This is a genomic window from Gordonia sp. NPDC003376, from assembly GCF_053589235.1.
On sequence record NZ_JBSFRM010000026.1, the window covers coordinates 1 to 51,749 of the forward strand.

The following is a 51,749-nucleotide window of genomic DNA, read 5'->3' on the forward strand; positions in this document are numbered from 1 at the left end:
GGGCGCACCGATGATGGACGGGTATCGGTGTCCGGTTCACTGGATGTTGTTGTCGGGGAGAAGTTGGCGACGGCGATCGAGAAACTCTCGGCACCGGTTCCGCAACCGGATGGTTCGACAGACCCCCGCGAAGCGCCACGACGTCGCGCTGACGCCTTGGAGATGGTCGTGGATATGGCCGCCGGTGCCGGGGAACGGTCGGTCACCGCCCTACCCGCAGCACTGATCACCCTGTCGGTACCCGCCGATACACCAAACAAAACCGAGTTGGCGTTCGGCGGGTCCATCACCCGCAACACCCTCCTCGAAACGACGTGTGACGGTGTCGTCGTCATGACCATCGTCGACGGCGAACGGGTTCCGTTGGATATGGCGCGGTCGAAACGGTTGTTCACCGCCGGCCAGCGGCGCGCCCTGTTCGAGCGGGATCGGTGTTGCATCAAGTGTGGTGCCCCGGCATCACGCACCCAGGCCCATCACATCGCGCATTGGTCGGATGGTGGTGCCACCGACCTCGCCAACGGCTGCCTGTTGTGCACCTCGTGTCATGCCGACGTCCACCACAACGGATGGGATGTCTATATGGGACCCGACTCCCATCCGTGGCTGATCCCACCGGAGACGGTCGATCCACGGCGACGCCCGATCCCTGCGTATAACCGGCGGTTCGCTGATGAACTACCGAACGCCGCTTGAGCTGTCTGTTGTGACCTGACCCTCATCCGTGTCTGAGACTTGCACCCGACGGTGTCGGGACCGCGTCGGTACCTTGAGAATTCCATAGTTGACGAGTGTCGGGACCTCCGCCGGTTGCGCCGGCGAGCTCAGCCGGCGGAGGTTTCGACACGACTTGTCGCTGCGCTCCTCGTCGGCTCAACCACCAACGGCCGGTTGCTGATTGAGCCGGGACCGAGCGGAGCGAGGACCCGAGTCGAAATCTCCGCAGCGTACGTCGGGTGGTGACCGCCTCCGGGGTGGTGACGTTGACGAGTTCGGCCGACAGAGGTTTCGACACGACTTGTCGCTACGCTCCTCGTCGACTCAACCACCAACCGCCTCTTGCTGATTGAGCCGGGACCGAGCGGAGCGAGGACCCGTGTCGAAATCTCCGAGCCTACGTCGGGTGCGTGACCACCTCCAGGGTGGTTACGTTGGCGAGTTCGGCCGACAGAGGTTTCGACACGACTTGTCGCTGCGCTCCTCGTCGGCTCAACCACCAACCGCCTCTTGCTGATTGAGCGGGGCCGAGCATCGCGAGGACCCGAGTCGAAATCTCCGCAGCGTACGTTGGGTGGTGACCGCCTCCGGGGTGGTGACGTTGGCGAGTTCGGCCGGCAGAGGTTTCGACACGACTTGTCGCTACGCTCCTCGTCGGCTCAACCACCAACCGCCTCTTGCTGATTGAGCCGGGACCGAGCGGAGCGAGGACCCGAGTCGAAATCACCGCAGACCACCGAATCCGACGTCAGTCGACCAACTCGAAGATCGTGGCATTGGCCATGCCGCCGGCCTCACACATGGTCTGCAGGCCGTAACGGATTCCGTTGTCGCGCAGATGATGGATCAGGCGCGTGGCCAGGATTGCGCCGGAACCCCCCAGCGGATGGCCGACAGCGATCGCACCACCGAGCGGATTCAGTGCCTTGTCGGCCGCACCGGTCTCGATCTGCCAGGCCAGCGGCACCGGCGCGAAGGCCTCGTTGACCTCGAACGCACCGATCTCGTCGATCGACAGTCCCGACCTCGCCAATGCCTTCGCGGTGGCCGGGATCGGGCCGGTCAACATGATGACCGGGTCATCGGCGGCGACGACGGTGGTGTGCACCCTGGCGATCGGGGTGAGGCCATGCGCCGCAGCCGTCTCACCCGACATCACCAGGAGCGCTCCGGCACCGTCGGAGATCTGGGATGCGTTACCCGCGTGGATCACCCCGTTCTCGTCGAAGACGGTCTTGAGCTTCCCCAGCGATTCGAGGGTGCCACCACGACGAATACCCTCGTCGCCCTCGAGGACCCCGGGCAGTGCAGCGAGCTGACCGTCGAACGCACCGGCATCGGCGGCCGCGGCCGCGAGCTCATGCGAGCGCAGCGAATACTCGTCCACCCGCCGGCGGTCCAGATTCCAACGGCGGGCCACCATCTCGGCACCGGTTCCCTGGCTGAAGCGATCCACACCGAAGCGCTCGAGTACCGTCGCCGGCTGGCTCTCACCGTTCGGGGCGGCACTGCCCATCGGAACCCGACTCATCGACTCCACGCCACCGGCGACGACGATGTCGAGCTGACCGGAAGCCACCGCCGCAGCGGCCATCGCCAGCGCCTGCTGACTGGATCCGCAGGCGCGGGTCACCGTGGTGCCCGGAACGCTCTGCGGCCACCCCGCGGCGAGTACGGCGGTGCGGGCGATGTTGCCCGCCTGCTCACCGTTCTGGCTCACGCATCCCCACATCACGTCGTCGATCACCGCCGGATCGACTCCGGTGCGTGCGGCCAGCGCCTCGAGCACATGCGCCGACAGATCGGCGGGATGGATTCCGGACAGCGCGCCGTTACGGCGTCCGATCGGGGTGCGGACAGCGTCCACGATCACTGCGTCTGTCATCTCACGACTTCCTCGGGTGCGTAGGTGTTCTCGGTGCCTTCGGGCGGTGCGTCGCCACTGCCATCGAATCGACCACGAGGCGTCGGTGATCTCAAGGAGGTTCGCGCTCATGCAGACATAGCCGCGACCTATACTGCCCGGTGATGCGGTGACACATTGCCTGTCCCTAAGGCACCGTTAGCCGAACAGCGGTACCAGACGCAGGCCGGTCACCGACAAATGCCTGCAGTCCCACTTCGGTACCAGCAGGGTGGTGAAGCGATCATCGGAGAGGAAAGAGGACCTCGGCCGGTTCTCAACCCCGGCAGGTTCTCACTCCATGGTGCGCAACTGATCCAGCCACACGCGCGCCGACGCATCCGACGGCGAACGCCAGTCACCGCGCGGCGACAACGAACCACCGGAACCGATCTTGGGTCCGTTGGGCATCGCGGTGCGCTTGAACTGGTTACCCATGAACCGCTTGAGGAACACCCCCAGCCAGTGCTCGATGGTGTCGTCGTCGTAGCTGTTGCGGGACTCGACGGGTTCGGAATCCCAGGGCAGCCCCCGCGATTGCGGCCCCCAGGTCTGCTGCGCCAGGTAGGCGATCTTGCTCGGCCGATTGCCGTAGCGGGTCAGATGGTAGAGGAAGAAGTCGTGTAGCTCGTACGGCCCGACGGTGTCCTCGGTGGACTGGATGGCCCCGTCCTCCCCCGGCGGGATCAGTTCCGGACTGATCACGTCCTCGAGGATCTCGACCAGCGCCGCGGTGGTCTCCGGTGCATAGGTCCCGGCCGAGATCATCCATCGGATCTGATGCTGGACAAGGGTTTTGGGAACCGATGAGTTGACATTGTAGTGCGACATCTGGTCGCCGACACCGTAGGTGCACCATCCGAGCGCCAGCTCCGACAGGTCACCGGTGCCCAGCACGATCCCGCCGTGATGATTGGCCAGTCGGAACAGGTGCGAGGTGCGTTCACCGGCCTGCACGTTCTCGAAGGTCACGTCGAAGACCTTCTCACCCCGCGAATACGGGTGATCGAGGTCGGCGAGCATCTGCTCGCACGACGGCCGGATGTCGAGTTCGGTTCCGCTCACCCCGAGCGAGTCCATCAGCACGTGGGCGCGGGCCAGGGTCGCACCACCGGTGGCGAATCCCGGCATGGTGTAGGCCAGGATGTTGGTACGCGGCAGGCCGAGTCGGTCGAAGGTGTCCACCGCGACCAGCAGTGCGAGAGTGGAGTCCAGGCCCCCCGACACCCCGATGACGATCTTGTCGATGCCGGTGGACCGCAACCGGGCGGCAAGACCCTGCACCTGGATGTGGCCGACCTCGGCACATCGCTCGTCGCGGTCGGCGATCCCGCTGGGCACGAACGGGAACCGGGGCACCATCCGACGCAGGGCGTCGGCACGCCCGAACCCGGGTTCCCCGGTGTCGGTGGTGGTAGCCACATCGGCCTGGGTGGTATCGACGACGGCGGCACCGGCGACGGCGACCGCAGCATCGCGCCCGTCGAAGGTGAACTCGATGCGGCGCAACGACTTCAGCTCGTCGGAGTGATCACCGGCCTGATCACGCAGGCTGATCATCCGCATCCGCTCCTGCCGGAGCCGGTCGAGGTCGACGTCGGCGGTGATGATCTGGGAGTCCATCGCGAATCGTTCGCTGCGGGCGAGCAGCGAGCCGTTCTCGGTGATCAGCGCATCGCCGTCCCACGCGAGATCGGTGGTGGACTCGCCGAAGCCGGCGGCGACGTAGAGATGCGCGGCGACGCACCGTGCGGAATGGCTGCTGGACAGCGACAGTCGGTAGGCTTCCTTGCCCACCGTGACCGGGCTGCCGGACAGGTTGGCCAGCACCGTGGCCCCGCCCAATGCGGCCGGCACACTCGGCGGGATCGGCACCCACCCGTCCTCGCAGACCTCGAGGTGCAACACGAATCCGGGCAGGTCCGCAGCGGTGAACAGCAGGTCCGGGCCGAACGGGACCCGTTGTCCCAGAACCACACAGGTGTCCACGGTGGCGTCGCGCGCAGCGGCAAAGTACCGCTGCTCGTAGAACTCGCGGTAGTTCGGCAGATACGACTTGGGCACCACGCCGAGGATCGCACCGTCCTGGATCAGGACGGCCGTGTTGAACAGCCCGTCACCCACCACCAACGGCAGCCCGACCGCCACCAGCGACCGGATTCCACGGCCGGCCTCGAGCACCGTGGCGAGCGCCTCGAGACAGCCGTCGAGCAGTGCGTCCTGCTGGACGAGATCGTCGATGCTGTAGCCGCACAGGCCCAGTTCCGGGAAGACGATGAGCGCCGAGCCGTCATCGGCGGCCCGCCGCATCAGCTCGATCGTCGCCTCTGCGTTGGCACGCGGATCGGCGATGCGTACGACGGGTACGGCACCGCCGACCCGCACGAATCCATGGTCGTAGACAGACACGGGTCAAAGCCTAGTGCCCGCGGCGCGCGACGCCGTCACCCACGCGACGAGACGACCACACGCTCAGTCGTCGCACGCCTCGATCAGTTCCTTGAGCTGACGGTCGAAGGCGGCGGCGATCTCCTCGACGTCGGGTACCTCGTCCGGGCAGGTCAGGATGCCCACATTGAGGTGACCGTCCACCGAGAACACGGTGATGTTGAGTGCGAGCCCGTGGAAGATCGGGCCCAGCGGATAGATCGCCGCGATCCGGGCGCCGCAGAAGTACAGCGGGAAGTCCGGGCCGGCCACGTTGGACACGGTCACGTTGTAGACCGGCGGATGGTTCATCGACAGTTTCCGGTCGCCGTAGAACTTCATCAGCGTCGACAACGTCATCCCGGGCGCGAACTGCGCCCACGCCCGCAGGATGTTCGGGTCGATGTCGGCATGGTGTTCCTTGGCACGACGGGACAGCTCACCGGCCTGTTCCAATCGCTCGACCGGATCGGCGATGTCCGACGGGAGTTCGGTGAACATGCCGGTCACCTTGTTGGTGCCGTTGACCACCAGCCCGCTCTCGTCGGCGCCGTGCACCGACACCGGGACGAGTGCGACGAGCGGCCGGTCGGGCAGATCCTCGTGGTTGTCGAGGTAGTCGCGTAGCGCACCACCGACCATCGCGAGCACGACGTCGTTGATCTTGACGCCGAACCGGTTCTTCACCCGTTTGACGTCGGCGAGCGAGAGCTGGGTGGTCGCGATCGCCCGATGCGGGGAGATCGGACCGTTGAACACGGTGCGCGGCGCGGCGAACGGCACCGGCATGCTGGTCTTCGAACGAGAGCGCCGCAGCCACTCGAACGGCACCGCGGCGGTCGTCGGGAGCAGCCTGGCCATCGAGATCGGCCGCTGCACGAAGTAGTTGACCGCACCCCGCAGCACCATCGCGGTGCGGTTCGACCCGCCCGCGGTCTGCATCAGCCGGTCGGGGTCGGGATCGGGCTCATCGGGACTGAGGGTGCACAGCTGGGCGAGGACGTCGGCGGTGGTCACGCCGTCGACGCCGGCGTGGTGCATCCGCAGCATCGCGGCGATCCGGCCGTCGGCGCTGCCCTCGATGATCCACAGTTCCCACAGCGGTTTGCCGCGGTCGAGCGTCTGCCCGGCCAGATGGCCGCACAGTTCGGCGAGTTCCGCCTTGCCGCCCGGCGCGGGTAGTGCGACCCGGTGCACATGCCGTTCGATGTCGAAGTCGTCGTCCTCGATCCACACGGGGTGGTCGATGTTCAGTGCGGAGTTGTCGAGTTTGCGACGCAGCATCGGCATCCCGGCCACCCGGTGCGCGATCTGCGTCCGCATCCGCACGAACGAGTACCCGCCCGGCATGGTGGACGTGTCGAGTTCCATGATCCCGACCACATGCATCAACTGTGATCTGGTCTCCAGGTACAGAAATGACGCATCCAGGCCACTCAGCCGCTGCATCTTGCCACCTCGGTTCTCCTCACCCGTGGGTGTCACCCCGACCCACCCGGGGCCGGCACCGCGCCCACCCCGTTGTCCATTCTGCTCTCCACCCGGCCGGCTGTGCCGTCAGATCGCCGGAGAATTCACGATCGGCCACGGCGATCGCCGCCGCCCCCTAACGTGGACACGTGTCCACCACCTTCCCGGCGACCGAACTCCACGAAGCCTTCGCCGCCTTCCAGAAGGCGGTCGGCGAGATCGGCGACACCCGCGACTGGGACCGCTTCGCCGAGCTGTTCACCCCGGACGCCGAGTACATCGAGCACGCCCTGGGCACCATGCACGGCCGCGAGGAGATCCGGGAGTGGATCTGGCGCACCATGACCACCTTCCCGGGGAGCCACATGACCGGGTTCCCGGCGTTGTGGCACGTCGTCGACGCCCCCACCGGCCGCGTGATCTGTGAGGTGGACAACCCGATGTGCGATCCCGGAGACGGAACCCACATCACCGCGACGAACATCACCATCCTCACCTACGCAGGTGACGGCCTCTGGTCGTGCGAGGAGGACGTCTACAACCCGATGGAGTTCGGGCGCGCCGCGATGCGGTGGTGCGAAAAGGCCGCCGACCTGGGTACCCTCGACGACGACGCAGCTCGATGGATGCGCCGGATCGGCCCGGCTTTCGCCTCCCGCCGACCGGCTGCGGATCGACTGTGAGAAGTCGGCTGGATGTGGACGGGGCCCCATCCACCGGCGCACGATGGTGGCCGGCCCGACCGACGTAACGTCGACGGGCCAGGTTACGACTGCGTAGGTACGGGCTTGGGTTGATCTCCGAAGTGCCGTAACCTTGACCACTGATCATTTGACGTGCGGTCTGCCGACGACCGGCTTTCACGCACGAACACCGTTCGGAGGAAATCAATGGCACGTGAACTGACACAGCTGGAGCTCCTGCAGGAACTCGCTCCGGTTGCCGAGGAGAACGTGAACCGGCACCTCAAGATCGCCCGCGACTGGAACCCGCACGACTACGTGCCCTGGGACGAGGGCCGCAACTTCGCCGCACTCGGCGGCGACGACTGGGACCCCGAGCAGTCCCGTCTCGGCGAGGTCGCCAAGGCTGCGATGATCACCAACCTGCTCACCGAGGACAACCTGCCCTCGTACCACCGCGTGATCGCCGACAACTTCTCGATGGACTCCGCGTGGGGCCACTGGGTCGGTCGCTGGACCGCCGAGGAGAACCGCCATGGCATCGTCATGCGCGACTACCTCGTGGTGACCCGCGGCGTGGACCCGGTCGCCCTCGAAGAGGCCCGCATGATCCACATGACCAACGGCTACGATCCGATGCTCGCCGCCGCGGGCCGCGCCGACGAGCTCGAGGAGCACGCCGACGAACTCGGCCTCCTGCACTCGGTCGCCTACGTCACCTTCCAGGAGCTGGCCACCCGCGTCAGCCACCGCAATACCGGCAAGGCGTGCAACGACCCGATCGCCGACAAGATGCTGCAGCGCATCGCGGCCGACGAGAATCTGCACATGATCTTCTACCGCAACATCTGTGGTGCCGGCATGGACATCTCCCCGGACCAGACGCTGCGCGCGGTCACCGACATCGTCACCAACTTCCAGATGCCCGGCGCAGGAATGCCCAACTTCCGCCGCAACGGCGTGCTGATGGCCAAGCACGGCATCTACGACCTGCGTCAGCACCTCGAAGAGGTCATCCAGCCGGTCCTGCGCAAGTGGAACGTCTTCGAGCGCGAGGACTTCACCGCCGAGGGCGAGAAGACCCGCGAGGAGCTCGCCGCCTTCCTCGAACAGCTGGAGAAGGACACCGTCCGCTTCGAGGAGATGCGCGACCGTTCGCTCGCCCGCGAGGCCAAGAAGCGGGAGCAGCAGGCATCCTGAGCACCACAGCACCCCTGACCGCGCCGGCGCCCTCGAGTTCTGACGAGGGCGCCGGTGCGCTGTCGTCCGCCGGGCGACGCGCACCGCTGCGGATCGGGTCGATCGAACTGGCCAGTCCGGTGGTCCTGGCCCCGATGGCCGGCGTCACCAACGTGGCCTTCCGCACCCTGTGTCGTGAGCTCGAGCTCGCCCGGACAGGCACGGTGTCGGGGCTGTATGTCTGCGAGATGGTCACCGCCCGGGCGCTCGTCGAGCGCCATCCGGTGACGATGCACATGACCGCATTCGGCCCGGACGAGAACCCGCGGTCGATGCAGCTCTACACCGTCGACCCGCGCTACACCTACGAGGCCGCGAAGATGATCGTCGACGAGGATCTCGCCGACCACATCGACATGAACTTCGGCTGCCCGGTGCCCAAGGTGACCCGCAAGGGCGGCGGTTCGGCGATCCCCTACAAGCGCACCCTGTTCCGCAAGATCGTCGCCGCGGCGGTGCGGGCCACCGAGGGCACCGACATCCCGGTGACCGTGAAGTTCCGGATCGGTATCGACGACGAGCACCGCACCCACCTCGACGCCGGCCGGATCGCCGCCGAAGAGGGAGCGAAATCCGTTGCGCTACATGCCCGTACCGCGTCGCAGCGCTATTCCGGCGAGGCCGACTGGGATGAGATCGCCCGACTCAAGGAGCATGTGACCGACGTCCCGGTCCTCGGCAACGGTGACATCTTCGAGCCGGCCGACGCGGTCCGGATGATGGCGCGGACCGGCTGCGACGGTGTGGTGATCGGCCGCGGCTGCCTCGGACGTCCATGGCTGTTCGCCGAGCTCGCCGCCGAGCTGGGCGGTCTGCCCGCGCCGGCCGCACCGAACCTCGGCGAGGTGTCGAACATCATCATCCGGCACGCCGAGCTGCTCGCCGACCACCACGGCGAGGACAAGGGTTGCCGGGAGATCCGCAAGCACGTCGCGTGGTACCTCCGCGGGTTCCCGGCGGGATCAGATCTGCGCTCCCGCCTGTCGCTGGTCAAGACCCTCGACGAGCTGCGCGAACTCTTGTCGTCGCTGCCCGCCGACGCCCCGTTCCCCGAGGACGGGCACGGACCTCGTGGCCGGCAGGGCACCCCGGCGAAGGTCGCACTGCCCGAGGGATGGCTCGACGACCCGTACGAGGACGTCGTCCCCGAGGGCGCCGAAGTGATGCACTCGGGCGGCTGATCGGCGCAGGCCGGAGGCCGGTCGGGCCTCCGGCGGCTTCGGCGACCGTCGTGGCCGCCGGGCGATCAGTATGATGACGCGGGGCCCTTGCCACGGCAGGGGCCGTCATCGTGAGGTGCCGCAGCGTTTCTCCCCGACGCAGCGGAAGCACACGCCGGCAGAGGGAATGAGGATCTTTCACAGTGAGTCGTTGGACGCCGAAACCGCGCCGCCGCGGATCGGGTGATGCCGCGGGCGACGACGCCCGCGCCGCCCGCCGCGAGCACTCCCGGGGCGGCTCCGACGATGCGTCGACGTATGCCGCCCCGCCGACCGGCGAGATGCCTGCCGCCGACCGCCTGCGCGAACCACGCTCGGCCGACCGTTTCGTCCGCGGCCGGACCCGGCTGACCGTACGCGAGCTGATGGAGCAGATGAACGCGGCCGAGCCCCCGGCTGCTCCGTCCGTACCGGACGACTCCCCCACACAGGCGATCCCCACCACCCGTGGCCGCCGCAGCCGGCCGCGGCCCACCCGGATCCCGCCGATCCAGACCCCCCCGATCCAGACCCCACCGATCCAGACCCCGCCGCCGCAGGCACCCCGCCCCCAGGGTTCCGCACCCGTCGACGACCTCAGCCGCTTCGGCCGGCAGGTACCCGCGGGCAACGATGTCACCCAGAAGATCCCTCCGGTGGACCCCGGCACCGATCCCGGCGTGGACCTGTCCGATCGGGCGACCACCCGCCGCGTGATCGAGGAGTCCCGGGCGCAGGGCAGCCATGTCGCGCCGGCGGGCACCCCCGCCCCGGACGCCGCGGATGCCCACACCCCGCCATCCCAGACCCCGGACACGACGGATCCCGACGACGTGCCGACCGGATTCGTCCCGGTCCCGGCCGGCGTTTCCCCTACCGGCGTTTCCCCTACCGGTGTTCCGTCCGCGGATGTCTCACCCACGGATGTCTCACCCACCGAGGGCTCCCCCACGGGGTCGGTCGCCGAACCCGAACCACTGCAGCGCACCCCCGACCTCACCGAGATCGCCCGCGGCCGGCCCCGACGTGTGGCCGCACGCCCGGGCGACCGGTCGCTGGCCCGGTCGGCCACGATCACCGGACGCATCCTGGTGTCGGTGGCCTGCATCCTCGCCCTCGTCGGCACCGGCTTCGTCTGGGGTTTCCTCAAGTCGACGAACGGCAATTGGCACACGATCATGGCCGTCGACCCGGACGACACCAACATCCGCAACAAAGATGCGCAGTACGGCGACGAGAACTACCTCATCGTCGGCACCGACACCCGTGCGGGCAACAACTCCAAGGTCGGTGCGGGCACCACCGCCGACGCCGAAGGCGCCCGCTCGGACACCGTGATCCTGGTGAACATCCCCGCCGATCGCAGCCGCGTCGTGGCCGTGTCGTTCCCCCGTGACCTACAGGTCGACCGGCCCGAATGCCAGCAGTGGGACAATGCCAACGGCGCCTACGGCGCGACCATGCCCGCCGAGACCAACGTCAAGCTGAACAGCGTCTACGCGTTCGGCGGCCCGCAGTGTCTGGTGCGGGTCATCACCCAGATGAGCGGCCTGAACATCAACCACTTCATCGCGATGGACTTCTACGGCTTCGAGAAGGTCGTCAACGCGGTCGGCGGTGTCGAGGTGTGCTCGACCGTCCCGATCTACGACTACGAACTCGGCACCATCCTGAAGAAGCCCGGCACACAGAAACTGACCGGACGACGCGCCCTGAACTACGTCCGGGCGCGCACGGTGTCCACCGAGGGCAACGGCGACTACGGCCGCATCAAACGCCAGCAACTGTTCATGTCGTCGCTCCTGCGCGCCACGTTGTCGGGAAATGTCCTGTCCAGCCCGGCCAAGCTGAACTCGATCATCAACACGTTCATCGAGTACAGCTACGTCGACAATGTCGACACCAACTCGTTGCTCAAACTCGCCGAGTCGATGCAGGGCATCGACGCCGGCCGCGTCACGTTCCTCACCATCCCCACCTCGGGGACGTCCACCGACGGTGAGAACAACGAGATCCCGCGCACCGACGACGTCGACGCGATCTTCAACGCGATCATCGACGACCAGCCGTTGCCGGGTGAGCAACAGCGCAAGACGTCGACGACGTCGTCGACCGGCGCCACCCCGCCGACCGTGACCGCCACCACCCCGAGCCGGGCGTCGGCCACCGCGCAGAACCCGGGCAACGTGGGTGTGCGGGTGCTCAACGGCACCGGGCGCACCGGCGCCGCCAGTGAGGTGTCCGACCAGCTCAGCGCCCAGGGATTCGACGTCCGCGGTGTGGCCGACGCCTCGGAGAACCGCACCGACACGGTCATCCGCTACGGCGTCGGCGAGTTGGATTCGGCGGCGACCCTGGCCGAGATGTTCCCGGGTGCTGCCGTCCAACTCGACCGCACGGTGAGGTCCGGTGTCGAGGTGATCCTCGGCAGCAACTTCGACGGATCGGTGGGGTCGGTACCCTCGGTGGGCACCACCCTCTCGGTCGAGCAGTTGCCGCAGGCGTCCAACAGTGGCAGTCTCCCCAATGACCTCGCCGTCACCAACGCCGGGGACACCACCTGCTCCTGACCATCGAACGGCCAGGTCGGAGGCGGGTCGGGAAGCGCTGTCCCGGACTCGACGGCGAGCGTTCACGGTGTGTTCACCACTCGGGCGGTCAGGTTGTTTCCCCGATGGCAGTAACCTTGGGTTATGCGCACCGCTTATCAGGAACAGCTGCACTCACTCAACGTGATTCTCGGTGAGATGTGCGAGCTTGCCGGCTCGGCGATGTCCCGTGCCACCCGGTCATTACTGCAGGCCGATCTCGCGATCGCCGAGGAAGTGATCTCCGACAACGAGCGAATGAACGATCTGACCGGACGGGCCGAGGAGCAGGCCTTCGGCCTGCTGGCCCTGCAGGCGCCCGTCGCGGGTGATCTGCGCGGGGTGGTGAGTGCCCTGCAGATCGTCGCCGACGTCGATCGGATGGGAGCCCTGGCGCTGCACGTCGCGAAGGTCGCCCGCCGCCGTCATCCCGCCAAGGCCCTCCCCGAGGAGGTCGCCGGCTACTTCGCCGAGATGGGTCGCCTTGCGGTCCAACTCGCCGAGAACGCCCGCGAGGCCCTCGACACCCAGGACCCCGCCTCGGCGATCCGCCTCGAAGAGGATGACGACGCGATGGACGACCTCCACCGTCACCTCTTCACCGTGCTGATGGACCGCGACTGGAAGCATGGGGTGGCCGCCGCGGTCGACATCACGCTCCTCGGCCGCTACTACGAGCGCTTCGCCGACCACGCCGTGCTGATCGGCCGACGGGTGGTCTTCCAGGCCACCGGCAAGACTCCCGAGCAGCTCAACGCCTGATCCAGGTCACACACTTCACCCCACTGACGGCTTCGCCCCACCGGACCACCATGGACGTGCATCCGGCAGGGCGGAGCCGTTAGTGTTACCGACATGGGCGTCCACTATCCGAGCGAACCGGATTTCAATGCCGAGGCCGACGATGAACCGTCGCACCCGCACGCACGTCAGATCATCATCTACACCGGCGCTATCGCGTCGCTGTTGGCGCTCCTGGTGATCCTGTATCTCAACATGTGAGCCGTCCCGGTCCACCCCCCTCTCACACGACGAACGCCCCGGCCGCTTGTGGCGACCGGGGCGTTCGTCGTGCAGGGACCGGGTGGACCCGGTGTGTCGCTCAGCCGAAGCGGCCCGAGATGTAGTCCTCGGTCTCCTTCTTGGTCGGATTGGAGAACATGGTCTCGGTGTCGTTGATCTCCACGAGCTGGCCGGGCTGGCCGACGGCCTCGAGATTGAAGAACGCGGTCTGGTCGCTGACACGGGCGGCCTGCTGCATGTTGTGGGTCACGATGACGATCGTGTATTCCTTCTTGAGCTCGCCCATCAGGTCCTCGATGGCCAGGGTCGAGATCGGGTCGAGCGCCGAGCAGGGCTCGTCCATCAGGAGCACATCGGGCGAGACCGCGATCGCGCGGGCGATGCACAGTCGCTGCTGCTGACCACCGGAGAGCCCGCCACCGGGCTTGTCCAGACGGTCCTTGACCTCGTCCCACAGGTTGGCGCCACGCAGGCTGCGCTCGGCCACCTCGTCGAGCTGGGATCTGTTGCGCACACCCTGCAGCTTGAGACCGGCGACGACGTTGTCACGGATCGACATGGTCGGGAACGGGTTGGGGCGCTGGAACACCATGCCGATGGTCGCCCGCACGCTCACCGGGTCGACCCCCTTGCCGTAGACGTCCTCACCGTCGAGCAGCACCGTTCCGGTGGCGTAGGCACCCGGGGTGACCTCGTGCATCCGGTTCAGGGTGCGCAGCACCGTCGACTTGCCACAGCCCGACGGACCGATGAAGGCGGTGATGCAGCGCGGCGGGACCTCCAGGCTGACCTCCTTCACCGCATGGAAGTTGCCGTAGTAGATGTTCAGGTTCTTGATGTCGAGTCGCTTGGCCATGGGAGCTCGTGAAGTCCGTTCTGGGAAGATCTGGTTCGGGAAGTGTCGGTGCGGCTAGCCGCGTGGTCCGGTGAACCGGCTGACCACCTTGGCGCCGAAGTACACGATCGCCACCAGGATCACCAGGGTCAGCGCACCGCCCCAGACCTGGTCGAAGGCACCGGGGCCGTTGTTGTACTGCTGCACCATCATCAGTGGCAGCGACTGCTGGTTGCCCGCGAACGGATCCCAGTTCATCGCCCGGGTCGCGCCGACGAGGATCAGCACCGGGGCCGACTCACCCATGACGCGGGCGATCGCCAGCATGACACCGGTGATGATGCCCGACATCGCGGTGGGCAGCACGATCCGTGCGATGGTCTTCCACTTGGGGATACCCAGCGCGTAGGAGGCCTCTCTCAGGTCCTGCGGAACGATCTTGAGCATCTCCTCGGTGGAGCGAACGACCAGCGGGACCATCAGCAGGACCAGTGCGATCGCGACGAGGAAGCCCATCCGTGGAAGACCCAGGGTGGTCCGCCAGACCGCGTAGACGAACAATGCGGCGACGATCGACGGGACACCGGAGAGGATGTCGACCATGAAGGTGGTGAACCGCGCGAGGAAGGACTTGCCGTTGCTGTACTCCACCAGGTAGATCGCGACGAAGATACCCAGTGGGATCGAGATCACCGCGGCCAGCGCGGTCTGCACGATGGTGCCGACGATGGCGTTGGCGGCACCACCCTTGCGCTCGGGCAGCGTCCACCAATCGACGTCGAGGATGGGGCCGATGCCGCGGGCGACGAGTGTCACGACGAGCCAGATCAGCGGGACGAGGGCGACGACCAGGGCCAACACCACCAGCACCGACACACCCTTGTCGGTGACCCGGCGCCGCAGCGACATCGGGGTGAAGCCGGGCGGCCGGCGCTTGACGGGATCGTGTGCTTGATCGGTGGTCAGGGTCATGTCACTACTTCTTTCCGGCGACCACCGCGCGTGCCGCGGCGTTGACGATGAAGGTCAGGACGAAGAGGGTGAGGCCGGCCGAGATGTAGGCACCGGTCTTGGCCGGCGAGTCGAACTCGGCAGCGTTGTTGGCGATCTTCGTGGCGAAGGTCTCCCCGCTCTCCATCAGGTTGAAGTTCATCGGGCCCACCGTGGAGATGATCAGCAGCAGCGCCATGGTCTCGCCGAGTGCGCGACCGAGGCCGAGCATCGCGCCGGAGATGTAGCCGGAGAAGCCGAACGGCAGCACCGCGATCTTGACGACCTCGAACTTGGTGGCGCCGAGTGCCAGGGCCGCCTCGCGGTGGCCGACCGGGGTCTGGGTGAACACCTCGCGGGTGACGGCGGTGATGATCGGCAGGATCATGACGGCCAGGACGATACCGCCGGTGAGCAGGGTGCCACCGGTGGACATGTTGGCCACCTGCGACGGTTCCTGAAAGAACGGCAACCAGCCGACGTTGTCGACCAGCCAGTTGTTGATCGGCACCAGGGCGGGGCCGAGCACGAGGATGCCCCAGAGGCCGTAGACGATCGAGGGCACCGCGGCCAGCAGGTCGACGGTATAGGAGATCGGTCCGACAAGACGTTTGGGTGCGTATTCGGTGAGGAAGATCGAGATTCCCAGGGCCACCGGCATGGCCAGCAGCAGCGCGATGACCGACACCACGACCGTGGCGTAGAACAGCTGCGGGATACCGAACTTCAGGGTGTCGCCGCTGGTCTCCCACGGACCGGTGTAGGTGAAGAAGTTCTCGGAGTTCTTGGCCAGCGACGGGATCGCCTGTGCGAGCAGGAACACCGCGATCAGGAAGATCACCAGGGAGACCACGAACCCCGAACCGACCGCGAGGGTCCGGAACACCTGGTCACCCATCCGGTGGTGCACGCTGCGATTCAGGGTCGCTCGGTCGTCGTCAGGCGGAGGCGGGCTCTGTGCGGGATCCCCACCTCGGGTCACCCCACCCTTGTCCAGCGTGGTCATGTGTTCCTCTGTTGGTTGTGCCTTGGTCATCAGATGCGCCCGTTCATCTTCTTCGCAGGTGACGATCGTCGTGGTCGGTCCAGCCGGTGGCCGGCGACCCGTACAGGTCGCCGACCACCGGCTGGACGTCACACATCAGGACCCGGTCAGCGCGTCGACGGTGCCCTGCAGGGTGTTCTTGTAGGCGGTCGGCAGCGGGACGTATCCGAGGTCTGCCAGGCCGTCCTGCCCCTGGTTGAGGATCGTGGTGAACGCATCCTTCAACGTGGTGCTGACGGCGCTGTCACTGTATCCGGTCGAGCAGACGATCTCGTAGGTCGTCAGCAGCAGCGGGTAGGCGCCCGGGGTCTTCGACGCGAACAGCGCCGGGGTGTCGACCACGAGGTTCTTGCTGCCCGGGTTGGTGAACTTCACGGCGTCGAGCGCCGCGCCGGCCGACTCCGAGGTCAGCTTGACCGGTCCGGCACCGAAGTCGATCGCCGCGACACCGAGGTTGTTCTCGGTGGCGAAGCCCCACTCGACGTAGGTGACCGCACCGGCGGTCTTCTTGACGGTGTCGCCGACACCGGTCGACTTCGAGGCGGCCGAACCGCCGGTGCCCTTGAACTCCTTGCCGGTGCCCTTGGTCCACGCCTGCGGGGCAGCCGCGGTCAGGAACTTCTGGAAGTTGTCCGTGGTGCCCGACGAGTCGCTCCGGTGGACCGGGACGATGGCCAGATCCGGCAGGGTCTTGCCCGGGTTGAGGGCGGCGATCTCCGGAGCATTCCACTTGGTGATCTGCGAATCGAAGATCCCGGCGAGAACGGTCGGGTTGAGGTTCAGGTCCTCGACACCGGGCACGTTGTAGGCGACCGCGACCGGGCCGGCGACCAGCGGGATGTGCCAGGCGTCGTTGCCCGAGCAGCGCTCCTTGGCCTTGACGGCCTCCTCGTCGGAGAGCGGCGAGTCGGAACCGGCGAAGTCGACGTCGCCGGCGATGAACTTCTTGACTCCGTCACCGGAGCCGCTGCCGGTGTAGTCGAGGACGATGTTGCCGTTGTTCGTCAGGACATCGGCGAAGTGCTGCATGGCCTTCTGCTGTGCGGTCGAGCCCTCACCGCTGATGGTTCCACCGCTGTCGCCGCCGCTGTCGCCACATGCAGCGATCAGCGAGACAGCCGCAACTGCCGCCGCGGCCGACAGAGCACCCTTCCGGTTGATGTTCACGCGAGTGTCGCCCTTTCAGTTCATTCGAGTCGGGACAGCACAACGCTGTCCGCAACGACCGAATCGACGCTAGGTCGACGCGATGGCCGACCCCACTACCCCGGGTGAACCGGAGATGAATTGGGGGTTGACGATCGGCGATGCCGCCTCGTCACGGCCGATTAGGTAAGCCTTGCTAAACTCGCAACGAGAATCATGGCGAGAGAACAGAGCGGACACACCGCACCAGAGCGCGTGCGCAGCACCGTGGTCGACCGGCACCACAGCCGGTTGCGCTCGGCCTTCGTCCTGGGTCCGGTGGACGTCCCGACCGTCGGGCAGGCACGCGACCGATTGCGCGCCATGGCCGACGCCGGACCCCATACCCGGGTCGGACTGACCCCCCGTGCCGACCGTCGGACCTGGGCACACGACCACACCGCCGCCTCCATCGCGGTGATCTCCGCCACCGACCCCGGCGACGACCCGCTGCACCTGCTCGACGCCGTCCGCACCGACGGCGACGAACCGCTACGGGTGGCGTTCGGCGGTGACCACGTGGCCGTCGACTTCGACCACGGACTCGGCGACGCCGGACTCCTGCACACCGTCTTCGACGTCATGCTCGGCGTCACCGATCCCGCCGATCCTGTGTCCTGGCAACGTTTTCGGCACCGTGTCCCACCCCTGGCCATGGCCGCAGCGCGGGTCGGTGCCGACCCGCGACGGTTGATCGCACTCGCCCGACTGCTCCGCACACAGCCCGAACCACCGACACCGGGCGAGCCCGTCCGGGACACGACCCGACCGCCTCTGGTCACCCTCGCCGCCCGCCCCCGTGGGATGGGCGCCGCCGTCGACGCGGCCACCCTCACCGCGGTCCGCGCGGCGCGGGACGCGACCCTGCCGGGCGTGAGCCTCTACACCCTGACCACACTCGCCCTCGTCGACGCCCTCACCGAGGCCGATGTTCGTCTCGCCCCCACCGTCACCGCCCCCTTCGACGCCCGGGTCTACCTGCCCCGGTCCTGGGACACTCTCGCGAATTTCTCCGCAGGCCTGGCCTTTCCGGTTCCGGCGGGCAGCGACCCCATGGCCTTTCACGACGCCTTGCGGACCGCGGCACAGATCGGGCGGCCGGTGGCCAACCTCCTCGCCACCACCCTCAAGGCACGTCGCGCGGGAGCCTCGGCGGCACACGGCGCGGGTCCGATCCCGGGCACCGGCACCACCGACCTCCTGCACTCCAGCGTCGGCCATGTCCCGCGCGCGGCCCGGTGGCGCTGGCTCGACGACGAGCGCGCCCAGGTGCTCGCCGTCGCCGATCCACCCCACCGGGCGGGCCTGACGGTCACCTCGGCCCTGGTCGGCGGCCGCATGTGCCTCGGTGCCGCCTTCCACACCGAACACCTTGCCGCCGAGACCGTCTCACGAGCGCTCGGCCGTGTTCCCGATCATCTGCTGCGACTGTCCGGAGCATGTCCCGGACCGACCACCCACAACCCCCCAGGAGGTACCGGCGAATGATCCGCTGCCAGGTCGCGATCATCGGAGCGGGGCCGGCCGGCCTGACCCTCGCCCAGATGCTCGCCCTTCAGGGCATCGACACCGTCGTGATCGAGGCACGATCCGAGGAGTACGTGCGCGCCAGGGTTCGTGCCGGCGTGATCGAGAACTCGACCGTCGACGTCCTCACCGAGCTCGGCGTGGCCGATCGGCTACATCGGGAAGCACTGGTACACAACGGTTTCTACCTGCGCTTCGATCGGACCACCCACCATCTCGACTTCCACCGGTTCGATGGGCGGCACGCCTACGTCTACGGCCAGGCGCAGATCGTCGCCGACCTCGTCGACGCCCGCAGGGCCGCAGGCCTGCCGCTGGTGTTCGGGGCAACGGACGTCGCGATCGACGGCATCGACACGGCGACCCCGGAGGTGTCCTACACCGCCGACGGACGCCGGGAGCGGATCGTCGCCGACATCGTCGCGGGTTGTGATGGTTTTCACGGGATCTCGCGCACGCTGCTGCCCGGTGACGTCCGGACCCTGGAACGGGTGTATCCGTTCGCGTGGCTCGGCATCCTCGCGCACACCACCCCGGTGACCGAGGAGGGCATGTACTGCGCGCACACCGACGGGCTGTCGGTGCACAGCATGCGCGGCGAGCACATCACCCGGCAGTACCTGCAGGTCCCCGCCGACACCGACCTCGCCGAGTGGCCGGACGAGCGGATCTGGGCAGAACTCGAGCACCGCAGCGCCTCCGACGACCACCCGGCGCTCGAGACCGGCGAGATCTTCGACCGGAGCCTGGCCCCACTGCGGAGTGTCGTCACCGAACGGATGCAGACCGGGTCGCTGTTCCTCCTCGGCGACGCCGCACACATCGTCCCGCCCACCGGCGCAAAGGGATTGAACCTCGCCGTGTCGGATGCCTGCGTCCTGTCGCACGCCCTGGGGCAGTTCTACCGCAGCGGCGACCGGTCGTGGCTGGAGTCGTACACCGACACCGCCCTCCCGCGGATCTGGGCGGCCCAGAACTTCTCCTGGACCCTCACCTCGATCCTGCACCGCTTCACCGACGACCCGTTCGACGAGGGCCTGCGTCGTGCGCGGCTGCGCCGCTGGACGTCCTCCGACGCCGAGCAGCAGGCTCTCGGTGAGGTCTACCTCGGACTACCGTTCCCTACCCCGTGGCGGCCGGAACGAGGCTGAGCCCCTCGAATCGGGCCGCGGCCAGCGGTATCCCGCCGATCCCGAGCCCGATCACGCGCGTCAGGACCTCCCGCGCCCCGGCGAGGTCGAGTTCCGAGCCGTGCCGCCCCGCGTCATCGGTCACCACCAGTCGGTAGACACCCGGGGATTCGGCACCGATGAGCGTCCACCGCGCGCCGTCGACGACGAGCGTGCAGATCAGGGACCGGGTGAACCGCGACCGCGGCGAGGTGCTGTGCCACCAGGCCATCGCCTCGAACTCGACGAGCTCACGGCAGTGGTCCTCGACGACGTAGGCGGCCGCGCCGACCTCCACCCGGCGGTCCGACCCGGACGTGAGATCGATCCGGCGCCAGACCATCTCGCCACCGAAGCCGACGTCGACCAGCAACGGCGTTGCGTCGTCGGACACGATCAGAGCCATGTGGCCCAGTGGCGGGCCGAACCGGTCCCCCGCGTCGACCCGGCCACCGATCGCCCGGGCGTCGACGCCCAGGGCCTGCAGGGCGAGCAGCAGCAACCCGTTGAGTTCGTAGCAGCACCCGCCGCGTCGGCCGTACAGCAGGCGGGAGATGATCTGTTCGGGGTCGACCTCGTACGGAATCCCGAGGTGCACATCGAGATTCTCGAACGGGAAGACGGCGTGATGGGCGGTGGCGATCCGCCGGACCTCATCCGGCCCCACGCGCTCCGGGTGGTCCACCCCGATCCGTGCGAGGTAGTCGGAGAGCGGGAACGGGGCAGGGCTGTCGGTGTCGACCACAGGAGAAGGATAGGCTACCCTGATTCACTTGGTCCAGCCCGTTGCCCCGCGCACGCGCCCACGACGCCGCTCAGGCCGGGCGCACCGTCGCGATCACACCGCGATGATCCGATCCGGGCAGCTCCACGGTCCGGAACGACGTCGGCTGCGGTCCGCCACGGGTGAGGATGTGGTCGATCGCGATCAGCGGCGGCAGCGTCGAATTGGCCGGATAGGTCGGCGCGAATCCCGCTCCGACCCGCTCGGCGGCGTCGATCAGCCCCGGGGTGTCGGAGGTGACGTCGAGCAGGTCGCGGTAGCGGCTGTGATCCCACGTCGAGTTCATGTCCGCGCCGATGATCAGCGGCAGCCGTTCGGCCGCCAAGTGCTCGCCGAGACGGTCGAGTTCGGCATACCAGCGCCACGCCTCCTCCGGCCACGGCGGCAGCGGGTGCAGCGCGAACAGGGCGTGCGTGCCGTGTCCGGGGAGGTCGATCTCGGCCCGGATGTTGCCGAGCCGGTACCCCTCGAGCAGCTCGCCGTCGGTGATCGGGTACCGCGCGAAGACCCCCACCCCACGACCGTCCGGTCCAGGTGAGGTGAACGAATACGGCAGGGTGGCAACGAGTTCGGATGTCTGAATCCGTTCGAGTGCGTCCGGAGTCAGTTCCACCACGGTCAGCACGTCCACCCGGTTGTCGCGAACCGTGTCGGCGAGTGCGGTGGTGTCGGCGCGTCCGAGATAGACATTGGCCTGCATGACGACGAGATCGCCGTCGGCAGAAGAACTCTCACCGATGTAGAGCGGCACCTGGGTGAAGATCCCCACCGCCGACACCAGCACCCCGACCATCCCGAACACCCAACGGCGGGCCAGCAGCAGGATCACGGCCCCCACCGCCCCGACGACGATCAGCACCGGGGTGAAGGCGGCCACCCGGCTCGCGGTGGTGGAGACCCACGACGCGTAGTGCGCGGCCACCGCGAGAATTCCGACGCAGACCCCGGCGATCCCGACAAAGGTTGCCGCCCAACTGATCACCACACGCAGATAGGAGCTCCGCCCCGCCGGCGCGACCACCGGCTCAGCCATAGGCGACGTCGACGGCGTGGCGGGCGAACCCGAGTCGTTCGTAGGTGCGCAGCGCGGCGGTGTTGTCACCCTCGACATAGAGCATGACCTCGTCCACACCGCGGTCGGCAAAGTAGTGCAGGCCCGCCAGGGTCAGCAGCCGACCGAGCCCGCGGCCCTGGGCCGACGGGTCGACACCGACGATGTAGACCTCACCGAGCCCGGGGCCCTGGCGCTTGGTCCAGTGGAAGCCGAGCAGGGTGTCGGGGTCGGCGGCGTCGAACGCCAGGAACAACCCGGCGGGATCGAACCAGTCGGCGGCGGTCCGCTCGGTGATCTGACCGAGGCCCCAACCGCCCTGCTCCGGATGCCAGTCGAAGGCGGAGTTGTTGACCCGCAGGATCTCCGCATCGTCGGCCGGTCCGGCATAGGTGCGCAGCACGACGTCGTCGGCGACGACGAGCGGATCGAGACCCACCGCGCCCCCGGTTCGCCGCAGCTGCAACAGCTCTCGCCGTTTGACCAACCCCAGCGATGCGGCCAGCGCGACCGCGCCGGGCAGGTCGCCGTGCGCCCAGACCCGCGCGTCGTCGCCGAGCCCACGGGCGATGGCGAACGCCGCGGTCAGCAGCGCCCGACCGTGACCGGCCCGGCGTGCCGCGGGATCGACGACCGCCTCGATCATCGGCGGCTCGCCGTCACGACCGGGCAGGACGTTGGCGTATCCGGCCGAGGACAGCACGTGCCGTGCCGTTCCCGCCGGGGCGTCGACGGCGTGCACCGACTGTTCGGACAGCGGCGCCACCCCGTCGGCGGTCGTGGCGGCGTCGACGACGCGGTGGACCCACGCCGCCTGATCCGCGGTGAGTGCGTCGAGCACGGGCACGTCAGTGGGCACTGAACTCCTCGTCGAAGGACTCGTCGTCGGACAGGCCGGCATCGTCGGCCACGTCCTCGGCAGCGGTGTCGCCGGCGTCGGCCCGACCGCCCCGTGAAGCGGGCCGCACGGCCTTGTAGCCGACGTTGCGCACGGTACCGATGAGCGACTCGTGGTCGGCGCCGAGCTTGGCGCGCAGGCGCCGGACGTGCACGTCGACGGTACGGGTACCGCCGAAGAAGTCGTATCCCCAGACCTCCTGCAACAGCTGTGCGCGGGTGAACACCCGACCGGCGTTCTGCGCGAGGTACTTCAGGAGCTCGAACTCCTTGTAGGTCAGGTCCAGCGGACGACCACGCAATCGCGCCGTGTAGGTGCCCTCGTCGATGACCAGCTCACCCAAGGTGACCTTGCCCGACGCTTCCTCGGTGCTGACCCCTCGGGTCCGCACCACCAACAGCCGCAATCGCGCGTCGAGTTCGGCCGGTCCCGTACCGGGCAGCAAGAACTCGTCGAGGCCCCAGTCGGCGTTCACCGCCACGAGGCCGCCCTCGGTCAACACCGCAGCCACCGGAACCGCCGATCCCGTGCTGCCCAGCAGCCGGCACAGCCCGCGAGCCGCGGCGAGATCGGACCGTGCGTCGACGATCGCGACGTCGGCGTTACCGGCCTCCATCAGCGACGACACCTCGGTCGGTGCCACCCGCACCGTATGTGCCAGCAACGACAACGACGGCAACACCGATTCCGGATTGGGGTCTGCGGTCAACAGCAGGAGATCCACGAATCACTCCGATCTTCTACGCTCCGCTTCGATTTTCCACCCCGTCCGATCGCCCTCGACGCTGAGGCGAACGATCAGCCCGCGCCCACTCGACGGATGTTTACGCCGCCTTACCAACGTGTGCGCGATAGATGACAGAATAGCCGCAATGCCGGGACACGCTGTTAACAAGGCTGAGCTGCACGGCCTCGCCGCCGATACCCCCGCCCCGCCGCCGCCCTCGCCTCGCCTGCGCCGCGCCGTTCTCGTCGTGGTGGCCGTCGTGGTGCTGCTGGGCGCCGTCGGGCTGGTCGCCGACACGATCGTCGCGAGTCGCGCCGAACACCGGCTGTCCGAGTCGCTGACCACCTCTGACCTGCCGGATTCCACCGGGCTGCCCTATCACCCCGAGGTCACCCTGGGCGGGTTCCCGTTCCTCACCCACGCCCGCGACGGCGAGTTCCCCGGCGCCACCATCACCGCCCGGGGCGTGCCCGCACCCGGCTGTACCCGCACCGGGCCCGAAGTCCCGGGCTGTTTCGCCGAACTCGGCGCCACGCTCGGCCCGTTCTCCGTCGGTGACGGTTTCGACATCGGCCCCGGATCGGTGATCCGCACCTCATCGGTGCAGGCGTATTCGCTGCTGAACTCGGTCAACCTGGGTCGGTTCCTCGGCATTCTCGACCTGACCGTCGACACCCCGGCCGGTGCCGACCGGGTCGGCGGCGGCGGACCCCAGTTCGGCAACCTCGAGCGGACCTCCGGGGTGGTCCTGGCCGGGACGGTCACGCTGCCGCCGGACGTGGCGCCGGCCCCCGAAGGCCGACCCACCCCGCAGAACGCGCCGTCGGCGTCGGGCTACGGCGGCCCCACCGTGCGGGTCAGCGTCAGTGTGGACCTGTCGGTCGTCGACGGCCGTCTCCACCTGCGGGCCACCGACTTCTACCGCGGTCCCCAGGAGCATCTCGACGTGCCCGATCTCGACACATCCCTGCGCCAGGCGGTCCTCGACCGCTTCACCGCCACCCTCCCGCTGCTGCCGATGCCCTGGGATCTGCCCGCCACCGGCGCCCACAGTGCGGGCAGCGACGTGATGCTCGAGGCGCACGCCGATGCCCGTGACCTGCGGGTCGATCGGTTCGTCACCCCCGCGAGAGTCACCGGCGCGGACTGATCGGCCCGCCGCGCGCGAAAGGCGGCCCCGCACTCCGGGCCATCGCGACCGCTGCTGTAGGCTGGCCTGTATGCAACTGCGCCGTGAGTTCTTGCTCACCCGCCGCCGGGCGATCGACTTCTGTCGTGTCGCCGACTGTTGTTGTCGCTAGACGGTGATCGTGGCGCATTCCTGCCGGCGCGTTCACCGATAGATGCCGGCCGGCGCCAGCGCACCCCCACAGGCCTCCTGTGCCCGACGCGAACGTCTTCCGTCATCTCCCGCCGAGGTCCTCGGCTCCTGATGCCGAGCACCTCATCATCTCGTTCCCACCCCTTGAAAACCCATTCCGGGAGGAAAACCCATGGCACGTTCCGACGTCCTGGTCAGCGCTGATTGGGCTGAGCAGAACCTGCACACCGACAAGGTCGTCTTCGTCGAGGTCGACGAGGACACCAGCGCCTACGACGGCGGCCACATCGAGGGCGCCGTGAAGATCGACTGGAAGACCGATCTGCAGGATTCGGTTCGCCGTGACTTCGTCGACCGCGAGCAGTTCTCCACGCTGCTCTCCGAGCGCGGTATCGCCAATGACGACACCGTCGTCCTGTACGGCGGCAACAACAACTGGTTCGCCGCCTACGCCTACTGGTACTTCAAGCTGTACGGCCACGACGACGTGAAGCTGCTCGACGGCGGCCGCAAGAAGTGGGAGCTCGACGGCCGTCCGCTGTCGACCGAGACCGTCGCCCGCCCTGCCACCGAGTACAAGGCCGCCGACCCAGACAACACCATCCGCGCCTTCCGCGACGAGATCGTCGACGCGATCGGTGCCAAGAACCTGGTCGACGTCCGGTCCCCCGACGAGTTCTCCGGCAAGATCCTGGCCCCGGCCCACCTCCCGCAGGAGCAGAGCCAGCGCGCCGGTCACATCCCGACCGCGATCAACGTGCCGTGGAGCAAGGCGGCCAACGAGGACGGCACCTTCCGCTCCGACGACGAGCTCGCCGAGCTCTACAAGGAGGCCGGTCTGGACGGCGAGAAGGAGACCATCGCCTACTGCCGCATCGGTGAGCGCTCGAGCCACACCTGGTTCGTGCTGCAGGAGCTGCTCGGCCACAAGAATGTCAAGAACTACGACGGCAGCTGGACCGAGTACGGCTCACTCGTCGGCGTTCCGATCGAACTGGGAGAAGGTAAGTAATCATGTGCGCAGCACCCAAGCAGGGGCAGAATCTGCCCGCAGGCGTCGACGTCGAGAAGGAGACCGTCCTGACCGGACAGGTCACCGATTCGGCCGGCAGCCCGGTTGCCGGTGCCTTCGTCCGGCTGCTCGACTCGACCGGTGAGTTCACCGCCGAGGTCGTCGCCAGCCCGACCGGTGATTTCCGCTTCTTCGCCGCCCCCGGCACCTGGACGCTGCGTGCGCTCAGCTCGGTCGGCAACGGTGACACCACCGTGAGCCCCGAGGGCCCGGGCGTGTACACCCAGGACATCACCGTCGCCAAGTAGGGCGTCACCGAAGGTCCCCCAGGGCCCTGATCACCATCCGGTGGTCGGGGCCCTGCGGCGTTCACCGTGCCCCCTGACAGCTTCCGGGAGTGGCGCACCGACAAACGGGTGGCCGTGGTGAGCGCCGACGGAGGAGGGCGGTAAACTGTCCGACGTGGTCATCTTCTTCGAGGTTCTGCTCGCACTGGCGTCGGTCCTGATCATCTGGTTCGCGCTCTACGTCCTCTACCGCCTGGTCACCGACGAATCGTGACCCTTCCCCCCGAAGGGACTCGGCCCGATCCGGACGACGCCACCTCGGCGCCGCGGCGGTCGGGTGACGAGGCGATCGGTCAGGCCGAGGCGCGGGCCGTCGAATCCGGCAGCCGCGAACGCAACCTGCCGACCTGGGACGACATCCCGCTCCCCCCGGACACCGCCAACCTGCGCCTGGGTGCCGACCTGCATCCGGGTCTGCTCGCCCTGCTGCCGATGGTCGGTGTGTGGCGTGGCGAGGGCGAGGCCAACGCTCCCGAAACCAGTGAGGACTATCACTTCGCCCAGCAGATCGTGGTCAGCCACGACGGTCAGAACTTCCTCAACTGGGAGGCGCGGTCGTGGGTGATCGACGAGGACGCCAACTATGTGCGCCCCGACCTGCGCGAGACCGGGTACTGGCGGGTCGGTGAGGACGACACCATCGAACTGCTGCTGGCACACGCCGAGGGTTCGGTGGAACTGTTCTACGGCACACCGCTCAACCAGACCGCGTGGGAACTCGCCACCGACGTCGTGATCAAATCCGAATCGGGCTTCCGCACCGGCGGCGCCAAGCGTCTCTACGGTCTGGTCGAGGACGGCGACCTCGCCTACGTCGAAGAGCGCGTCGACCCCGACGGCGACCTCACCCCCCGGCTGTCGGCCAAACTGCGCCGGCACGTCGGCTAGACCAGCTCACCCGGCCGGTCGTCGGCGACGAAATGCAGGGGGCGGCGCACCTCCAGGACGATGTCGTCCCCGGGTCGCACCGGTTCCAGCGCCTCGGCGAGTACGGTCCCGCCGCCCTGTGTCGCGGTTCCCGACATCCCGGCGACCCGTGCGATGACCCCTGCGAACTGCGCGGTGCTGCCGGCGATCTGTGCGATGACCACCGTCCGATCTCCGGCGTACTCGGTGCCGGTCACCACCGCTGCCACCGTGTCGGCGCGCGAGTCCGTCTCACGTGCGGGCCTGCAGCCCACGTCGGCGGCACGGATCAGCAGCCGTCCCCGTCCGTCACCGCGGGTCGCGAGGTCCACCTCACCGAGCGCGCACCGCGCGCGGTTCGTGTCGGCGACCGCATCCATCACCGCGAGCGGTCCGAACAGGGCGGCCACCTCCGCATCGCGCGGTGACGCGTAGACCTCCTGCGGGGTCCCGATCTGGCGGATCCGTCCGTCGATCAGCACCAGCACCTGATCGGCCATCGCGAGGGCCTCCTCTCGGTCATGGGTCACGAGCAGTCCGGTACCTCCGTCGTCGAGGATCATCCGCCGTACCTCGGTGCGCAGACTCGCCCGCAGCGACGCATCGAGTGCCGAGAACGGCTCGTCGAGGCAGGTGAGCGCCGGTCGTGGGGCGAGCGCGCGGGCCAGCGCGACACGCTGTCGTTGCCCGCCGGACAATGCGGCGGGTCGTCGGTCGGCCAGGTCGCCCATCCCGATCAGGTCGAGCAGTTCGGCCACCCGCGCGCCGCGATCCGCCCGTGGCACACCGAATCCGACGTTGCGCGCCACCGACAGATGCGCGAACAGGGAGCCGTCCTGCGGCACCAGCCCGATCGAGCGTCGTTCGGGTGGCACCCAGGTGCGTGCGGCGGCGACGGTGCGCAGCCGGCCACCGGCACCCCTGCCTGCACCGGCCACCTCGACGGTCCCCCGGCGGATCGGTTCCAGTCCGGCGACCGCCCGCAGCAGGGTCGACTTGCCGCAGCCGGACGGGCCCACCACCACGGTGATCGTCGAGCGTGGCACCGCGAAGCAGATGTCACCGATCACGTCGGTGGTGCGGGAGGCGCCGGTCCGGTATCCGACGGCCAGGTCGGCGACGCGCAGGACGAGATCCTCGGCCGATCCTGCGGTGACGGCTGCGGTCGTGGCTTCGGTCATGGCTCTCCTCGGGGCAGGAATCGGGTCGAGAGCACCACCGTGGGCACCGACGACACCGCGATGAGCACCAGGCCGAGGACTGCGGCCTGGCCGTGATGCAGTTCGTTGACGGCGCTCCACATGTCGGTGGCCAGGGTGCGGGTGCCGATCGGGGCCAGCATCAGCGTGGCGGGCAGTTCCTTGGCGATCGACAGGGCGGCCAGGCCCGCCCCGGCCAGCAGCGCCGGTGCGGTGGCGGGCAGCGTCACCCGCAGCAGGGTGCCGACGGCGCCGACCCCGAGAGTGCGCGATGCCCCCTCGACGCCTCCCGGCAACGCGTCGAGTTCACTGCGCAGCGGTCCCAGGCACAGTGGCAGGAACAGGATCAGATAGGCGACGACGAGCAGGGTGGTGGTGAGGTAGAGCCCCGGGACCGCCCGCACCCCGAAGAACACCAGCGCCACCGCCACGGTGATCCCGGGCAGGGCGAAGCCCAGATACACGATCACCTCGACGAGGTGCGCGGTGCGGCTGCACGGACGCCGCAGGAACAGTGCCACCCCCACCGCGATCACCACGATCACCGCGGCGGCCACGACGGCGAGCCGAAAAGTGTTGATCGCCAACGGCCCTACCCACTCGAGGACGGTGCGGCCGTCGGGTGTCGCCCGCCGCGAGGTGGCGATCTCGCGGATCAACGCCACCACCGGGACCAGCACACCGATCCCGGCGACGCCGGCCATCACAAACCAGGCGAGAATCGAATCATGCTGCACCACAGCGCGATCCACGGTGATCACCGCAGACCGGGCGGGCCGGATCAGTCGCTCGAGCAGGGCGAGGCCGACGGCCATCGCCGCCAGCAGGCAGGCGTACACCGCGGCCAGGGACCGGTCGACGGAACCGTTGTACGCGTTGTGGATTCCCACGGTGAACACGTCATATCGGACGACCGCCGGACCACCGAAGTCGCTGATCGCATACAGCGCCACCAGCAGCGCCCCACCGAGGACCGCCGGGGCGATCCGAGGCCCGGTGGTGCGCAGGAAGGCCACCACGGGCGTGCAGCCGAGGGTGCGGGCCACGTCCTCGGCCGAACGCCCCGTCCCGGACAGCGCCGCAACGGCCGGGAGCATGACCAGCGGATAGCAGGTCATGGTGAGGATCAGCACGGCGGCACCGAACCCCTCGAACCCGGGAATCAGCCGGCCCCAGGCGAATCCGGCGATGTAGGAGGGGATCGCGAGCGGGGCGGCCAGCATCGCGACCCAGATCGGTCGGCCCCGGGCGACACCGCGGCTCACCCCCACCGCCAGGCCCACCCCGATCAGCACCGACAGCACCGTCACGGTGAGCGCCAGCCGGGCCGTGTCGGTGACCAGATCGAGGGTCCGCGTCCGGAACACCGCGGCCCGCACGGTGTCACCTCCGGCACCGCCCGCGCGGATCACCAGGTACACCACGACGAGCGTCACCAGCATCGCCACGGCGATACCGGTGACGCCCGCGAGGACTCGGATACCCCGGTCGGCACGCGACCCCGACGAGACCGAGTGCCTCAGACCGCACCCACCTCGGTGAGCATCCGTTCGGTCCCCGCGACATCGGCGAGGTCGTCGAGATCGACGGTCGGCGGATGCAGATCGGTGAGCAGCGGCGGGATGCCGGCCACCGGGATCGGGATGTCACCGGTGATCGCATACTCGCCGACCTCGGTGGTGAAGTACTTCTGGTTGTCGGCGGTGAACATCGCCCGGACGAAGTCGACGGCCTGCTCCTTGTTCGGCGAACTCTTGAGCACCGCGATGCCGGCGACGTTGACCAACGCTCCGGGGTCGCCGTCGGCGAAGAAGTGCAGGCGCGAGGCCACCGCGTCGATCCCCTTCTCCGCCACCTCCTGCACCCAGTAGTAGTGGTTGGTCAGTCCGGTCGCGATGGTGCCGTCGTCGACCGCCTTGACCAGCGGCCCGTTGCCGTCGAATGCCTTGGGCTCGTTGGCCATGAAGCGGGTCAGCCAGTCGCGTGCGGCGTCGTCCCCGCGGATCAGGCGCAGTCCGGTGACGAAGGACTTGAACGACGGGTTGGTCGGCGCATAGCCCACCTGGCCGCGGAAGCGTGGATCGAGCAGACCGTCGATCCCGGCGGGCAGGTCGGCGGCCGGCACCCTCGACGGGTTGTAGAGCAGCACGCGCGACCGTGCCGACGTGGCCGCCCAGCCACCCGACTCCGACCGATAGGTCGCCGGAACCCGGTCGACGATGTCGGCCGGCAGCGGCTCGAGCAGCCCGGCCATCGCGAGGACGCCCAGTTCGCCGGCGTCCTGCGCGAAGAACAGGTCGGCCGGGGAGTGCTCACCCTCCTCGAGGATCTGTGCGGCCTTCTTGTCGTAGGCGGGGGTGACGGTCACGCCGAGGTCGATACCCTCGACAAGCGGCCCCACCAGGGACTCCGAACGGCCCGAGTACAGCGTCAGCGAGCCGTCATCATCGTTCGTCCCGCTGCCCTCGTCCGACCCGCCGCTGCAGGCGACGGTGCCCACCAGGACCACCGCCAGCACTGCGGCCACCAGGCCCGCGCGTCTGGTTCGCTTCATCGAATCCCACTCCCATCGGTCAATTCGGACATCGCGATGAGAGTAGAGAGAAGCCTTGCCTCACACGAGGTCCCGGCTCTCAGGAAGTTTCAGCGTTCTCACAGGCTCGCGGTGAAGCAGCAGGTCAGGCGGACATCTGCACCACGTCGACGACGACCGGCCGACGGTGGTGACGGGCCACCTGCACATAGTGCAGACCCGGACCGGGTGGGATCGGGATGCATTCGCCGGGGCGGGCGACGACCAGATCGAATGCGCCGCCGATCGCGGTCATCAGCACCGCGATGCGGGCGCTTCCGTCGTTGTGGACCACCACCGTCCCCCCGAGGTCCGTGTAGTGCACGCCGACCTCCGCCGGGCGCGGGGTTCGGTCGCCACGCCCGGGCCGCGGTGCGGTGCCGGGGGTCCAGAACTCGTCTGACCCCGGCATCGTCGACCAGTCGACGTCCTGCGGTCGGGGCGGGTGCACGAGCACGATGGGGACCTCACGCGTGTGGTTCGGGCGGGTGCGGATCGGGTCGTCGACGATCTGACCGACCAGCACCGGCCGACCGTCCCGTCGTTCGCCCTGCAGGATGTGGAACTCGCTGTCGGGCAAGGCCGCCGACGCCCCGCTCGGCAGCGGTGTGAACCTGGTGTCGGTGGTGCCGGTGAATCCCGGCAGGGACAGCACCGCCAGGTCGCTGCCCCCGCGGTTGTGCAGGGTCAGATGTGAGTCGGCCCGCCCCGGGGTACACGTGTAGGTCAGTCCGCCGGCCTGCCCGGTGAGCCAGGTGGCCGCACCGTCCTCGGTCCACTCCGGGTCGCCCGGGGTGAGAAAGCGGTCGGCGACGCGTCGAGGTGCGCCGATCTCGGTGGTGATCACGGTCATCGCAGTACTCCTCGCTCCGGATGCCGGACCCGAACTGCTCCTCCGGCTCCTCCAGTTCACCGCGGGTGGGCGGGCCGGACACGAGTAGTGCACTACCTGAACAACGCGAGACGGCCCCCGCACCGCCCGGGGCATCGGGCGTGTCGACCGGACTGGGTCGGGTGCGGGGGCCGGGTGACCACCTGGTATTCGCGGTGCAGAGACCTCCTGAGCGGATATCAGATGGCACTCCGCGTCAGCGGATGGTCACCTCACATGTCCCTGAGCAATTCAACTCGGACCACCTCCTTCCTCGTGTACTCCCGAAGTTACGCCCGATACTCGCGGTGCGGCAACAGGTTTTCCACGAGCCGTCCCCGTGGCTCATCCGACGGGGGCCGGCACCAGCCGGATCACGTCGGCGGCGGTGTCATCGGGCAGCTGATGGGTGACCACGACGACAATGCGGTCGGGGCCGACCAGTCCGTCCGACGGGTCGAGCAGGCGGTGCATCAGGCGCCGGGCATCGGTGGTGTCGAGATGCTCGGTCGGTTCGTCGAGCAGGACCACCGGTGCACGGTGGATCAGGGCGCGCGCCAACAACAGTCGCCGACGCTGGCCGCCGCTGAGCGCCTCGGCCCCGCCGACGAGATCGGTGTCGAGACCGTCGGGCAGCCGCGCCACCCAGTCGGCGAGGCCGACCTCGGCGAGCGCGGCAGCGATCTCGGCGTCGGTGACATCGCCGCGGGCGACCCGCAGGTTCTCCCGCACCGACGTCGAGAAGATGTGGGCCTCCTCTGCGAAATAGCATGTGGCCGAACGGAGTTCGACCGGATTCCCGAACGGCGTGCTGGTCGCGGTGGCCGTCACGGTGCCCGAGCACGGGCTGAGGAGCCCGGACAAGGTGAGCATCAGCGTCGACTTCCCCACCCCGCTGGGACCGACGACGGCCAGCCGGGAGCCCGGTGGCAGGGTGCGGGTCAGGCCGTCGGCGGGGCCGAGGACCTGATCGGCCGACCAGCCCCAGCGCACACCCCGCACGTCGAGGGTGACCGGTCCGGGATGGACTTCGACGTCGTCGATCTGCGCGACGCCGTCCGGGTCGCTCGGCGCACCGGCGTGGGCCCGCCGGTGCGCACCGTCGACCAGCGCCATCACCCGCGCCGCCGCCTGCCGGCTGCGCTCGAGCTGGATACCGGCCTCGGTGAGCGGTGCGGTCGATTCGAACGCCGACAGCGGCAGCAGGATCAGCACACCGAGCAGCATGGGGGTGAGCTGTCCGGTCACCGACGAGACGTCGGCCAGCGATCCGGTGACCTCGCCGGCCAGACCGATGCCGATCAGGCAGGCGGCCAGCAGCGAGACGCCGAGCGAGGTCGGGATGGCGGCGGTCGCCGCGGCCTCGATCCGACGGCCACGGTCGGTGGCGACGATCGCGTCGGCATCGGCACGGCGGGCGGCGTCGAGCACGGTCGCGCGGCGTCGGGCCACGACGAGTTCGGATGCGTGCCACAGCGCGGTGGTGGTGGCATCGGCGGAACGGTGCACGGCCTGCGCGCCGTCGGCCAGGGTTCGGGCCGATCCGCGGGCCGCCAGCCACGGTGCGATGACCCCGGACACGATCAGTGCCACCGCCAGGACCACTGCGGCCCAGCCGGATACGAGGGCCATGATCGCGACGGCCGCCGCGGAGGTGGTCAGGCCGACGCCGATCGGGATCATCGCGCGGATCAGGGCATTGCCGATCTCGTCGATGTCGTCGCCGGTGCGGGTCAGCAACTCACCGCGCCGCAGGGTCACCGAGTACGCGGGAGAACCGGACGCGAGCGCCAGGTAGATGCGCTCGCGGGCGGTGGCCATCGCGCCGAGCGCCAGATCGTGGGTGGCGAGGCGTTCGAGATAGCGGAACAGGCCGCGTGAGATGCCCAGTGCGCGCACTGCGGTGATGGCCACCGACAGATACAGGACCGGCGGCATCTGCCAGGCACGCGTGATCAACCAGGCCGACAGCGCGGCCAGGCCGAGCGCCGACAGCGCGCCGGCCACACCCAGGACCAGCGGCATCACGACCGCCCGGGCCCGCAGGCCCAGCAGTCCCAGGGCACGGATCAGCGGATCGGAACGCAGTTCAGCCCACATGGACGACCTCCGGGAACTCGATCACCTCGTGGGCGACGCCGCGTGCCACCGCGCGGTGGGCGACGACGATGACGGTGTCACCGGCGCGCGCCCGGGCCGCCAGGGCCTCGAGTACGGTCCGCTCGGCGGCCGCGTCGAGGTGGGCGGTCGGTTCGTCGAGCAACAGCAGCGGCGCGGGAGCGGCCAGCACGCGGGTGAGCGCCAGGCGTTGCCGCTGGCCGGCCGACAGTCCCACTCCCCCGGAGCCGAGTACGGTGTCGGGGCCGTCGGGCAGGGCGGCGAGCACCTCGTCGAATCCGGTCGTGGCGCAGGCCCGTCGCAGTCCCTCCGGATCGAGTGCACCGAACAGCGCGAGGTTGTCGGCGACGGTCCCGGGAACCACCACCGGGTGTTGCGGGAGCCAGGCGATCTGCTCGTGATAAGCGCCGGGTTCGAGCTCGGCCACCGAGATCGAGCCGACGAGCACCGACCCCTCCTCGGGGGCCAGCAGACCGAGGATCGCGGCGATCGCGGTGGACTTGCCGGAACCGTTCGGTCCGGCGAACACCGTCAGCGCACCGGGAAGCAGCGTCGCCGACAGTTCGTGCGGGGCCCAGCCGTCACGGCCGTGCACCCCGACGTCGAGCAGCCGGATAGGTTGTCCGGCAACGGTGCAGGTGCGGATGCGGGCGTGCGGCGCGTGGCCGTCGTCGGACTCGATGAGATCGAGCACCTCGCGGGATGCGGCGACGCCGTCGGCGGAGTTGTGGAACTGGGCGCCCACCTCACGCAGCGGCTGATACGCCTCCGGCGCCAGGATCAGTGCGAGAACGCCTGCGTACAGACTCATCTCGCCGCCCACCAGGCGCAGGCCGATCGCCACCGCGACGAGTGCCACGCACAGGGTCGACAGGAGTTCGAGCACACCACCGGACAGGAACGCCACGCGGAGCGCCGACATCGTCGAACGCTGATGTGCGAGTCCGAGTTCGGCCACCTGGGCCGCCGGGGCGCGGGCCCGGTTGAGCGCACGCAGGGTGGGCAGACCGGCGACCAGGTCGAGGAGTTGGCCGGTGAGCCGGCTCATCGTGGCCAGCTTGCGTTCGGTGCGATCGCGGGTCATCACCCCGATCAGCACCATGAACAGCGGGATGAGCGGGAGAGTGATCAGGATGATCACCGCCGACAGCCAGTCGGTCAGCGCGATCACCGTCACGACGGTCGGCGTCACCAGCACCGTGACGATCAGCGCCGGCACGTACCCGGACAGGTACGGGCCGAGCGCGTCCAGTCCGCGCAGCAGCGTGGTGGTGGCATGGTCGCGGCGCCGCAACAACTCTCGCGGCGACGTCTGGTCGGGATCGGTGAGACCCTCGAGCGCCCGCCCCCGCAGTTCGGTGATCGCCTGCGCCGACGACCGGTGTGCATACCGGTCGTGGGCATACGAGGCGCCGACGCGGATGGCGAGGGCCGCCACCAGAATCCCCAGATGCCAGGCCTGGGCACCGAGGCTGCGACGGCCCGGATCGGTGATCAGCTCGGACAGGATCGACGCGGTCATCGCCGCGGTGACGATCACCGCAACCACGGTGACCGTGGCGAACAGCGCCGTCACCACCACATAGTGACGAGTGGTCCGGGAGTACCTCAGCAGTCGCGGGTCCAGCGGCGGCGCCGCGCGTCGGGCGCCGCCGCCGGCCGCTTCGGTCACCACCGGTGAGCGAGTGGTGATCGCTGGTGGCACATGCCTACTCCCCCACACGCAGGGACGGCAGGCCGGCCGGCTTGGGGATCTGCTCGATGCTGATCCGCTTGCGGAACACCCAGTACGTCCACCCCTGGTAGCAGATCACCACCGGGGTGATGATCAGCGCGGCCCAGGTCATCACGGTGAGGGTGTAATTGCTCGACGCGGTGTTGTCGATGGTGAGGTTCCAGGCCGAATTCGTCGTCGACGGAAGGACATTCGGGAACAGCACCGAGAACAGGGTGGCCACGGTGCCGGCGATCGCGATACATGTCGCGGCGAAGGCGATGCCCTCCCGCTGCACCTGGGTGGCGGCCACCATCACGACCGCGGCGACCGCGGCGATCAGCACCGGAATCCAGGTCCAGCCGTTGCCGTAGGCGAACTGTGTCCACAGCAAGAACGCCGCCGCGACCACGAGGGTCGGGATCGCGAGGAGCTTCGCGTACTTCATCGCGTCCTGCTGCAGCACACCACTGGTCTTGAGGCCCAGGAAGATCGCGCCGTGGGTGAGGAACACCAGCAGCGTGGTGAGCCCACCGAGGAGCGCGTACGGGTTGAGCAGGTTGAAGAACCCGGCGGTGTACTGGTGGTCGGCGTCGATCGGCAGACCACGGACCACGTTGGCGAAGGCCACGCCCCACAGGATCGCGGGAATCCATGAGCCGAGCCCGATTCCGACGTCACACCACTGACGCCACCTGGGATCGTTGACCTTTCCGCGCCATTCGATGGCGACGACCCGGGTGATCAGGCCGATCAGGATCAGGAACAACGGCAGGTAGAACGCGGTGAACATGGTGGCGTACCAGCCACCGAACGCGGCGAACAACGCACCGCCTGCGGTGAGCAGCCACACCTCGTTGCCGTCCCAGACCGGACCGATCGTGTTGAGCAGCACTCGTCGTCGTTTGTCGGGGTCGGCGACCTCGTCGGAGGCGGCGACCCGGTCGTCGCCTCCGGTGTGGGTCCGACCCAGGAACGGCATGAGCATGCCGACCCCGAAGTCGAAGCCCTCGAGCACGAAGTAGCCGATGAACAGGACGGCGACGAGGATGAACCAGAAGTTAGCCAGCATCAGTCGTCACTCCTCAGTATGCGAACGAGAGTTGTTTGGGCTCATCGGCATCGGAGTCGTCGTCGGACCTGATCTCCGGAGCGATGTGGTCATGGGCGGCCGGTCCCTCCAGCGCATAGCGGCGTTGCAGCATGAACCACACGACGCCGAGCGCACCGTAGAGGATGGTGAAGCCGATCATCGTCACCCACAGCACCGGTGGCGTGTGGTTGGAGACGCCGTCCTGCACCATCATGCTGATCTGGCGTGGATCGAGGTTGTCCTGGAAGTTCGGGGCGACGACCCACGGCTGGCGACCCATCTCGGTGAAGATCCAGCCGGATGCGTTGGCCAGGAACGGGGTCGGGATCATCCACAAAGCGAGGATGCCGAACCGTCTGGACTCCACCACCCGCTTCTTCCGGGTGAGCCACAGGCCACCCAGGGCGACGACCACCGAGCCCAGCGCCCAGGTGATCATGGCGCGGAATCCCCAGTAGGTGACGAACAGGTTGGGTGCGAAGTTCTGGCCCGGCATGTCGAAGTACTCCTGGTACTGCGCCTGGAGTTCGTTGACGCCCTGCAGGTCCGCGTCGAACCGGTGGGTGGCCAGGAACGACAGCATGTTCGGTATCTCGATGACGTGATCGATGTTGTCGCAGTTGTTCTGCCGGCCGATCGACAGGACCGAGAAACCGGCACCGGTCTCGCTGGTGCACAGCGACTCCGCCGAGGCCATCTTCATCGGCTGCTGCTTGAACATGATCTGGGCCTGGAAGTCACCGGTGATGAACAGTGCGACCCCGGCGACGATGGTGACCCACAAGGCCAACCGGGTGACCGGTCGCCACAGTTGGTGCGCGTCGCGTTCGAGGTCGTCGGCGGTGGCGTCGACCTGGCTGGGCGCGGTGGTCGGCGGCAGATCCGGGATCTCACCGGTCTCGGCGGCAGCACGCAGCTTCTTGGCGCGCCACATGTTCCGCGACATCCACCAGATTCCGATCGCCGCGACGAAGGTGGCCGCGGTCAGCCACGCACCGGCGAGGACGTGCGGGAACGCGGCGAGGGTCGTGTTGTTGGTGATCACAGCCCAGAAGTCGTTCATCGCCGGACGATTGCGGGTCTCGTCCCAGGCCACGCCCACCGGGTGCTGCATCCACGAGTTGGCCGCGATGATGAAGTACGCCGAGGCGGTGACACCGATCGCGGCCAGCCAGATGGTGGCCAGGTGCACCTTGCGGGGCAATCGATCCCAGCCGAAGATCCAGAGGCCGAGGAAGGTCGACTCGAGGAAGAAGGCCACCAGGCCCTCGAGTGCCAGCGGCGCCCCGAACACGTCGGCGACGAAGCGGCTGTACTCGCTCCAGTTCATGCCGAACTGGAACTCCTGCACGATGCCGGTCGCGACACCGAGCGCGAAGTTGATCAGGAAGAGCTTCCCGAAGAACTTGGTCGCGCGCAGCCACTGCTCGTTGCCGGTCTTGTGCCAGACGGTCTGCATGATCGCGACCAGGGGCGCGAGCCCGATGGTCAGCGGCACGAAGAGGAAGTGATAGACGGTGGTGATGCCGAATTGCCACCGGGACAGATCCAGAGCGTTCAAATTCGCCTCAAATCGCTTGGCCGCGCCTCGGGCTGCGAGACGCGAACAGGGACGCAAGCATAGGCACTGACGCAGCGACACCGGTGCGACACCACTGACGCCCTAGTACTACGGCGCGTAGTACCTACGTCGGCGACGTTACGCCGGCCTGAATAGCCCGACAAGCGACCAAGGTCCCGCCACCGCGGATTCAGTTGTGGGCCGAGTCTCTCTTGTGGTACGAGTCACGCATTCCGGACTCGACTTTATTCTGGCTGAACGGAAATCGCGCGGTTGACCAAATCGACGAATTTCTTCGCATGCTCGGGCTCCGGCATCGCACGGCCGTTGAGCGCGGTCACCCGCGCGGCCAGGGTGACGCTGCTGATCAGCCACACCGAGTCGGCGACCAACAGGTCGGCCGGCCGCAGCACCCGGGTCTGCGTCGCCCACCCCTCCGACTCCGCGAGCGCGAACGTTGCGAGCTGCGTGGTCCCGGGCAGGATGCCCACCTCGACCGGAGGCGTGACCAGCGTCTCGCCGGTGACGGCCACCACGGTGGACCTCGGACCCTCCAGAACGGCCCCCTCGCTGCTGACGTAGATCACGTCGTCGTGGCCGAGTGAGTTCGCGTACCGCAGCGCGGCCATGTTCGTCGCATAACTCAATGTCTTGGCGCCGAGCAGCTGCCAGGGTGCGGCCTCCGCCAGGTCGAGGGAGAAGCCACGCTCCAGGGTCACCACCGACACCCCGGACTCGCGCGCGGCGACGGCGCGCGGGGCGACCTCGCCGACGGTCAGGTAGGCGGTCGGCGGGCCGGCGGGAGTGCTCTCTCGGCCGCGCGAGTACACAAGGCGCAGCAGGCCTTCGGTCCGGCTCCCGGCACGCTCGGTCCAGGTCCGGGCGGCGACGTCGACCGCCGCCTGCCAGGCCACCCGGTCCGGGGCGGGCAGATCCAGCATGATCGCGCTGCGTGCGAGCCGGTCGAGGTGCAGGTCGACGCAGCGTGCCTCGCCGTCGCGGATCAGCAGGGTCTCGAAGATGCCGTCACCCCTCACCGCCGCGAGGTCGTCGGCATGGAGGAACGGGGTGTCCGGATCGAGGACCGTGCCATCGAGGGTCACCAGGATCGACTGCGCCATACCGCCAAGGGTATGCGGGGGTGTGCGACGGTGTGGCATCGGCACCGAAGTGTCTAGACTCGAGGGGTGACCCGCTCACCCATCCTGACCAGGTATTCCGGCGAGGGAGCGGTCGGTTCGGCCGTCGCTGCCGGCGCCGCCGACACCGGCGGCGGTACAGAATCCGACAGCTCCCCGTACGAGACCCCGTGGTACGAGACCCCGTGGCACTACGGCGACCCGCTGGGCGAACAACGTGCCGCGATCACCGGGGCGATCGTCGTCGATCGCAGCGACCGCGCAGTGCTCGAGCTCACCGGCCCCGACCGGCTGAGCTGGCTGCACACCATCTGCAGCCAGCACCTCACCGACCTCGCCGACCGGCACAGCGCCGAGGCGCTCTCGCTGGACATGAACGGCAGGGTCGAGGACCACTTCGCCGTCACCGACATCGACGACGTCACCTGGATCGACACCGAGGCCGCTCGTGGCCAGGCGCTGCTGGACTTCCTCACCAAGATGGTCTTCTGGGCCACGGTGGAACCCGCCGGCCGCCCGGATCTGCGGATGGTCACCCTGATCGGCCCCGACGCCGTGCGCGGCCCGATCGCCGAGGTGCTCGGCATCCCCGCGGACGCCGAGGTCTATCAGGCCGGCGATCTGCCCGAGACCCACCACGACGACGAACCGCTCGGGTTCTGGCGGATCATGCCGCCACTGTCGGAGGGGCCGCACTCCGACACCGTGCTGCCCGTCGTCGACGTGGTGGTGCCCGAACCCGACCTGCTGACCTGGTGGGCCGAACTCGTCGCCGCCGGTGCCCGGATGGCCGGCAGCTGGGCCTTCGACGCACTGCGCGTCGCGGGGGTGCGGCCACGCCTGGGCGTCGACACCGACGAGCGCACCATCCCGCATGAGGTGAACTGGATCGGCGGACCCGCCGAGTTCGGTGCGGTGCACCTCGACAAGGGCTGCTACCGCGGGCAGGAGACGATCGCGCGGGTGCACAACCTCGGCAAGCCGCCCCGACACCTGGTCCTGCTGCACCTCGACGGCTCCACCGACCATCGGCCCGCACCGGGTGGCCCGATCACCGCGGGCGGCCGCACCGTCGGCCGGCTCGGGACCGTCGTCGACCACTTCGATCTCGGCCCGGTCGCGCTCGGTCTGGTCAAGCGTGGGATCGGCGCGGACATCGATCTGGTCGTCGGCGACGAGGACGCCGTGGCCGCACGGATCGATCCCGATTCGGTGGCCTCCGACGACCATGTGCAGGCCGGCCGCGCCGCGGTGGAACGACTCCGTGGACGAGCCTGAGGTGGTGGACGGGGCCGAGGTGACCAGGGAACTGCCGGTCGGCCGGGTTCTGGCCGTCTGCGTGGTGACCGCCGACGTCGATCTCGGCGCCGCGGGGGTGAGCGCGATCGACAAGCGCCCGCAGCCGGACCGCGTCGTCGTCGGGGAACTCGGCCTCGTCACCGACCACGTGTGTGACACCAAGCACCACGGGGGTGTCGATCAGGCGGTGTACGCCTACGACGACGCCGAGGCCCGGCGCTGGGCAGGCGAACTCGGGCGTGAGCTTGCTTACGGCTGGTTCGGTGAGAACCTCCGGATCCAGGGCATGCCCGTGACCGACGCCATCGTCGGTGAACGGTGGGCGGTCGGCTCCGACGGCCTCGTGCTCGAGACCACCATCCCCCGTATCCCGTGCCGCACGTTCGCCGCGTGGGCGGCGGAACCGCAGTGGGTCAAACGGTTCATGCAGCGTGGCGATTCCGGCGCCTACCTGCGTGTTCTGACACCGGGAACGGTCGGCGCCGGCGACGAGGTACGGGTGCTGCATCGGCCCGATCACGGTGTCCGGGTGCGCGACCTGATCTTCGGCACGGCAGCGGCGAACCTCCGCGCACTGCTCGCCGGTGACGATCTCCCACCGAAGGTGCGGCGTGAGGCAACCAGGCATCTGGCCCGCGCCTGACCGGGTCGGCGTGGCGTGGCCAGGGGAGTCAACGGAATCGGCGAGAGCGCGCTAGACTGGTCCCCACGACATACTCAACTACCTAGAGAACGGGGCCGCCACACGTCTGGCCGCCCCGTCATTGTGCGAGGGGGTCCCATATGGGCCGCGGCCGGGCTAAAGCAAAGCAGACGAAGGTTGCTCGTCAGCTCAAGTACTCCACTCCCCACACCGACTTCGAGAGCTTGCAGCGCGAGCTGTCGGGGTCGGGGGATTCGGTTGATCACCACCCGGATCCCGTGGACGAGTGGGCCGAAGAGGACGAGTGGCGCCACGCCTGACGGCGTGGAGTCGAGAGCCTCTTGACCTGGACCTGACGTCGACCACCCCGACGCAGGCACGGTAGCTTCCGAATCGCAGCGACGACGCCGGTCACCGGTTGTGAGCCCCAGTCCGGGCCACGCCGGTGGCCGGTGCCGTCGCTTGTGGTCGTCGACCGGCATCTGTTCCCGCTCCTGCTCTTCCCGCCTCCCGAGTTCGCCAACAGAAACTAGGGGAAGGCGACTCTCCCCTACTTTCGTCACCTTCCCCGTGTTGCAACCAGGGGAAAGCCACGAATCCAGGGGAAGAACACTTTCCCCTGGTTTCGGACTTTCCCCTGGTTTCGGACTTTCCCCTGGTTTCGGACTTTCCCCTGGTTTCGGACGTTCCCCGGGCTTCCCCCCAGACATACGACAGAGCCCGTCGGTACCGATCACTCGGTGTCGACGGGCTCTGGCGGTGTCTCGTGTCTGTGTTCCCGTGTCCGGCAGGTACTCAGAAGCGCGGATGCTCGCCGACGAGTGTCACGCGCGGGGCGGCATCGGCGGACCGCTTGATGGTGCCCAACACCCAGTTGTCGACGTGGCGCGCGGTCAGGATCGCCTGTGCGCGGTCGGTGTCCTCGGGGGCGACGACGGCGACCATGCCCACACCCATGTTGAAGGTGCGCTCCATCTCGGCCTGCACCACACGACCGCGCTGTGCGATCATCGCGAAGATCGGTGCGGGCGTCCAGGTGTTGCGTTCCAATTCGGCGACCAGCCCGTCCGGGATCACCCGGGCGAGGTTCTCGGCCAGTCCGCCCCCGGTGACGTGGGCAAAGGTGCGCACATCGGTCTCGGCGGCCAGGGCCAGGCAGTCGCGGGCATAGATGCGGGTGGGCTCGAGCAGCTCCTCACCGAGGGTGCGGCCGAATTCCTCCACGTGCCCACCGAGGTCCATGTGACCCCAGTCCAGCAGGACCTTGCGGGCCAGCGAGTAGCCGTTGGAGTGCAGACCCGAGGCACCCATGGCGATCACGGTGTCGCCGGCGCGGACCTTCTCCGGGGACAGCACCTGATCGGCCTCGACGACGCCGATCGCGGTCGCCGACAGATCGTAGTGGTCGTCACGCATCAGACCCGGGTGTTCGGCGGTCTCACCACCGAGCAGGGCGCAGCCCGCGGTGACACAGCCGTCGGCGATACCGGCCACGATCTCGGCGACCGTCTCGGGCACCACCTTGCCGATGGCGATGTAGTCCTGCAGGAACAGCGGTTCCGCACCGCAGACGACGAGGTCGTCGACACACATGGCCACGAGGTCCTGGCCGACGGTGTCGTGTTTGCCGACCGCCTGGGCGACGGCGAGCTTGGTACCGACACCGTCGCTGGCGGCGGCGAGCACGGGTTCACGGTAGTTGCCCTTGAGGGCGAACAGCCCGGAGAATCCGCCGAGCCCACCGAGTACCTCGGGACGCGTGGCACGCTTGGCGTGGGTCGAGATCAGCTCGACAGCGCGCTCACCGGCGTCGATGTCCACCCCTGCGGCCGCATACGACAGGCCCTCGGGCGTGGTGTTCGTGTTCTCGGTGGCCGAATCCTGTTCGCTCATCTCCGGCGAAGCACCCCTTGTTCGAATCAGGTCAGGCAGACCGCCGCCGATCGGCGATCTCGTCCCTGGCGGACCAATCCGCCGGATACACGCTACCCGAGACCGAGGTCAGGGCCGCATCACGGCACTGACGTTGTCATTCTGCGCGGTCAGTGGGTCCGCACGGTTCTGATCGGCCGCATTCGCGAGCATCTGCTCGAGGACGGCCTTGCCCATCGAGGTCTCCTTGGGGAGCTCGATCGGATAGTTGCCGTCGAAGCAGGCCGCGCAGAGCTTCGACGCCGGCTGCTCGGTTGCGCCGATCATCTCCTCGATGCTGATGTAGCCGAGCGAGTCGGCACCGATCGCCTGCCGCACGCCCTCCACCATGTGCTCCTCGGAGTCCATGCCGTTGGCGATCAGCTCGGCCGGCGACGCGAAGTCGATGCCGTAGAAGCAGGGCCAGCGCACCGGGCTCGACGCGATCCGCACATGGATCTCGGCCGCACCGGCCTCCCGCAGCATCCGGATGAGGGCCCGCTGGGTGTTGCCGCGCACGATCGAGTCGTCGACGACGACGAGCCGTTTGCCTCGGATCACCTCGCGGAGCGGATTGAGCTTCAGCCGGATACCCAGCTGGCGAATGGTCTGCGACGGCTGGATGAAGGTGCGCCCGACATAGGCGTTCTTCATCAGACCCTGCCCGTAGGGGATGCCGGATTCCTGGGCGAAGCCGACCGCGGCCGGAGTACCCGACTCCGGCACCGGGATCACCAGGTCACCGACGGCCGGATGCTCCCTGGCCAGGCGACGACCGATCTCGACGCGGGTGGAGTGCACCGACCGGCCGTGGATCACGCTGTCCGGGCGGGCGAGATAGACGTACTCGAAGACACAGCCACGCGGAGTGGCCGGGGCGAACCGGGTGCTGCGGACACCGTCGGCGTCGATCGCGAGGAGCTCACCGGGTTCGATGTCACGGACGAAGGACGCGCCGACGATGTCGAGGGCAGCGGTCTCCGACGCCACCACCCAGCCGCGGTCGAGGCGGCCCAGCGACAGCGGGCGCACGCCGTGCGGGTCGCGGGCGGCGTACAGGGTGTGCTCGTCCATGAAGGTCAGGCAGAACGCGCCGCGCAGCGTCGGCAGGAGCTCCATCGCCGCCTGCTCCAGGGTGCTGTCGGCGGCGCCGTGTGCCAGCAACGCGCCGACGATGTCGGAGTCGGACGTGGCGGCGGTGGACTTGATGCCGAGTTCGCGGGCCCGGCTGGCGAGGTCGGCCGTGTTGACCAGGTTGCCGTTGTGCCCGAGGGCGACGCCGGTACCCGCGGCCGTGGTGCGGAAGATCGGCTGGGAGTTCTCCCAGGTGGTGGAACCGGTCGTGGAGTATCGGCAGTGTCCGATCGCGACATGGCCCGACATCGACCCGAGGGTCTGCTCGTCGAAGACCTGGCTGACCAGACCGAGATCCTTGAACACCAGCACCTGCGAGCCGTCGCCGACCGCGATGCCGGCGGCTTCCTGACCGCGGTGCTGCAGCGCGTAGAGGCCGTAATAGCTCAGTTTGGCGACATCCTCACCGGGCGCCCACACACCGAACACACCGCATTCCTCGCGGGGATCGTTCTCCATCTCGCCGGCCGGTGCGGAACCGTGACAGGGCGGAGTGGTGGCCGACGGATCGTGGTCGGCTGGCAGATGATCGGTCATCGACGAGCTCCCTGGGGGCTGGGCGGGGTCGGACATACGGCGTTGCCGTGACTCCGCGGGGGCGGGCCAACGCAACGGCGGGTTGGGAGACCTCCATGGAGTTTACCGGCCGCCACCGACCGAAGGCCAACCGTTCAGCGTCGTGGCGCGGACCGGAATTCCCCGGCCAGACCCGGAGCGGTGTGCAGCGTGACGCGTCTCACCGCAGATCGAGCGGTACCAGTGGCAACCAGTGGGCCACCTCACCGGCACGGCTGCCCGACGCGCTCACCGTGCCGTCGCCGACCAGGTCGTCGAAGCCGGCGGCACCGACGACGAGCAGCAACCACGACCGCGCGTCGGTCTCGACGACGTTCGGCGGGGTGCCGCGCGTGTGCCGCGGCCCCTCGATGCACTGCACCGCGACGAAGGGCGGCACCCGTACCTCGACGGAGTTGCCGGGGGCGACGTCCTCGAGGGTGCGAGCGGTCAGTCGGACGGCCGCGGCGAGTTCGGCGCGCGGCGGGGTGGGCAGTGCGGCGTCACGCAGCCATGGCCCCACCGCGACGACGGCGGCGCGGGCGGCGGCGGGATCGATCGGTTTCCGGGCGGGCACGCCAGTGATCATGCCCCGGCATGCGGGACATGATCACCGGCCCCCTCCTCTCACACCGGGCCCCCACCCGGACACGTCCCCGATCACACCAGGCCCGATCAGACCAGGCCCGATCAGACCAGGCCCGATCAGACCAGGCCCGATCAGACCAGGCCCGGTCACACCAGGGTGATCTCCACCGGCACCCGGTTGCCGATGGTGTGTCCCACCGGCGAGCTCGCCTGGACCTTGGCGTGCAGGGCCTCGAGCTGCTCGCGGGGCGCGTCGGAGTCGATGGTCACCGTCGCCGACACCGAGTCGAAGCCGGCATGGCCCTCCCCCAGCCCGAGGAAGACCGTGAGGTCGACGTCGCCCTTCACGTCCACGCGCAGATCCTTGAGTTCGATCCCGGCGACCGTCGCATTGGCGGCGTAGCCCACCGCGAGGCAGTTGCCGAGCGCGCCCAGCAGCTGTTCCACCGGATTCGGAGCGGTGTCGGCGCCACCCAGACCGGCCGGCTCGTCGGAGGCGATCGGGTCGAACCCACGCACCCGCGCCTGCGAGGCGAACGCACGATTCCACTGGACGCGCGCCGCCCAGGTGGTCTTGGCCTTGGCGGGGTCGGCCTGGATCGACTCGACGAGCCTTCCCACGGCGGCGATGTCGACGTCGTTGAGCGTGCTGGTCAGTTGTTCTGTGGTCATGCGCCGGACACTAGGGCTGCCGTCGGCCGTTGTGACCACTCCGCCTCACCACGGGTTCAACCCTGGACACCGCGATTCAGACCAGCTCGCGGTCGGATCTGCGTCACGATTGACCCATGGGAACCGACGTCAGCAGCCAGCAGTTCACCGGCGCCGACCGGGTGCGGTTCCGGCGCCAGGTCGGCCGCGGCACCGAGGCGATCGCCCGGATGCTCGCCGACGGCCTGTTCACCGACCAGGGCCGTCCGCCGCAACCGTTGCTGGGGATGGAGGTGGAGCTCAACCTCGTCGACGACGAGATGGAACCGGCGATGGCCAACGCCGAGGTGCTCGACGCCATCGCCGACCCCGACTACCAGACCGAACTCGGCCAGTTCAACATCGAGATCAACGTGGCTCCCCGCCCGTTCACCACCGACGACACGCTGTCCCTCGAGCAGTCGTTGCGCACGTCGCTCAACCGGGCCGAGGAGCGTGCGGCCCGGGTGAACAGTCACCTGGTGATGGTGGGCATGCTGCCGACCTTGCGCACCGAACACTTCGCGCATCACTGGATCTCGGCCAACCCGCGGTACGACCTGCTCAACCAGCAGATCTTCGCCGCACGCGGGGAGGACATCGAGATCGACATCACCGGCGTCCCGCTGGGTGATCACCACGACGTCGAGCGGCTGCACACCGAGACCGACTCGATCCTGCCGGAGGCGGCGTGCACCTCGCTACAGCTACATCTGCGGGTGGCACCCGAGGACTTCGCCGCACACTGGAACGCCGCGCAGGCGATCGCCGGAATCCAGGTGGCCCTCGCCGCGAACGCCCCGTTCCTCGCCGGGATCGCACTGTGGCACGAGAGCCGGATCCCGGTCTTCGAGCAGGCCACCGACACCCGGCCGCTGGAACTCAAGAACCAGGGCGTGCGACCACGCGTCTGGTTCGGCGAGCGGTGGATCACCACGATCTTCGACCTCTTCGAGGAGAACACCCGGTATTTCCCGGCGCTGTTGCCGGTGGCCACCGATGTCGATCCGCTGGCCCGGCTCGACGCCGGCGAGATCCCGACTCTCGACGAGCTGCGCCTGCACAACGGCACCGTCTACCGCTGGAACCGCCCGGTCTATGACGTCGTCGACGGCCATGCGCACCTACGGGTGGAGAACCGGGTGTTGCCGGCCGGGCCGACCGTCGTCGACACGATGGCCAATGCGGCCTTCTATTACGGACTCGTCCGCGGCCTGGTCGAGGCCGACCGCCCACTGTGGTCGCAGATGTCGTTCGACGCCGCGGCGGAGAACCTGCACGCCGGTGCACGACGCGGGCTGGACGCCCAGTTGTACTGGCCCGCGATCGGCTGGGTCCGTCCCGACGAGCTGACGTTGCGCCGACTGCTGCCGATCGCCGATCACGGGTTGCAGTCGTTCGGGGTGTCGGACAAGGCCCGCAGCCGGTACCTGTCGGTGATCGAGGGCCGGTGCCTCACGCGACAGACCGGGGCGGCGTGGCAGCGTCATGCGGTCGCCGAGCGCGAACAGGCCGGGGAGAACCGGCACGATGCCCTGCGCGGGATGTTGCGCGACTACATCACCCTGATGCACGAGGGCGAGCCGGTGCATTCCTGGGGTCGCTGAGCCCGACCGATCAGCACCCCCTCATCGAACGGTCACCGGTATCGCCGACATCCACACCGATTGGGCGCGCCAGCACGCAAAGGCCAACAGCGCCAGCACGAGTGCCCGTACGACGGCGGCACCGCGCGGCCGGAGCCCCTTCGCGGCGGGGAGTCCGAGCATCGCCAGACCCACCGCGGTGGCGGCATATCCGGCGAAGACCCCGGGACGTGCCGGGCCGTCGTTCCCGGTCAGCCAGGTGACCAATCCCCCTGCGGTCCAGGCCGATACCGCGACGACGATCACCAGCGTCGCCCGTTCCGGCCATCGGCGTCCCCACCGCGACACCAGACCGGTCAGCGACCAGCATGCGGCACCCCCGCACATCACGGTGATGACCAGTGCGACAGATGGATTCATGCGAGGTACGTCACTCGGCAGCCACCGACACCACCCGCGCCCGGTCCCGAGCCGCACGACGCCGGCGTCGGTTCGTCCGCATCCTGATCTGCCAGGTACTCAGCCCGGTGATCATCAGTGCCAGCGGCGTCAGTCCGAAGACGAACCACAGGGCACGCCACCACCCGTTCACCGACACCCCGTAGTGCAGGGTGGGTTGCGCCCAATCGTCGATGATCGTGTTCGACACGGTGCGCGGGGCACCGGCGAATTCTTTGATCAGGGTGGGATCGTGTGCGTCGACGCCGACCTCGCGGTTGGCGTGGTAGGTGGCACTGCCCGACCACAGATCGGGCCCGCCCACGAGGAGATCCACCGAGTAGTGGTCCCCGTCGGTGGGCATGCCCACCCACGTCGCCCGCGATCCGGGGTAGCGCGCCTGCGCTGCGGCGATCGCCTCGTCCAGCGAGATCTCGGGCCCCTGGACCCCGGATGCGGAGTCCACGGAGGCGGGCATGTCGTAGGCGTCGTCGGTGGGGGCCACGCCGCCGGTGGCGCCGTACCAGATCTTCGCGACGCCGGGGATCTCGAAGTTCATCCCGGTCAGACCCCAGATGAGCAGGGGGATCGCCGCCACGATCCCGATCACGTTGTGCAGGTCGGTGTCCCGCGCGAACCGCCCCTTGCCGAGCCGGACCCGGAAACCGCTGCGCCACCGGCGCAGTCCCGGGAACCAGATGACGATCCCGGAGATCGCGAGGAACACCAGCAGCAGGCCGGTCAGACCCAGGATCACCGCACCCCAGGTCATGTCGGCGGTGAACCATCCCCAGGTGGCCGGTGGTGCGGGCTGCGCCAGCCAGGAGATGTAGCCGGGGAAGCCCTCACAGGTGAGACCGCAGTCGTGCAGGTTCACCAGGAAACCCAGGACCTCGCCGTCGATATCGCCGTGCCCGTTGACCTTTCCGGTTCCGGCGTCCACCGACCAGGTGCCCGCACCCTCGTCGGCCGAGTCGATGAAGTAGACGCCGTCCTTGTACGAGAGGTACATCGCGTCGAAGTCCGGATCGGCCTCGCGGACCGCCGCGACGGCGGCCGAGAACGACACCGGACGGTCGGACGGCGTCGACGTGAACAGCTGAGAGTGGCTTGCGCGCGCCAATTCCGGTTCGTAGACCAGGATCGCCCCGCTTGTGCAGATCACCACGAGCACGAGTCCCAGCATGATCGACATCCACCGGTGCGTGACGACGAGGGCACGCCGGACCGGCTCTCGAGAGGTGCGCCTGCTCCGCGCGGGGCGCGTCCGGGTGGGCGACACACTTCCCTGGGCAACCCGTTCGGTGATCACGGTAGGTGAGGCTAACATAACCACCGTTGCGGCCGATAGGGCCTGAAGAATTGTCCGATTGGTCGTATTCTGTTGTTACACGGCCCCTTTCAGGTGGAACGACCCGGACGCCCGAGCAACACGCATCCGACCGGCGCCGGGCGATCAGACCCTGGCAACCGATCCGGCCACCAGCCCCCGGCCGGTCACCAGCGGCAGATCCAGGGCCGTGACCAGTCCGGGCGGCGCATCCACCACCGCGGCAACCGAATTCACCAACCGCATGGCGGTGACGATCATGCCGGAGACGTTGTGGTCACCGTGCTCACCATGGTGGCCGAACTCCACCCGCATCTGCGGTTCACCGCTGATCTCGATGCGGTAGCAGCCGTCCCCCTCGGCCGGGCGCGGCCACTCCGGACATTGTTCGGGATGGGTCCGGGTGTAATGCTCGAGCACGACCCGATCCACGCCGTCGACCTGTCCGACGACCTCGAACCGCAGCGCGGCCATGGTTCCCCTGCCGATCTCCACCGACACCGTCGAGTAGTCACGGTCGGCGGCGACCCGCTCGACCCGTTCGATCAGCGGCTCGTCGAGGGTGATCCCGAGTCCCGCGGCGATCTGGCGGACCACGCTTCCCCACGCCAGCGACAGCACGCCGGGAGTGAGCAGCATCGGGACCGAGTCCATCGGTTTGCCGAAGCCGAACAGGTCGCCCATCACGACCGGCTGATAGTAGGTGGAGTAGTCGGCGATCTCCTGACACCGCACCTCGACGATGCGCTGGGACAGACTCGTCATGGCCAGCGGCAGTATGTCGTTGGCGAATCCCGGGTCGATGCCGTTGACGTGCAGGCTCGCCCCGCCCTGCTTCGCGGCGGCGGCGATGTCGTCGACCATGTCCGCCGGCAGCACCCCGTGCGGGAACTGCAGCACCACCGGACCGGAGGAGACGACGTTGATCCCGGCGCGGACGAAGGCGGTGAGGTCGGCGATCGCCTCCATCACCCGATCGTCGGTCATCGCGGTGTGCACGATCGCGTCCGGCCGCAGGGCCAGAAGGGCCTGGCGGTCGTGCGAGGCGAGCACCCCGAGATCGCGGCCGAGTCCCGCGAGGTCTCCGGCATCGCGCCCCACCTTGGCCGGGTCGGAGACCCAGACCCCCACGAGCTCGAGGTCCGGGTGGGCATCGATCCCGGCGATCGCATGCCGGCCGACGGTTCCGGTGGACCACTCCACCACGCGCAAGGTCATGCCCTCAAATTAGAACACGTTACAGTTCGCTGTGGCGGTTTCGGCGGTACTGTTCTGACCGATGACCGGACCGGCACCGGTGGCGATCGACGTCGACGGCCACCGCACACTCCTGAAATGGCACCGCGGACGACGTACCGTCACCGACGCCCCGTTCACCCCGACCCGCATCGCCGACGGCCTCCGCGCCGGCGCGAGTGTGGAGATCGACCTCCTGGTGCACGCCCCGGATCTCGGCGGACGCGGCCACGGCTTCGTGGTACTGCACGACGATCTACTCGACCACGCGACCACCGGAACCGGACCGGTCGCCGCCGCCACATCGTCGCAACTGCGCCGACTGTACCTGCGCGACAACGATTCCCGGCCGACCACCGAACCGGTCCTGCTTCTCGCCGACCTGGCCGCGCTGCTCGCCGACATCCCGCTCGGCTCCGGCGCGATGCTGCAGCTGGACTTCAAGAAGGATGCGTCGGTACTCGACGCCGACACGGTGGCGAACTTCGCGGCCGCGGTCACCCCGGTGGCCGACGCCGCGATCCTGTCGTGCGGCGACGCCGCGGCGGTGCGCATCCTCACCGATGCCGTCCCCGCGCTGCACGTCGGCTACGACCCGTGCCATCACGGGGCGATCGATCGGGTGTTGCGGTGGCGTACCTACCGCCGGTTCGTCGACGACGCGATCGCGAAGTCACCCCGCGCCGAGATGATCTACCTCGACAAACGGCTGGTGCTGACCGCCGCCGACCGTGGCGTCGACCTGATCGGCGCCTTCCACGCCCGGGGGCGGGCGGTGGACGTGTACACGATCGCCGACGTCGATGCGGGGTCGGTGGCGACCATCCGGCGGCTCGGCGCACTCGGCGCCGACCAGATCACCACCGACGACCCGCAGCGCGTCGTCGAGTTGTCGGGGTAGACCCCGGCGTCAGCCGAAGAGTGTGGGCCCCCGGCGTCAGCCGAAGAGTGTGGGCCCCCGGCGTCAGCCGAAGAGTGTGGGCCCCCGGCGTCAGCCGAAGAGTGTGGGCCCCCGGCGTCAGCCGA

Annotated in this window: 45 protein-coding genes; 18 read left to right on the forward strand and 27 right to left on the reverse strand. The window is 68.5% G+C overall.

Annotated elements, in window-relative coordinates:
* Window positions 1–696: DUF222 domain-containing protein (locus ACWDUA_RS20810; protein WP_449752909.1), on the forward strand; the 696-nt coding region annotated here is incomplete at its 5' end.
* A gap of 769 nt (window positions 697–1,465) precedes the next feature.
* Here ACWDUA_RS20810 and ACWDUA_RS20815 read toward each other — a convergent pair.
* From ACWDUA_RS20815 to ACWDUA_RS20825, 3 genes are all read right to left on the reverse strand, one after another.
* Entirely contained in the window at window positions 1,466–2,602 is a 1,137-nt protein-coding gene (locus tag ACWDUA_RS20815) for a thiolase family protein (RefSeq protein WP_449752910.1), read from the reverse strand.
* A gap of 312 nt (window positions 2,603–2,914) precedes the next feature.
* Window positions 2,915–5,029, reverse strand: a complete 2,115-nt coding sequence (locus ACWDUA_RS20820) for an NAD(+) synthase (protein ID WP_449752911.1) — start codon at window positions 5,027–5,029, stop codon at window positions 2,915–2,917.
* A gap of 63 nt (window positions 5,030–5,092) precedes the next feature.
* On the reverse strand, window positions 5,093–6,496 hold the full coding sequence (locus tag ACWDUA_RS20825) for a WS/DGAT/MGAT family O-acyltransferase (protein WP_449752912.1): 1,404 nt from the start codon (window positions 6,494–6,496) through the stop codon (window positions 5,093–5,095).
* A 170-nt stretch (window positions 6,497–6,666) separates the two neighbouring features.
* On the opposite strand from ACWDUA_RS20825, the gene ACWDUA_RS20830 reads away from it, so the two are divergent.
* The 6 genes from ACWDUA_RS20830 to ACWDUA_RS20855 all read left to right on the forward strand — a co-directional run bounded on the left by ACWDUA_RS20830 (window position 6,667) and on the right by ACWDUA_RS20855 (window position 13,228).
* Window positions 6,667–7,200 carry a nuclear transport factor 2 family protein gene (locus ACWDUA_RS20830; RefSeq protein ID WP_449752913.1) on the forward strand — a complete coding sequence of 178 codons (534 nt, stop codon included), beginning with the start codon at window positions 6,667–6,669 and terminating at the stop codon, window positions 7,198–7,200.
* Window positions 7,201–7,407: 207 nt separating this feature from the next.
* Window positions 7,408–8,400 carry an acyl-ACP desaturase gene (locus tag ACWDUA_RS20835; protein ID WP_449752914.1) on the forward strand — a complete coding sequence of 331 codons (993 nt, stop codon included), beginning with the start codon at window positions 7,408–7,410 and terminating at the stop codon, window positions 8,398–8,400.
* Window positions 8,401–8,459: 59 nt separating this feature from the next.
* Complete coding sequence (gene dusB, locus ACWDUA_RS20840) at window positions 8,460–9,620, forward strand: tRNA dihydrouridine synthase DusB (RefSeq protein WP_449752970.1); 1,161 nt, start codon at window positions 8,460–8,462, stop codon at window positions 9,618–9,620.
* A 182-nt stretch (window positions 9,621–9,802) separates the two neighbouring features.
* Window positions 9,803–12,208, forward strand: a complete 2,406-nt coding sequence (locus ACWDUA_RS20845) for an LCP family glycopolymer transferase (RefSeq protein WP_449752915.1) — start codon at window positions 9,803–9,805, stop codon at window positions 12,206–12,208.
* Between the two features lie 123 nt (window positions 12,209–12,331).
* Window positions 12,332–12,988 (forward strand): phosphate signaling complex protein PhoU, encoded by a 657-nt coding sequence (phoU, locus tag ACWDUA_RS20850; protein WP_449752916.1) that lies wholly within the window; start codon window positions 12,332–12,334, stop codon window positions 12,986–12,988.
* 93 nt (window positions 12,989–13,081) lie between these two features.
* The gene (locus tag ACWDUA_RS20855) at window positions 13,082–13,228 is read left to right on the forward strand and encodes a hypothetical protein (RefSeq protein ID WP_449752917.1); all 147 of its coding nucleotides are present in this window, start codon (window positions 13,082–13,084) and stop codon (window positions 13,226–13,228) included.
* Between the two features lie 100 nt (window positions 13,229–13,328).
* Here the strand turns inward: ACWDUA_RS20855 and pstB are convergent, their stop codons facing one another.
* The 4 genes from pstB to pstS all read right to left on the reverse strand — a co-directional run bounded on the left by pstB (window position 13,329) and on the right by pstS (window position 17,286).
* Entirely contained in the window at window positions 13,329–14,105 is a 777-nt protein-coding gene (pstB, locus tag ACWDUA_RS20860) for a phosphate ABC transporter ATP-binding protein PstB (protein ID WP_449752918.1), read from the reverse strand.
* Between the two features lie 54 nt (window positions 14,106–14,159).
* Window positions 14,160–15,056, reverse strand: coding sequence for a phosphate ABC transporter permease PstA (pstA, locus tag ACWDUA_RS20865; protein WP_449752919.1), 897 nt, complete (start codon window positions 15,054–15,056; stop codon window positions 14,160–14,162).
* A gap of 4 nt (window positions 15,057–15,060) precedes the next feature.
* Entirely contained in the window at window positions 15,061–16,080 is a 1,020-nt protein-coding gene (gene pstC, locus ACWDUA_RS20870; RefSeq protein WP_449752920.1) for a phosphate ABC transporter permease subunit PstC, read from the reverse strand.
* A gap of 135 nt (window positions 16,081–16,215) precedes the next feature.
* A complete protein-coding gene (pstS, locus tag ACWDUA_RS20875) occupies window positions 16,216–17,286 on the reverse strand; it encodes a phosphate ABC transporter substrate-binding protein PstS (protein ID WP_449752921.1) in 1,071 nt (356 codons plus the stop codon).
* A gap of 195 nt (window positions 17,287–17,481) precedes the next feature.
* Between pstS and ACWDUA_RS20880 the strand changes: the two genes are divergently transcribed.
* Together ACWDUA_RS20880 and ACWDUA_RS20885 are read left to right on the forward strand one after the other, a co-directional pair.
* Window positions 17,482–18,792, forward strand: coding sequence for a hypothetical protein (locus ACWDUA_RS20880; protein ID WP_449752922.1), 1,311 nt, complete (start codon window positions 17,482–17,484; stop codon window positions 18,790–18,792).
* Complete coding sequence (locus ACWDUA_RS20885; protein ID WP_449752923.1) at window positions 18,789–19,982, forward strand: 4-hydroxybenzoate 3-monooxygenase; 1,194 nt, start codon at window positions 18,789–18,791, stop codon at window positions 19,980–19,982. The genes ACWDUA_RS20880 and ACWDUA_RS20885 overlap by 4 nt, the downstream gene beginning before the upstream one ends.
* Here ACWDUA_RS20885 and ACWDUA_RS20890 read toward each other — a convergent pair.
* The 4 genes from ACWDUA_RS20890 to ACWDUA_RS20905 all read right to left on the reverse strand — a co-directional run bounded on the left by ACWDUA_RS20890 (window position 19,954) and on the right by ACWDUA_RS20905 (window position 23,457).
* Window positions 19,954–20,745 (reverse strand): arylamine N-acetyltransferase family protein, encoded by a 792-nt coding sequence (locus ACWDUA_RS20890; protein ID WP_449752924.1) that lies wholly within the window; start codon window positions 20,743–20,745, stop codon window positions 19,954–19,956. The genes ACWDUA_RS20885 and ACWDUA_RS20890 overlap by 29 nt on opposite strands.
* A 70-nt stretch (window positions 20,746–20,815) precedes the next feature.
* Entirely contained in the window at window positions 20,816–21,817 is a 1,002-nt protein-coding gene (locus tag ACWDUA_RS20895) for an endonuclease/exonuclease/phosphatase family protein (RefSeq protein WP_449752925.1), read from the reverse strand.
* On the reverse strand, window positions 21,810–22,736 hold the full coding sequence (gene mshD, locus ACWDUA_RS20900; protein ID WP_449752926.1) for a mycothiol synthase: 927 nt from the start codon (window positions 22,734–22,736) through the stop codon (window positions 21,810–21,812). Before mshD ends, ACWDUA_RS20895 begins: the two co-directional genes overlap by 8 nt.
* Entirely contained in the window at window positions 22,684–23,457 is a 774-nt protein-coding gene (locus ACWDUA_RS20905) for a winged helix-turn-helix transcriptional regulator (protein WP_449752927.1), read from the reverse strand. The genes mshD and ACWDUA_RS20905 overlap by 53 nt, the downstream gene beginning before the upstream one ends.
* 148 nt (window positions 23,458–23,605) lie before the next feature.
* Between ACWDUA_RS20905 and ACWDUA_RS20910 the strand changes: the two genes are divergently transcribed.
* The 4 genes from ACWDUA_RS20910 to ACWDUA_RS20925 all read left to right on the forward strand — a co-directional run bounded on the left by ACWDUA_RS20910 (window position 23,606) and on the right by ACWDUA_RS20925 (window position 27,028).
* Window positions 23,606–24,610, forward strand: coding sequence for an LmeA family phospholipid-binding protein (locus ACWDUA_RS20910; RefSeq protein ID WP_449752928.1), 1,005 nt, complete (start codon window positions 23,606–23,608; stop codon window positions 24,608–24,610).
* 343 nt (window positions 24,611–24,953) lie between these two features.
* Window positions 24,954–25,793: a sulfurtransferase gene (locus ACWDUA_RS20915; RefSeq protein ID WP_449752929.1), complete on the forward strand. Its 840-nt coding sequence runs from the start codon at window positions 24,954–24,956 to the stop codon at window positions 25,791–25,793.
* A 2-nt stretch (window positions 25,794–25,795) separates the two neighbouring features.
* The gene (locus ACWDUA_RS20920; protein ID WP_449752930.1) at window positions 25,796–26,101 is read left to right on the forward strand and encodes a DUF1416 domain-containing protein; all 306 of its coding nucleotides are present in this window, start codon (window positions 25,796–25,798) and stop codon (window positions 26,099–26,101) included.
* Window positions 26,102–26,350: 249 nt separating this feature from the next.
* The gene (locus tag ACWDUA_RS20925) at window positions 26,351–27,028 is read left to right on the forward strand and encodes an FABP family protein (protein WP_449752931.1); all 678 of its coding nucleotides are present in this window, start codon (window positions 26,351–26,353) and stop codon (window positions 27,026–27,028) included.
* On the opposite strand, the gene ACWDUA_RS20930 is transcribed toward ACWDUA_RS20925, so the two are convergent.
* The 9 genes from ACWDUA_RS20930 to ACWDUA_RS20970 form a co-directional block, all read right to left on the reverse strand.
* A complete protein-coding gene (locus tag ACWDUA_RS20930; protein WP_449752932.1) occupies window positions 27,025–28,227 on the reverse strand; it encodes an ABC transporter ATP-binding protein in 1,203 nt (400 codons plus the stop codon). The two genes, ACWDUA_RS20925 and ACWDUA_RS20930, sit on opposite strands and share 4 nt — an antisense overlap.
* The gene (locus ACWDUA_RS20935) at window positions 28,224–29,687 is read right to left on the reverse strand and encodes an ABC transporter permease (RefSeq protein WP_449752933.1); all 1,464 of its coding nucleotides are present in this window, start codon (window positions 29,685–29,687) and stop codon (window positions 28,224–28,226) included. The genes ACWDUA_RS20930 and ACWDUA_RS20935 overlap by 4 nt, the downstream gene beginning before the upstream one ends.
* Before the next feature lie 77 nt (window positions 29,688–29,764).
* Window positions 29,765–30,799: an extracellular solute-binding protein gene (locus ACWDUA_RS20940; RefSeq protein WP_449752934.1), complete on the reverse strand. Its 1,035-nt coding sequence runs from the start codon at window positions 30,797–30,799 to the stop codon at window positions 29,765–29,767.
* A 124-nt stretch (window positions 30,800–30,923) separates the two neighbouring features.
* A complete protein-coding gene (locus ACWDUA_RS20945) occupies window positions 30,924–31,670 on the reverse strand; it encodes a hypothetical protein (protein WP_449752935.1) in 747 nt (248 codons plus the stop codon).
* Between the two features lie 363 nt (window positions 31,671–32,033).
* On the reverse strand, window positions 32,034–33,788 hold the full coding sequence (gene cydC / locus ACWDUA_RS20950) for a thiol reductant ABC exporter subunit CydC (RefSeq protein ID WP_449752936.1): 1,755 nt from the start codon (window positions 33,786–33,788) through the stop codon (window positions 32,034–32,036).
* On the reverse strand, window positions 33,778–35,481 hold the full coding sequence (gene cydD / locus ACWDUA_RS20955; RefSeq protein WP_449752937.1) for a thiol reductant ABC exporter subunit CydD: 1,704 nt from the start codon (window positions 35,479–35,481) through the stop codon (window positions 33,778–33,780). The genes cydC and cydD overlap by 11 nt, the downstream gene beginning before the upstream one ends.
* A gap of 34 nt (window positions 35,482–35,515) precedes the next feature.
* Window positions 35,516–36,595, reverse strand: coding sequence for a cytochrome d ubiquinol oxidase subunit II (cydB, locus tag ACWDUA_RS20960; RefSeq protein WP_449752971.1), 1,080 nt, complete (start codon window positions 36,593–36,595; stop codon window positions 35,516–35,518).
* Window positions 36,596–36,605: 10 nt separating this feature from the next.
* A complete protein-coding gene (locus ACWDUA_RS20965) occupies window positions 36,606–38,174 on the reverse strand; it encodes a cytochrome ubiquinol oxidase subunit I (RefSeq protein WP_449752938.1) in 1,569 nt (522 codons plus the stop codon).
* 245 nt (window positions 38,175–38,419) lie between these two features.
* Entirely contained in the window at window positions 38,420–39,295 is an 876-nt protein-coding gene (locus ACWDUA_RS20970; RefSeq protein WP_449752939.1) for an aminodeoxychorismate lyase, read from the reverse strand.
* A gap of 66 nt (window positions 39,296–39,361) precedes the next feature.
* Between ACWDUA_RS20970 and ygfZ the strand changes: the two genes are divergently transcribed.
* The 3 genes from ygfZ to ACWDUA_RS20985 all read left to right on the forward strand — a co-directional run bounded on the left by ygfZ (window position 39,362) and on the right by ACWDUA_RS20985 (window position 41,575).
* Complete coding sequence (gene ygfZ, locus ACWDUA_RS20975; RefSeq protein ID WP_449752940.1) at window positions 39,362–40,591, forward strand: CAF17-like 4Fe-4S cluster assembly/insertion protein YgfZ; 1,230 nt, start codon at window positions 39,362–39,364, stop codon at window positions 40,589–40,591.
* Window positions 40,578–41,255, forward strand: a complete 678-nt coding sequence (locus tag ACWDUA_RS20980) for an MOSC domain-containing protein (RefSeq protein WP_449752941.1) — start codon at window positions 40,578–40,580, stop codon at window positions 41,253–41,255. Before ygfZ ends, ACWDUA_RS20980 begins: the two co-directional genes overlap by 14 nt.
* 140 nt (window positions 41,256–41,395) lie before the next feature.
* On the forward strand, window positions 41,396–41,575 hold the full coding sequence (locus tag ACWDUA_RS20985; RefSeq protein WP_449752942.1) for a DUF3073 domain-containing protein: 180 nt from the start codon (window positions 41,396–41,398) through the stop codon (window positions 41,573–41,575).
* A gap of 475 nt (window positions 41,576–42,050) precedes the next feature.
* Here ACWDUA_RS20985 and purM read toward each other — a convergent pair whose 3' ends face one another.
* The 4 genes from purM to ACWDUA_RS21005 all read right to left on the reverse strand — a co-directional run bounded on the left by purM (window position 42,051) and on the right by ACWDUA_RS21005 (window position 46,115).
* A complete protein-coding gene (purM, locus tag ACWDUA_RS20990) occupies window positions 42,051–43,148 on the reverse strand; it encodes a phosphoribosylformylglycinamidine cyclo-ligase (RefSeq protein WP_449752943.1) in 1,098 nt (365 codons plus the stop codon).
* 108 nt (window positions 43,149–43,256) lie between these two features.
* Window positions 43,257–44,837, reverse strand: a complete 1,581-nt coding sequence (gene purF, locus ACWDUA_RS20995) for an amidophosphoribosyltransferase (protein ID WP_449752944.1) — start codon at window positions 44,835–44,837, stop codon at window positions 43,257–43,259.
* 199 nt (window positions 44,838–45,036) lie between these two features.
* A complete protein-coding gene (locus tag ACWDUA_RS21000; protein ID WP_449752945.1) occupies window positions 45,037–45,444 on the reverse strand; it encodes a sterol carrier family protein in 408 nt (135 codons plus the stop codon).
* 146 nt (window positions 45,445–45,590) lie between these two features.
* Window positions 45,591–46,115, reverse strand: a complete 525-nt coding sequence (locus ACWDUA_RS21005; RefSeq protein ID WP_449752946.1) for an OsmC family protein — start codon at window positions 46,113–46,115, stop codon at window positions 45,591–45,593.
* A 116-nt stretch (window positions 46,116–46,231) separates the two neighbouring features.
* Between ACWDUA_RS21005 and ACWDUA_RS21010 the strand changes: the two genes are divergently transcribed.
* Complete coding sequence (locus tag ACWDUA_RS21010; RefSeq protein WP_449752947.1) at window positions 46,232–47,740, forward strand: glutamate--cysteine ligase; 1,509 nt, start codon at window positions 46,232–46,234, stop codon at window positions 47,738–47,740.
* Window positions 47,741–47,761: 21 nt separating this feature from the next.
* Here the strand turns inward: ACWDUA_RS21010 and ACWDUA_RS21015 are convergent, their stop codons facing one another.
* From ACWDUA_RS21015 to ACWDUA_RS21025, 3 genes are all read right to left on the reverse strand, one after another.
* Window positions 47,762–48,139: a hypothetical protein gene (locus tag ACWDUA_RS21015; protein WP_449752948.1), complete on the reverse strand. Its 378-nt coding sequence runs from the start codon at window positions 48,137–48,139 to the stop codon at window positions 47,762–47,764.
* Between the two features lie 10 nt (window positions 48,140–48,149).
* Window positions 48,150–49,352: a PepSY-associated TM helix domain-containing protein gene (locus ACWDUA_RS21020; RefSeq protein WP_449752949.1), complete on the reverse strand. Its 1,203-nt coding sequence runs from the start codon at window positions 49,350–49,352 to the stop codon at window positions 48,150–48,152.
* Between the two features lie 261 nt (window positions 49,353–49,613).
* On the reverse strand, window positions 49,614–50,705 hold the full coding sequence (locus ACWDUA_RS21025) for an NAD(P)H-dependent amine dehydrogenase family protein (protein WP_449752950.1): 1,092 nt from the start codon (window positions 50,703–50,705) through the stop codon (window positions 49,614–49,616).
* Between the two features lie 61 nt (window positions 50,706–50,766).
* On the opposite strand from ACWDUA_RS21025, the gene ACWDUA_RS21030 reads away from it, so the two are divergent.
* Complete coding sequence (locus ACWDUA_RS21030; protein WP_449752951.1) at window positions 50,767–51,624, forward strand: glycerophosphodiester phosphodiesterase; 858 nt, start codon at window positions 50,767–50,769, stop codon at window positions 51,622–51,624.
* The last annotated feature ends 125 nt before the right edge of the window (window positions 51,625–51,749 follow it).

What these genes read in the sequence shown, in the direction of transcription:
- ACWDUA_RS21020 (WP_449752949.1), bottom strand. Translation starts at nt 49,352, where the DNA reads ATGTCGATCATGCTGGGACTCGTGCTCGTGGTGATCTGCACAAGCGGG.
- pstC (WP_449752920.1), bottom strand. Translation starts at nt 16,080, where the DNA reads ATGACCACGCTGGACAAGGGTGGGGTGACCCGAGGTGGGGATCCCGCA.
- ACWDUA_RS21005 (WP_449752946.1), bottom strand. Translation starts at nt 46,115, where the DNA reads ATGACCACAGAACAACTGACCAGCACGCTCAACGACGTCGACATCGCC.
- ACWDUA_RS20885 (WP_449752923.1), top strand. Translation starts at nt 18,789, where the DNA reads ATGATCCGCTGCCAGGTCGCGATCATCGGAGCGGGGCCGGCCGGCCTG.
- ACWDUA_RS20930 (WP_449752932.1), bottom strand. Translation starts at nt 28,227, where the DNA reads ATGACCGAAGCCACGACCGCAGCCGTCACCGCAGGATCGGCCGAGGAT.
- ACWDUA_RS20880 (WP_449752922.1), top strand. Translation starts at nt 17,482, where the DNA reads ATGGCGAGAGAACAGAGCGGACACACCGCACCAGAGCGCGTGCGCAGC.
- ACWDUA_RS20895 (WP_449752925.1), bottom strand. Translation starts at nt 21,817, where the DNA reads ATGGCTGAGCCGGTGGTCGCGCCGGCGGGGCGGAGCTCCTATCTGCGT.
- mshD (WP_449752926.1), bottom strand. Translation starts at nt 22,736, where the DNA reads ATGCCGGCCTGTCCGACGACGAGTCCTTCGACGAGGAGTTCAGTGCCC.
- ACWDUA_RS21030 (WP_449752951.1), top strand. Translation starts at nt 50,767, where the DNA reads ATGACCGGACCGGCACCGGTGGCGATCGACGTCGACGGCCACCGCACA.
- ACWDUA_RS20940 (WP_449752934.1), bottom strand. Translation starts at nt 30,799, where the DNA reads ATGAAGCGAACCAGACGCGCGGGCCTGGTGGCCGCAGTGCTGGCGGTG.
- ACWDUA_RS20945 (WP_449752935.1), bottom strand. Translation starts at nt 31,670, where the DNA reads ATGACCGTGATCACCACCGAGATCGGCGCACCTCGACGCGTCGCCGAC.
- ACWDUA_RS20910 (WP_449752928.1), top strand. Translation starts at nt 23,606, where the DNA reads ATGCCGGGACACGCTGTTAACAAGGCTGAGCTGCACGGCCTCGCCGCC.
- pstA (WP_449752919.1), bottom strand. Translation starts at nt 15,056, where the DNA reads ATGACCCTGACCACCGATCAAGCACACGATCCCGTCAAGCGCCGGCCG.
- ACWDUA_RS20915 (WP_449752929.1), top strand. Translation starts at nt 24,954, where the DNA reads ATGGCACGTTCCGACGTCCTGGTCAGCGCTGATTGGGCTGAGCAGAAC.
- ACWDUA_RS20970 (WP_449752939.1), bottom strand. Translation starts at nt 39,295, where the DNA reads ATGGCGCAGTCGATCCTGGTGACCCTCGATGGCACGGTCCTCGATCCG.
- ACWDUA_RS20835 (WP_449752914.1), top strand. Translation starts at nt 7,408, where the DNA reads ATGGCACGTGAACTGACACAGCTGGAGCTCCTGCAGGAACTCGCTCCG.
- ACWDUA_RS21000 (WP_449752945.1), bottom strand. Translation starts at nt 45,444, where the DNA reads ATGATCACTGGCGTGCCCGCCCGGAAACCGATCGATCCCGCCGCCGCC.
- purF (WP_449752944.1), bottom strand. Translation starts at nt 44,837, where the DNA reads ATGACCGATCATCTGCCAGCCGACCACGATCCGTCGGCCACCACTCCG.
- cydC (WP_449752936.1), bottom strand. Translation starts at nt 33,788, where the DNA reads ATGTGGGCTGAACTGCGTTCCGATCCGCTGATCCGTGCCCTGGGACTG.
- phoU (WP_449752916.1), top strand. Translation starts at nt 12,332, where the DNA reads ATGCGCACCGCTTATCAGGAACAGCTGCACTCACTCAACGTGATTCTC.
- ACWDUA_RS20815 (WP_449752910.1), bottom strand. Translation starts at nt 2,602, where the DNA reads ATGACAGACGCAGTGATCGTGGACGCTGTCCGCACCCCGATCGGACGC.
- pstB (WP_449752918.1), bottom strand. Translation starts at nt 14,105, where the DNA reads ATGGCCAAGCGACTCGACATCAAGAACCTGAACATCTACTACGGCAAC.
- ACWDUA_RS20985 (WP_449752942.1), top strand. Translation starts at nt 41,396, where the DNA reads ATGGGCCGCGGCCGGGCTAAAGCAAAGCAGACGAAGGTTGCTCGTCAG.
- ACWDUA_RS21015 (WP_449752948.1), bottom strand. Translation starts at nt 48,139, where the DNA reads ATGAATCCATCTGTCGCACTGGTCATCACCGTGATGTGCGGGGGTGCC.
- purM (WP_449752943.1), bottom strand. Translation starts at nt 43,148, where the DNA reads ATGAGCGAACAGGATTCGGCCACCGAGAACACGAACACCACGCCCGAG.
- ACWDUA_RS21010 (WP_449752947.1), top strand. Translation starts at nt 46,232, where the DNA reads ATGGGAACCGACGTCAGCAGCCAGCAGTTCACCGGCGCCGACCGGGTG.
- ACWDUA_RS21025 (WP_449752950.1), bottom strand. Translation starts at nt 50,705, where the DNA reads ATGACCTTGCGCGTGGTGGAGTGGTCCACCGGAACCGTCGGCCGGCAT.
- ACWDUA_RS20920 (WP_449752930.1), top strand. Translation starts at nt 25,796, where the DNA reads ATGTGCGCAGCACCCAAGCAGGGGCAGAATCTGCCCGCAGGCGTCGAC.
- ACWDUA_RS20935 (WP_449752933.1), bottom strand. Translation starts at nt 29,687, where the DNA reads ATGCTGGTGACGCTCGTCGTGGTGTACCTGGTGATCCGCGCGGGCGGT.
- ACWDUA_RS20825 (WP_449752912.1), bottom strand. Translation starts at nt 6,496, where the DNA reads ATGCAGCGGCTGAGTGGCCTGGATGCGTCATTTCTGTACCTGGAGACC.
- ACWDUA_RS20855 (WP_449752917.1), top strand. Translation starts at nt 13,082, where the DNA reads ATGGGCGTCCACTATCCGAGCGAACCGGATTTCAATGCCGAGGCCGAC.